Genomic DNA, 57,671 nt, shown 5'->3' with positions numbered 1-57,671 from the left:
CTGAACCTGCAAGAGTCCGCGCGCCTGGAGGTCTCTTCCGAAACCGTGGCCGACCTCAAGCGCGCACTCACCGATATCGGCCTGCTCGATAGCCGCTTCGGTTGGGGGGAACTGCCTGAGGATGGGGTCGTGCTGGTCTCTGGCCCCAAGCACTACATCGACCAGATCAAGCAATTCAGCAGCCAGCGCAAATCGCCCGATGAAAAACAAAGCGTGCTCAGCTACCCGCTGAAATTCGCCAACGCGGGAGATCGCCAGATCGATTATCGCGGCGAAAAACTCACCATCCCAGGCGTCGCTACCATGCTGCGCGGGTTATTGGAGCCGCGTACAGGCGCCACGATGATGACCCCGCCGCCCTCACAGGCCTCACAGCCCTCTCCCCTCACGCCGAACATTCCCCGGCTGGGCAACCCGATGCTCGGGCAAATGCTCAGCCAGGCGACAAACCCGGCGCAGTCGCCCGCTGGCATGACGCTCACTCCCCGAGCCGCGGTGCCCACAGGCAAAATCCGCGTCGAAGCCGATGTGCGCAACAACGCCGTACTGATCTATGACATCCCGGAGCGGCAGGCGATGTATCGCGAGCTGATTGCCCAGCTCGACGTGGCACGCAAACTGGTGGAAATCGACGCAATCATCCTCGATATCGAGCGCACGCAATTGCGTGAGTTCGGGGTCAACTGGGGCTTTCAAAACAGTCGCTTCCGTGGCGGAGTGAACATGGCACCGGGCACCTCGTCACAGCTCTCGATCGAGAACCGTGACCGCTTCTTTGCCGACATACGCGCACTGGAGCAGCGCGGCCTGGCAACGATGGTGTCCAACCCTTCGGTGCTCACCCTGGAAAACCAGCCGGCGGTGATTGATTTCAACCGCACGCAGTACCTGACGGCAGGCACAGAGGTGGCGACCATTCTGCCTATCACTGTCGGCACCAGTTTCCAGGTGGCGCCCAGGGTAATCACCACCCGCGGCACTCACCAGGTTCACCTTTCGATCGATATCGAAGACGGAAATTTCGATGAATCCAACCCGGATCGCATCGGTCCCGATGTGCGCAGGGGCAAAGTCAGTACCCAGGCGGTCATGGCGGAAAAACGCTCGCTGGTAGTCGGTGGGTTCCATGTCACCGAAAGCAGCGACAGGCACAGCAAAATTCCGTTTCTGGGCGACATACCACTGCTGGGCAAGGCGTTGTTCTCGTCCACAGAACGCCAGAACAATCGGCGTGAACGCCTGTTTATCCTGACGCCACGCGTCATCGGTGATCAAGCGGACCCTTCGCGTTATCTGCCGCAGGAGGATCAAGCGGAGCTACAGGCTGCCCTCAAGCCACTGGCCAGGCGTTATGCGCAACACCAACCGGTGATCAAACGCAGTGATATCACCAGCACCCTGGCTCATCTCGTTTCCGGGCAGGTCCCCGTGGCATTCAAGGCGGCACCGATGCCTGTGAGCCTGGACACCTTGTGCAGCACCCGAGAACTCCTGGCGATGAACACTGAACGCAGCCAATGGTTTGCCGGCCCAGAGTTCAATGTGGCGGTGGTGGTGGTGCGCAATCAGATCAAGCGCAATGTGCGCATCGACGAAAAAGAGTGCAGCAACTCGAACACCCTGGCGGTCACCGTGTGGCCGCGTGCCTGGCTTAAGCCAGGTGAAGAAGCCGAGGTTTTTATCGCCATGCGCCCGGTGGTGAAAGATGAACACCGTGACGTACCTCGTCCCTCTTTGATCACTCCAGCCCAGAAGGCCAGGCCATGAAGCAGCGCTTTTTGCATGTCATCCTCATCAGCACAGTGCTGCTCCTCGCCGGCTGCACCCCCACGTGCAAAGGCGACTCCTGCTCACGCCCGCAAGCGACCAAGGATCAAATGGTGATCTGGTGGCCTGCGCAGATGCGCGTCGAGCCTGGCCCTTCCGGGGAACGGGCGGACTACCAGACGATATCGCTGGAGCGCTGAGCCTTGGCAAAAAGCCTGGCGATCAACGTCAGGCTTTTTGCAGTACCAGGTTTCGATCAGCGCAATTCAAGCTCTGGCATCTGCAGGGTTTCGCACTTGGCTTCGTCATCAAGTTCACGCAACGTGCGATAAATCAGCGCCACGGCCTGCAAGGTTTCGCGCGGGATACTCGCCCCGAGTTCATGGGTGTAGAGCATGCGGGCCAGCCATACACACTGGATCACCGGTACCTCAGCGGCCTTCGCCTGCTGGATCAATGTTCGGGCGTCAGCGTCCGTGCCCTTGCTGATCAGTATCGGCAGTGGCGTCTTGCCGGGGCGGTAATACAACGCGACGGCAAAGTGCGTGGGGTTAACCACCAGCATGTCGGATTCTTCCAGCTTGGGCAGCTTGACCTTGGGCTCCTCGTTGGCCAGCTGATAGGCCAGCGAGCGACGCTGCCCCTTCACATGAGGGTCACCCTCCATGTCCTTGTACTCTTTGACGACCTCCACCTGAGTCATGCGCATGCGCTTGGCGAAGAAGTGTTTTTGCATCGCCAGGTCTACGAGGGCCAGCACCAGCAAAAGCCCCAGGCACGCATGCAGCACGTGACGGAACAGGGTGATCAGCGCAGCGATATAGGTTGGCAGGTCACTGTTGGCCAGGTTGATCAACGCCCCCAATGAGGGCCAGATCACCACGTACAACACCAGGCCCAGGAGCAGCGCCTTGGCAATGCTCATCAACAGGTTCATGACGGATTGAGCGGAGAACATCTGCTTGAGCTGGCTCAACGGGTTGATACGATTGAAATCGAGTTTCAAGGTCTCCGGGGCAAACAGGAACCCGATCTGAAACCAGCTTGCGATCAGCTTCATGATAATGGCCAACCCAGCCATCAACAGGGCGAACGAAAAAAACATCACCATGCCTTCAAACAGTACTTCCTCCAACGCCCGGGTAAAGGGCTGGGCCATGCTGGACATGGGCAACACCAGCAGTTGCTGGAAGCGTTGCATACTGGTGTCGGCAGTGAACAGGGCGACCTCACTGATGGCCGTCAGCACCAGCAGCTTGCCCACATCCTGGCTTTGGGAAACCTGGCCTTTCTTGCGTTGATCACGCAGCTTCTTGGCTGACGCCGGGTGCTTTTTTTCGCCTGAGTCACTCATGGCTGCGCAGCCTCGAACATCAGCCCGAGCGAGTGCTTGAGGTCACCCAGCAGGCTCATGCGCCCGACGATCAGGTCTTGGAGCAACGCAAAGTACAACAGCAAGATACCTATGCCCGCCAGGCACTTGACCGGTGGCGCCAGCGTACTCACCTGGAGTTGCTGGCTGTAGACCCCCAGTAGCGCGATGCCGAACTCCAGGAACAACAGCACCGCAATAAAGGGCGCAACGTAAAGCATCATATGGGTAAAGGTATCGCCGAGTATGCCAAGGAAAATACTGAACCCATTGACTGCCGGCATCGGCAGCCAGGCAGTGGCCGGCCAGATCAGATAACTGTCCCAGATCACTTGGGTCAGCACGCTCAGGCCCAGGACCACGATCAACAGGTAAATCACCAACTGCTTGAACAGGTGGCCGAGAGGGGTCGCATCGGGCCCCAGCGAAGGGTTGAGTTGACCGCCTGCCAAGGCGCCACGCTGGTTATCCAGCAGCGCTCCGACTGACTCGAACATCCAGAAGGGCATGGCCAACAAGACGCCCAGCAAAATGCCCAAGGCCGCCTCCTTGAGTATCAGCCCGGCGATCATCAACGTGGAGTAGTCCTGGCCCGCCAGTACCGCATGGATTCCTGGCGCTGGAATCAACGCCATGACCATGACGATGACGTGCCGATGCATGCCGCGTATGTGCTGAAAACAAAACGCCGGCACCAGGATGGCACAGGGATAAATGCGTGCCATGGACACCAGCAGGCTCGGGAGATATTCAAGATAAAGCAGCACGTGTATCCCCTTCAGCTCAGCGCCGATCGAGCGATCATGTCGAACATCAGGTTGATCAGTTGAATCAACTCAACGCCGATCCAGCGTCCCGTCAATATCAGGGTAATACCCACCGCAACCAGCTTGACGCCAAACGGCAATGTCTGGTCCTGTACCTGCATAAGGGCTTGAACCAGGGAAGTCAGCACGCCGACGACCACCGCCACGATCAGCGGCGGGGCCGACAACACCACCACCAGCAGCATGCCCTGTTTGAACAGTACGATCGGTTCCATTGGGCGCTCACAGGTATGAAAGGAAAAGGCTGTCGAGCAACCGCGACCATCCGGAGACCATGACAAACAGCAGCAGTTTGAGCGGCAGAGAAATACTCATGGGCGAAACCATTTGCATGCCAAGGGCCAAGAGCAGGTTGGATACAATCAAATCGATGACGATGAAGGGAATGTAGATCAGGAAACCTATCTCGAACCCCGCCTGCAACTGTGACAATACGAAGGCCGGGATCAACAGGATCAGGTCATCGCGCTGGGTGCTTTGCGCCATTTCGGGTGGCCACATGCGCGCGCTGTTTTCCAGCAGATGGGTCAGTACATCCGGGTCGGTATTGCGTTTCATAAACGCACGTAGCGGCTGGATGGCCACGAGCCCGGTCTCTTGAAACGCCTGTACATTACTCATGTCCAGAGGCGCGCTCTTGAGGGTCTGGGCGATCTCGTAACCCACTGGCGCCATGATGAAGAGCGTTGCAGCCAGTGCTATGCCATTGATCGCCATGCTCGGTGGCACCTGCTGAACGCCGATGGCGTTTCGGGTGATCATCAGCACAATGACGATCTTCAAGAAGGCCGTGCAGATGATCAACAGCATCGGCAGCAACGACAGTGCGCCGAAAAACAGCGCCACGATAACGGGGTCGATTCCCTGGAATATCATCGCGAGAAAACCACGCGGGACAATTGCAGGCCGAGTCGCCCATCCACTTCCACCAACTGCCCCTGGCCGATGGGGCGATCACCGTAGTACAGGCCGGCGGTGCCGGGCGCATACCCGGTGATGCCCAGCACCGCACCTGGAGCAAGATTGCGCAGTTCGCCCAGGGTCAGGCTCAGAGCACCACAGCGCACCGTCAGTGCCATGCTCAATTCATCAAAAGGCTCGCGGCCAAAGACATTCTCTACCGGGTGATCACGTTCAAAGCCTGGGTATTCTTCTATGACAAACTCTTCGTCCACGGACGTTTCCTCGATCGAAATAATGTTCAGGCACAACGGCCCGGACTCATCATCAATGCGTCCTTGCAGAAGGTGGTTTGCGATACGCAACTGACCATGGCCTTGCACATCGAAAAAGGCCTTTTCGAGCATCAGCACGTCACCCGCACGTAAGCTACGCAGCTGTGCTATGGGTAAGTCCAAGCGCCCCAGCGTCACGGCGATTGCCAACGGAAACGACAAGGGCAACGGGCTTGCCGTCGGCTGCCAAGGGCCGGCCACGCACAAGGCCAGGAAGGTCTCGGGAGCCAGCCACAGAAACCCCACGACCTTGGAGGCCCCCAGGGTCACGGTTAAGCGGCAACCAAAACTCAGCTTCCGGGGAGCAGGCAGCAAACGCAGGTGACCTAACAACGCCAATACCTGCGGGCTCAAGTGATGCAGGAACAGTTCCCAGAACCAGGACGTCGGGTCGTTGTCAGCCTCTGCCAGGGTTACCGGGCATTCCCCCATCAAGCTGAACATCGCCCCGGGTTCGGAGAACGCCAGCACACCCAGGGCACTCTCGAAATACAATGGGCTTGCACCTGCAGGAGCACGGCCTGGCTCAAGCAACAACGCACCGACCTGATCGGCCACTTGAAACGGCATGCGCAAACCGCGTCCCAGCCGATTCAACGCCATAACCCTTCCCTCTTCGATCAAAGGGAAGGTTAGAACCGACGTGATCATGTTGGGCCCACGTGCCTCAGGTGCACATCGACAGGCTGCCCCAAAGCCCCGGCCAGCACGTCCTCATAGCGTTTCTGTACACGGCCGAGCCACTGCGCGGTGCGCTCGTCCTCGGCCTCCAACTCGACAGTCCAGGCTCCCGGATCCTTCTGAACACGGGTGTTGATTCGCCCCAACCGCGGCAGGTAAAGCACCGCCAACAAGGGCCATTGCGTACCGCCCTGCATTCGCGGCACCAACTGCCTAGCCAACGCCTCGATCATCAACCGCTCAGACGACGCCATCAGTGCAGGCGAACGGGAAGCGTAACCGACCTCGCCATCGCCCCCGGTAAACAGCTGGGCGAACAAACGCCTATGGTCCCAGGGCACCATCGCCCCGACGCCCTGTTCATGGTCTTGCCAAGGCTCGCGTATTCGCGCTCGTTCCGGCTTGCTCACAGGCACTTGTTTCATGTCTCTTCCTGAACCAATAACCGGGATAATTCCAAAAGTTTCTCAACCTCGCGCAAACATTGGGTGACCTGCTTCTGCGCACTATCGATGTGTATCACTTGCTGCTCCTGCTGCCCGTGCAACGCCTGCAACTGCGCTGCTTCACGCTGCGTACTCGCGGACAACGAGCGCTCCTGCCGATTCCATGCATTGAGCTGCTGAAACGAGATCACTTGCCCTTGGTGCTCTCTCAATAACTCCCCACCTTTGCGGGCTTCCTGCAGGCGAGTTTGCTCAAGAACCCGCTGTGCCTGCTCAACTTGCAATTGCAGCGCGCGCTGGCGCCTTTTAGCCTCACCCAACGCGCGCTCGGCCCGGTCCGCCCGGTGCTTGCGCAGACGCCGCAAGGTTTCCAATTCAGAAAGGAACATGGGTGGTCAGCTCCGTCAGTTGATTCAAAGTCACCTCCATCGGTGAAGGCTCACGCAGGTCCTGGCGCAGAAAACCGTCCACCGCCTGCCGGCTGTCCACCGCCAGGTCAGTCAGGGGGTCACTGCCGGCCTGGTACTCGCCCAACTTGAGCATCAGCTCGATCTGTTGGTACGCCGACAATAGGCGCCGCAAGGCCGTACCCGCCTGGATATGCTCAGGTGCGGCGACGTTGCTTAAGATCCGTGAAAGGCTGGCCAGCACATCGACCGCCGGGTAATGACCGCGCTCGGCCAGCTTGCGCGACAGGACAATATGGCCATCGAGCAACGAGCGAACCTCGTCGGCCACCGGGTCACTCATGGAGTCCTGTTCGATAAGTACCGTGTAGATCGCCGTGATCACTCCGTCGCGGGTCAACCCGGCCCGCTCAACCAAGCGTGGCAGCAGGCTGTACACCGACGGCGGCAAGCCCCCGCGGCCGAGGGGTTCGCCGGCGGCCAGGCCGATTTCTCGCTGGGCACGGGCAAATCGGGTCAGCGAGTCGATCAGCAGCAACACCCGCTTGCCCTTGCGTCGATAGCCCTCAGCCAGTGCCGTCGCCGTAAATGCCGCGCGGGCCCGCTCCATGCTTGAGCGGTCGGAGGTGGCGCACACCAGCACGGCCTTGGCGCGCAATTGATCATCCAGTTCATGGTCGAGAAACTCGCGCAATTCCCGACCGCGCTCGCCGATCAGGCCGAACACAATCACATCGCATTCGACGTTACGGGCAATTTCCGCCAGCAAGGTGGTCTTGCCACAGCCGGCACCGGCAAACAGGCCCACGCGCTGGCCTTCGCCCAGGGTCAACAGCCCGTCAATGGAGCGCACCCCGGTACCCAGAGCCCGATGGATCCTTGGCCGTTCGGTCGGCAAGGGCGCCTCGCACAACACCGTGCTCGCGTCCGGGTCGTCGGTGTCGACGAATGCACTGGGGCCATCGCCCGCAATCGGGCGTCCGAAACCATCCAGTACCCGGCCCAGCAGTTCATCACTGACCCGCACTCGATGCGGCACACCCAAGCGCTGCACACTCGCCCCCACCCTCACACCTTCGAGGTTGCCCAGGGCGCTGAGTACGGCATCCTGCTGATCAAACCCGATGATCTCGGCCAGCATGTATTCGTCGATGTTTTTTTCAACCTGACACAAGTCACCGATGCGCGCGTTAGGCAACCGGCATTGCAACAGCATCCCGTTGACACGCTGGATTCGACCTCGCATCGTCACCGGCGCAAAGGTGGCCAGCGACTGGGCCTGGCGCTCCTGCCAGGCGTCGAGACGGGCTTGTAATTGTTCGTTCACCAACGCACCTCGTAGCGCTGCGCGCCGTCAAAGACCACCTTGCTGTTATCGATCAGTACCAGGCGCAGCCCATCGACTTCGTCACCCACAAACAGTCGGCTGCCATCGTCCAGAACGACATGGCCGTTCGGCCCGCCGACGATCTGCACAATCTTGAATGGCAACGCCCCATCGCGTATGCGCACACGGCTGATCACCGGCACCGCGCTGTCGAACTGCTCGCCAAAACGGCTGAGCATGCGCGCCACCAGTTCCACGTCATCCTGGGAAACGTCGCCGTTGAGCGCGACCTGGCCATTGATCACTTGCAAGCTGACCCGCTGGCTCAATTCACGCTCGCCGAGCATCTTCAATAACTGCTGGCGAACTTCGAACGGCGAGTCCAGGGCTTGCTTGCGGACCACGGGCGGCATCAATGACGCCTGCGCCTCGCGTTCCCCCGTGGAGAGCATGCCCACCACCGCAACGATCACCGCCACCAGCAATACCAGGCTGATCAGGCGCTTTTGCTGCGCGTGCGAGATGGAAGACAATTTCAGCACCGGCACGGGTTCAGTGATGAGCGGCGGTGGGGTTGGAACCGCGGCCTGGGGCCAGGGCTGATCGGCCAAGGCGACACACAGCCGCACAACCCCGATCAAAAACACTGCATTGAGTGGCAGGTTGGCGATTTGGGCCAGCACCTGACCCTCACCGCTGTGCAGCAGACCCGACTCGGCCTGCACCGACCAGTTGGCGTGGATAAGCCGCAGCCGCGCATGCTGCTCGGCAATTCCCGGATCGCTCAGGACGAGGTCGGCGTCAGGGTGGCAACCGATGCTCCACTGCTCCCCAAACAGCGGCAACGCTGCACCTTCATGCCTCCCATCAAGTACCCGCAGCTCAAACATCAACGGGCCCTCCGCGCGTAACGATTACTCATGCCAGTGCACCACGCATCAACTCGTCCTGGCCAAGATCGAAACGCCCCAGCACTTTCACCTTGGAGGTGCTCCCCAATTCGGCGAAGGACAGCACCGGCACACGGTTGAATTCTTCCAGCAACAAGGTCCGCAATGGGCTGCGCAGGTCCTGTGCGACCAACATCACGGATTTAGTCTTGGATCGCTGTGGAAACGCCTGTTTGAGCAGGCTGACCAACGCGGCGCTGCTGTCGTTGTCGAGCGCAAAAAACACACCTGTCTGGGTCTGGCGAAGTGCCTCACGCAAAATAGTTTCGGTCTGCGGGGCGAGAAGCCAGGCATGCAGGCCGTCGGACTCGCTGTACTGGTGGAAGATCTGCGACTTGAGGGCAATACGCGCATAGTCGGCCAACGCGTCCGGTTCACGCTCATGTTGGCCGTATTCGATCAGCGACTCGACAATCAACCGCACGGCCCGCAAAGGCACGCCCTCACTGGCCAGGCGCTGCAAAACCGCCGAAAACCGCGCGAGCGGCATGATGCGTTGCAGCTCCTGAACCAGGTCCGGCTGGTTGTGCTCAAGCCAGCCGAGGATTGCCTTGCTTTCCTGGATGCCGAGGAATTGCGGCCCGCTGAGCAACATGGCCTGCTTCATACGGTCGACGATCAGACTCGCTGCGCTGAAGCGCTCTATTGCCGGATCATCGAGCAGCGGATCATTGGCGGCCAGCCAGACCCAATTCTGTTCATCGCGCTCGGCCAGCCCCGGCAAGCCCTGCTCAGGTTCGACCTTCAGCGCTGCACGCTCCACGGCCAGCAGGTTGACAACCGACGCCTTGAGCATCGGCACTTCATGCACGCAAAAACGCATCTCATCATCGGCCAGCGAGTCATCGAGCTCGACTTCAAACGGCGGCAATGTCAGGCCAATGTTGGCGACCATTGTGTTTCGCGCCTGGCGAATCGCATGAATCAGGTCCGTCACCTCTGGCGTCCCTCGCAGCACCGGCGAAAACTGTAAAAGGTAGGGCCGCGAGGGGTCGAACCCCCGCAAGTCTTCGCTACCGTTTTCTTCCGGGCGAATGGCTTCGGTGACTTGGGCAGCGGGTTTATTTTGTTGCTCACGTTGACGCGCGAGGTAATAGCCCAGGCCGCCGGTCATCAGCGCGATAACGATAAACACCACGGTAGGCATACCGGGCACCAGCGCAAAGACCACCATCCCAACCGAGGCAATCATCCAGCTCTTGGGTTCACTGGTCATTTGCCGGGCGATCTCGCTGCCCATGTTACTGATGCCCTTGCGCCCATCAGGGGCTACACGGGTGATGATCATGCCCGCCGTGAGGGAGATCAGCAGCGCCGGAATCTGCGCAATCAGGCCATCACCAATGGTCAGAACCGAATACAGCGCTATCGATTCGGCGGCGCTCAAGCCGTGCTGGAACATACCCGTGGTGAAGCCGCCCAACAGGTTGACCACAACGATGATCAAACCCGCGATGGCGTCACCCTTGACGAACTTCATGGCCCCGTCCATGGCACCAAATAACTGACTCTCGCGGGACAACTGCTCGCGTTTGTCGCGCGCTTGCGTGCCGTCGATCAGACCGGCGCGCAGATCGCTGTCGATGGACATCTGCTTACCTGGCATTGCATCCAGGCTGAAGCGCGCTGCCACTTCTGCAACGCGCTCGGAGCCCTTGGTGATCACCAGGAAGTTGACCAGGGTCAGGATCAGGAAGATCACCATACCCACCGCCAGGTTGCCACCCACCACGAAATTGCCGAACGCCTCGACGATATCGCCGGCGTCCTGCTCCAGCAGGATCAAGCGTGTGGTGGCGATCGACAGCGCCAGGCGAAACATGGTGGTCAGCAGCAGAATCGACGGGAACGACGAAAATGCCAATGGCCCCGGCAAGTACAACGCCAGCACGATCAACAGACACGATATGCAAATGTTGATCGCAATCAGGATGTCCACCAGCCAGGTGGGCAGCGGCACGATAAAGATAAACACAATGCCCAGCACCACCACGGCACCCAGCACTTCGGCACGCTGCGCCACTTTGAGCAAGACATTGTTGATGGCCGACAGTGCGGTCACACCCGCGCCCCCAGGGCACCGGCAAAGTGTTTGGATCCGCGGTCGGCTCGGTCCAGTTCCCCCATCACCGCCAAAAAGGTGTCCAGGGTGGACTGACGCACTCGACTGTCCGGCCACAACGCAGGGGGCAAATCCCGAATGAGGGGGTAAAGCGCGTTGAGGATGATCACCTGCCGCGTAGTCAGGCCACTGGCCAGGTCATTCCCAAGCCGCAGGATTTCACTTGCATCGATACCACTGCCGGCGTACCCCAGCAGTCGCTGCAACAGACCCACCGCGTCATAGTCGTTACCCAGGCGCAGGTTCAGCGCATGGCAACCAGACAGCACGGCGTTCAACTGCCCGCAACTTTGCAGGGCCAGCAACAAGGTGCGCAAACGGGGCGTGGTCATTGACGAAACCAGGTGCGCAATATCGTCAGCCAAGGCTTTACGCATGCTGCTGAGCCTGGAGGAAAATGTGTCACCACCGTATACGCCGAGCAGTGCCTGCATCATCGTCGCCAGGGATTGGCGCGTTGCCACGCTGGCGTAGTAGAGAGCACGCAGCGCTTCGCGTTCCTGAGGATCGCCACCGGCCTCCAACAGCGCCGTAGCGACTTTAAGGCCCGCCTGGATTTCGCCTTTGTACGCAACCGACAGCATGGCAACGGCATCTCGCGCCTTGGTTGCTTCGGACGGGCGCATTTCATTGTTTGCCTGGGCCTCCAAGTGCTTAAGCACTACGTAAGCGCGCGCGGGGTCCCCCTCAGCAAGCTCCAGCAATTTTTCGACACTGGGATTGTGCTGCAACTGATACTTGAAACGCCGAGAAACAGTCGCCATGGACTCCTGGGCCGGATGGCCCAACAGCTCGTAAAGTTGCGCAAGCTGCTCGACAGGTGGGACGTGGATCGATGGCGCTTGCCGGGCCTGGTGGGTGGCAACAACTCCTGGATCAAAATAATGAGCATGCCCGTCGGCGCTCGCGGGCATGGAGGCAGGTGCAGTGGCGGATTGAACCTGACGCTGGGTAGGAGACACATCTTGATGAGATTCAACTTTCATGAGCAGGCCAATACAGGAAGTATGTGCCCCTGTGTGGCAAGACCTGCTCATACGGTTCCATAAAAACTCATCTACCGAAGCACGTGAAAAGACCGGCACAAGGCCTCAGCGTCTTTTGCAAAAACTTGCGCAAAAAACCTCCAATTCAAAATATTTATTCATATAAATCAGCCGCTTACATTTATTTTCCGCTTGGCACAGCTGGTGCTATGGGGTTCTCGCCGAAATTATTTCGGCAGCGTCTACCCCGAGGAAAAAAACGTGAATATCCCTATTGAAGCTTTAGCGCACCTTGTTGGCGGCTCGCCTCAATTCATGCTCCAACTGACGGACGACCAGCAGAAAAAACTCCGACGCTTTATTCATAAACGCGTACTCAACCACGAAGATGCCGACGACATCCTGCAACTGACGTACCTGGAGGCATGGCGCAATCGCGAGCGTTTCAGTGGCCAGGCCACCCTAAGCACTTGGATGTGCGGTATTGCGCAGAATCTGATCCGCAATCACTTCCGGCGTCTGTATGCCAAGCCTGTGCATTGCGAGTTTGATGAGTCGCTGTGGCATGGCCAGGAAGAAAGCAAAAACCTGGACTGGGAGTTCGAGATCAATCGCCGCCTGGAAAATACCCTGAGTGCCATTGACCACCTGCCAACGGAAATGCGCAGAACGCTTTATGCCTCACTGGAAACCGACGGTAGCTACCAGGAAACCGCCGACGTGCTGGACATACCCATCGGCACCGTTCGCTCACGCCTGTCGCGCGCACGCGAACACCTCAAGCGTGCCACCCACAACTCGATATACCCGTAAGCAAAACCCCGCGTTGGGCGGCAGGGATATCCGCCCAACTCGACATGGTTTTCCTATTGAACGGTCTGCTGACCCGCGTACCGCTGCGACCTGATCCACCGTGCCATCAACTTCTTCAGGCCAAGCACACCCCTGTGGCGAGGGAGCGTGCTCCCGTCGGGCTGCGTAGCAGCCCCAAACCCGGCAAACACGGTGCCTCAGGCAAACATGCCAGGCCAATTTGCGCGCACTGCGCACGTCAACAGAAGCAAGCGCCCCCGCCACAAACCGGCATTTTCGGTTAAACAGTTGAAAGCGTAGATAAAAATTAAAAATAAACGCTTGACGCATTCCCGTTCTACGCGAATAATGCGCGCCACTTGGCTACGTAGCTCAGTTGGTTAGAGCATAGCATTCATAATGCTGGGGTCCGGGGTTCAAGTCCCTGCGTAGCCACCAAGTACTAAAAACGGCTTACCGAAAGGTAGGCCGTTTTTTTATGCCCGCAGAAAAGTCCCGCCCACTGTTAACATCCCGCGCTCTGGCTCACGCCATTACCGTGATCTACTGACAGCCCCCCCAAAAAGGCGACCTACATGAGTTTCGATGTATTCGCGATCATCATGCTGGGCGCGGTACTCCATGCCAGCTGGAACGCCGTGGTCAAAGGCGGCAGCGACAAGCTGCTGACCACCTGCATGATCACCGCCTTTGCTTCGCTGCTCGCGTTAGCCGTGGTTCCGTTTCTGCACGGGCCGGCGCCAGCGAGTTGGCCCTACCTTGGCGCGTCGGTGGTTTTGCAGGTGCTGTATTTCGTATTGGTCGCTTCCACCTACCGCATCGCCGACATGAGCCAGACCTACCCGATCATGCGCGGCACTGCGCCGTTGCTGGTGGCATTGGTAAGCGTGCTGGTGTTGTTGGAGCCGTTGTCGACGCTCGCCTGGCTCGGGATTGCGGTGATTTCCCTCGGCATCCTGAGCATGGCCGCCGTACCGTCGGTGGGCCAGAACAGGGGCATGGTCCTGGCCCTGATCAACGCCTGCGTGATTGCCGCCTATACCCTTATCGACGGCCTGGGTGTACGTAAGTCCGGCGCGCCGGCGGTCTACACCCTGTGGATATTTTTGTTGACCGGCATTCCGCTCGCGGCCTGGGCATTAGCCACCCGGCGTGCCGTGTTCCGTGAATACGTAACCCGCAACTGGCGCTTGGGTGTGGTCGGAGGCGTGGGGACGGTCGCGTCGTATGGCCTGGCATTGTGGGCAATGACCCACGCCCCCATCGCCACCGTTTCGGCACTGCGGGAAACGTCGATCCTGTTCGGCGTATTGATCTCCGCCTGGGTGCTCAAAGAGCACCTCACCCGCGTTCGCATCGTTGCCGCCTGCCTCATTGCCGCCGGCGCGATACTGTTGCGGTTGGGCTAAACCCGCTTTAGCGGTTAGCATCGGGCGCTCGATCCACGGGAAAAAAGCACCACCCCAAGGACAACAGATCATTCTCAAAATGAACGGAGTTCAGCGCGTGTTTTCGATTTCCCGTCTTCAGCTGTCTGTGATTGCCACCGCCCTCACCCTGGTTGCGTGCCACACCCCCGTCACCGAACAACCGCCCGCCCCGGAGCTGGGTTCGGGCTATCGCACCGACCTCACCACCCGCCACGCCGAGCGCCATATGGCCGCCGCCGCCAACCCGCTGGCGGCCGAAGCCGGGCGCGAAATGCTGCGCCAGGGCGGCTCGGCAATTGATGCAGCGATTGCCATGCAGGCAGTGTTGACCCTGGTGGAGCCGCAGTCGTCCGGCATCGGTGGCGGTGCGTTCATCATGCTGTGGGATGGGAAAAACGTGCACGCCTACGATGGTCGCGAAACCGCACCGGCCGGCGCCACCGAGCGGTTGTTCCTGAAAGCGGATGGCACGCCGATGGCGTTTCCCGAGGCCCAGATTGGCGGGCGGTCGGTGGGCACTCCAGGGGTGTTGCGGGCGTTGCAGATGGCGCACAAACAAACCGGGCACCTGCAATGGGCCAAGCTGTTTGAGCCGGCGATTCGGTTGTCGGAACAGGGCTTCGCGATTTCACCGCGCTTGCACGCGCTGATTGCCGCCGACCGTCATATCCTTCAATCACCCGACATGGCCGCGTATTTTCTGAATGCCGATGGCACACCTAAAGCCGCTGGCACGCTGCTGAAAAACCCGGCACTGGCCAACGTGTTCAAGCGCATCGCCAAGGAGGGACCGGACGCGCTGTACCAAGGGCCGATTGCCGCTGAGATCACCCGCAAGGTCCAGGGCAATCGCAATGCGGGCAGCCTGTCGCTGGCGGACCTCAAGGGCTACACCGCCAAGGAGCGCGCGCCGCTGTGCACCGACTACCAGCAATGGAAAATCTGCGGCATGCCGCCGCCCTCCTCGGGCGGGATTGCCGTGGCGCAAATCCTCGGCACATTGCAGGCACTGCAGGCCCGTGACCCAGGCTTGGCCATTGCGCCGATGACGCCGGTGAAAAGCACCGCTCCGGCCGGCCTCGAGCCGACGCCCGAAGCCGTGCACCTGATCGCCGAAGCCGGCCGCCTGGCCTTTGCCGATCGCGCGCTGTACGTGGCCGATGCAGACTTCACACCCGTGCCGGTGGCTGGCCTGGTCGCACCGAACTACCTGGCACAGCGCGCCACCTTGATCGGCGAGCGCAGCATGGGCATCGCCAAGCCGGGCACGCCGGCCGGCATCCAGGTCGCGTACGCGCCGGACCGCTCGCCGCTGCGTATCTCCACCTCACAAGTGGTGGCGGTGGATGACCAGGGCGGCGCCGTGTCGATGACCACCACCGTGGAAGCCGCCTTCGGTTCGCATGTGATGGTCCAGGGCTTTTTGCTGAACAACCAGATGACCGACTTCTCGTTCATCCCCGAGGAAAACGGCCAACCGGTGGCCAACCGTGTCGAGCCGGGCAAACGCCCGCGTTCGGCCATGGCGCCGACCCTGGTGTTCGACCGCAAGAGCGGCGAGTTGCTGGCCACGGTAGGCTCGCCGGGTGGCTCGCAGATTATCGAGTACGTGAGTAAATCCCTGGTGGCGATGCTCGATTGGAACCTCGACCCGCAAGCGGCCATCAGCCTGCCCAATTTTGGCAGCCGCAATGGGGCCACCGAGCTGGAAGCCGGGCTGTTCAGCCCCGCGCTGAAACAGGCCTTGAAGGACAAGGGTCACGCACTCAGCGAGATCGATATGACCAGCGGCATTCAGGCCATCGTGCTCACGCGGGATGCCCAGGGTAAGGTGCGCCTCAGCGGCGGTGCCGACCCTCGGCGTGAAGGCGAAGCGCTCGGCGATTGAAGACGATAACGACTGGAGAGAATCCCCGTGCGGCAAGCCAACAATCTCGGTGCCATCCCCGGCATCGACCATGGTTTTTGTTCGATCGATGACCCGCTGCGTCCGGCTGAAGTGTTCATCTGCAAACAGGTGCACAGTGCCGCGGTGATTGAGTGGCAGGCGGACTTGATGTTCAACACCGTCGAGGCCGATGGCGTGTGCACAGGCGAGCAGCAGCCGATCGCGGTGATCACTGCCGATTGCCTGCCCATCCTTATTGCAGCCAGAAACGGCGAGAAGGTTGCCGCCGTGCATGGCGGCTGGAAGGGGCTGCAACGCGGGATCATCGCCAATGCGCTGGAGCAGTTTGCCGCCGAAGGGATTACCGCAGAGCAACTGCAGGTGGCCATCGGGCCGTCGATCAAGCCGTGCTGTTATGAGGTGAGCGAAGGTTTTATCGCCGAGTTCCAGGCCGATCAAGGCCACGTGTGGCGGCACGCTCAGGCCCCCTGGAGCCCTGTGCAACCGGCACCACTGCTGCCGCCGCAGATCGCACCGCCCGAGGCGCGGCAAACGGGCAGTGCGTGGTTTGACTTGAGCGGCTATGGGGTGATGCTGCTACTGGCAGCAGGCCTCAAGCGCGAGCAGATCGAAGTCAGCGAGGTGTGTACCTACTGCACCTCGCCCGCGTACGCCAGCTATCGCCGAAGGACACATCATCCGCAAGAGGCGAAGACGTTGATCTATTCGTGGGTTGCTCGCCGCCCCTGATAAACACACCGTCCATTGTGGCGAGGGAGCTTGCTCCCGTTGGGCTGCGTAGCAGCCCTGAAACCAGCAGCGGAGTCCTTCCTGAAAGCACGCATCAAGGCGACTGGGAGCGCTTCGCGCCCAAACGGGAGCAAGCTCCCTCGCCACAACAGAGCGTGCTTTCACCGGCTGCTTTTAAGCCCCTTGCGCCCTGCATGCCGCTCCAGCGCCAACTCAATCAAGCGGCTCACCAGCTCGCTGTAGCTCATCCCCGCCGCCTGCCACAGCTTGGGGTACATGCTGATGCGGGTGAAGCCGGGCAGTGAGTTGATTTCGTTGATCAGCACTTCACCGTCCTCGGTGAGGAACACGTCCACCCGCGCCAGGCCTGCGCAGCCCAGCACCTCAAAGGCTTCAATGGCCAAGCGGCGAATGCGTTCGCTGGCATCAACGCTGATGTCGGCCGGCACCACCACCTGGGCGGCCTGGGCGTCGATGTATTTACTGTCGTAGGAATAGAAGCCACTGCTCACCACGATCTCGCCGCAGCCGCTGGCGATGGGGTTGTCGTTGCCCAGCACGGCGCATTCGATTTCACGGCCCTGCACGGCGGATTCCACCAAGACTTTTTCATCAAAGCCCAAGGCCAGTTCGACGGCGGCGTGGTACTCGGCTTCATTGCTGACCTTGCTCACGCCCACCGAGGAGCCCTGGTTGGCCGGCTTGACGAACATCGGCACGCCGAGCTTGCCCACCGCCTCGGCAAAGGCGGTGCGCGCCGCATTACGGCGGGTCAAGGTGATAAACGGGGTGACGGCAATACCTGCATCGCGCAGCAGGCGCTTGCTGATGTCCTTGTCCATGCACACGGCCGAACCCAGCACGTCGGAGCCGACAAACGGCAAATCCGCCATGCGCAGCAGGCCTTGCAGACAACCGTCCTCGCCCAGGGTGCCGTGGACAATGGGGAAGATCACATCGATGTGTTCCAGCAGGCCGTTGCCGCTGGTTTCCACCACTTGCCGGCTGGCCTTGCCGGGGACCACCGCCAGTTCCCGGTTGGATTGGTTGAGGGCGATCAGGGCCGGGTTTTCCTGGTTGAGCAGGAAGTCCGAGGTGTCGTTGAGGTGCCAATGGCCGGCCTTGTCGATGCCGATCAGCACCGGTTCGAAACGCGAACGATCCAGCGCATCGACGATATTACGCGCCGACTGCAACGAGACTTCGTGCTCAGCCGAACGGCCACCAAAAATAATACCTACCCGCACCTTGCTCATGACCCGGCCTCACTGTTGAAAGTAAGGCTTCTTACCACGGGCGGTCAGCGATTCGCTACCAGATGCGCGCCGAACAGCAGGTAGCAACCGCCGGCAAACCGGTCGAGCCATTTGCGCGAGTGGCTGTAGAGGTTAGCCATGCGCTCGCTGGAAAACACCAGTGCCACGCAGGAATACCAACTGAAAGACAAGCTGGCCATGGTGATCACGGCCAGGGTCAACAACGTCGGCGAGGGTGAGGGCGGCATCGTCGAAGCGAAGGCCGTGGCGACGAACAGCGCAGCCTTGGGGTTGGACAAGTTACCCAGCAAACCGAAGCGCCACGCCGAGAACAATGAACGTCGCGGCTCATCGGGCAGCACGCTCTGGCCCACGGCCGGAACCGAACGCTTGAACAGCTTCAGCCCAAGGTAGATCAGGTAGCAGCCGCCGATGATCTTGAACGCCAGGTACAACATCGGCGCGGCGGTAAACAGCGACTTGATGCCCAGGCCACCGGCCAGCCCCCACATGATCGTACCGGTGGCCACGCCCGCCGATGCCACCACGCCATGGCGGCGCGAAACGCTGGCGGCCAACTGCGCAGTATTGAAGAAGTTGGGCCCAGGTGTGACCACGGCCACCGTCCACAGCAGGGCCAGCGACACCAGCGGCGTCACATAGGCGGGGTTGATAAAATCCATGGCGGCAACTCCTTCAGCGCAGGGCACAAACGGCGATCATAGGCCTCGGCTCCCGCCTGCACAATCGTACAAGACCCCGGCAGACAAGGACTGCAGACTCGGTTAACGTGTTTCCCACCTCTACTTGTGACAAGCCACCATGGGCCAACCCTCTTCCACACTCGACTGGCTGCACCGCGCCCCGCACGCCAGCGGCCTGGACCGTATCGAGGCGTACTTCGCCGGCTACGCGTTCGACCCCCACCGCCATGACACCTACGCCATCGGGCGTACGCTGTTTGGGGTGCAGAGTTATCACTACCGTGGCTGCATGACCCACAGCATGCCCGGCGCGACCATGGTGATTCACCCGGATGAAAGCCATGACGGCCGCGCCAGCAGTGTGGAAGGCTTCAAGTACCGGATGATTTATGTGGAACCGGCACTGATCCAGCAGATTCTCGGCGGCAAGCCGTTGCCGTTTATCCACAGCGGCCTGTCGTCCGACCCACGGCTGTTCCGCGCCAGCGAAGTGTTGCTGCAAAGCCTGGACTGCCCGATTGACCCGATGCAGGAGCAGGACGCGCTGTTCGACCTGGCCCAGGCGCTGAATGCCGCGTCGGGGGCGATCATCAGCCGTAAATCCTTTGACTACATCGCCGCCGAGCGGGCCCGGGAGTTTATCCACAGCGCCTTGGGCCGCAGCATCACCCTGGATGAAATGGCCGACCACTGCGGCCGTGACCGCTGGGCGTTGTCGCGGGATTTTCGCTTGCTGTTCGGCACCAGCCCTTATCGCTACCTGACCATGCGCCGGCTGGACCTGGTGCGCAGCCTGTTGGCACAAGGCATGTCGTTGGTGGACGCGGCGCTGACCGCCGGTTTCACCGACCAGAGCCACATGACCCGACAATTTCGCAGCACCTACGGCATGCCACCGTCGCGCTGGGTGAAGATGTCAGGCCGGGTCCAGCAACGCTGAGCCAGCAGATTGCTTGAGACGCAGGGCCAGCACGGCTCCGGCCAGGGCAATCGCCGCACTCCACCCCAATGCCAGCTCAATCCCCCCGCTATTGGCCACCGACACCAGCACCGCCAACCCCAGCGCACCGCCGATCTGCTGGCTGGTGGACGCCATCCCCGCCGCCACGCCCTGTTCGCCGGGCCGAATACCCAAGCCCGCCGCCACCCACATCGCCGTCCAGGTCATGCCCTGGCCGATGCTCAAGATGAAAATCCCCGGCAGCAGTGACCAGAACCCCACCCCCGTCGGCAACGCCCAACACACCAACGCAATACCCACCGCGCCGGCCAGTTGCCCGCAAACCAAGGTGTTGCGCAACCCCAGCCGGGCCAGGGAGCGCTCCGCCAGCCAAATGCCGAACGTGCACACCAGCGTCGCCGGTAAAAACGCCAGGCCGGCCTGCAACACGCTGTAGCCATAGACCTGCTGGTAATACAGCGCGAGAAAATAGTACTGCACGCCAAAGCTGCTCATGAACACCGCCGTCAGCACCATGGCCATGCGCAGCTCGCGATAGGCAAACAAGCGCAGCGGCATCAAGGGGTCGCGGCCGCGATGTTCGATCCAGGCAAACAGCCCCAGCAGCGCCAGGGCCAAGGCGATACACGCCAGGGTCGATGGCGCCGTCCAACCCCATTCAGGCCCCTGAACCAGCGCGAACACCAGCAACGTCCCACCGACCGTGACGGTCAACGCCCCGCTGATATCGAAGTTGCGCCCGCGCGTGCGTGGCTCGTCGGCGGGAATCCAGTAGCGCGCCGCCCATGCACAGCCGCCCGCAAGCGGTACATTCACCAGAAACACCGCTTCCCAGCCCCACGCCTGGGTCAACACACCGCCGAGCAACGCACCGAGTGCCAACCCCGCCGCCGAGGCCGCGCTCCACACCGCAAACGCGCGGTTACGCGCCGGGCCTTCGGCATAGTGGGTGTTGATCAGCGCCAGCGTGGCCGGAAACAGCAACGCGCCGCCCACGCCTTGCACCGCGCGCGCCAGCACCAGCAACACTGCGCTGCCACCGAGCACCGCCGCCAGGGACGCCAACGCGTACAGCGACTGGCCAAGCCGATAAAAACGGCGCTTGCCGAGCAAATCCGTGGCCCGCCCGCCCAACAACAGGAAGCCGCCAAAGGCCACGCTGTACGCACTGACCACCCACTGCAGTTGTTGCGCAGAAAAATCCAAGTGCGCGCCGATCTGCGGCAGGGCCACAAACACAATGGTCGCATCCAGCGCGATGATCAGTTGCGCCGTGGCCAGCAGCATCAACATCCAGCCTGAGGGTCGAGAGGGAGACATCACAGCGTCCTGTCCGAAAATGAATAGTCGCCAGTGTCTTTTATGCCGCACAGATGATAAATAGCCCAATCACTCTTTCAGTAATGACTTAAATCATGGATCTGAATGCTGTTCGCTTGTTAGTCCGCGTCGCCGAAGCCCGCAGTTTCACGCGCGCGGCCGGTGAACTGGGGCTGACCCAATCGGGTTTGTCCCGCGCCATTTCGCGCCTGGAACAGGCCCTGGGCGTACGCCTGCTGCAACGCAATACCCGCAGCGTCAGCCTCACCCCTGACGGGCAGATGCTCTATGAACGCTGCGCGCCATTGCTGGCCGAATTGGCCGAAACCGAGAAGCTGATGCTTGACCGCAGCAGCCACCCCAGCGGTTTGCTCAAGATCAGCACACCGTCGCTGTTCGGGCGCAAAGTGGTCATGCCGGTGATTGGCGAGCTGACCTTGCGCTACCCCGAGTTGCGTATCGAAGCGGTGATGACCGACCGCCTGGTGGATATTGTCGACGAAGGCTTCGATGCCCTGTTGCGCACCGGCGAGATCCACGACCAGCGCCTGATCGCCCGCGCCCTGCCGCCGCTGCGCTGGGTTACGGTCGCCGCGCCCGCCTACCTGGCACGCTTCGGCACGCCGCATAGCATCGACGACCTGCAGCACCACCACTGCATCACAGTGCGCAATCTGCGTAACGGGCGAATGGTGGATTGGCAATTCATGCAGGGTGGCAAAGTGCAGGACGTCAGCGTCGAAGGGCGGCTGATCTTTGATATCGGCGATGGCATGGTGGATGCCGCCGTGGGCGGTTTTGGTATCGCCCAGGTGATGGATTTTGCCGTGCGCGACGAGCTGGCCGCCGGGCGCCTGGTGCCACTACTTGAGGCGTTTGCCGGGCGCAGTCGGGGCATCTCGCTGGTCTACCCGCCGTCCCGACAGTACTCGCCGAAACTGATGGCGTTTGCCCAAGCCCTGGCAAACGCGCGCTGGTAAGGCTTAAAGCTGTCGCCCATCAATCGGCTCGCCGATGGTCAGGAAATGCCCACCCGCCACATGGTGCAACGTGCGCAACCCATCATGACCTTCGAAGTGCCAGCGGCCGTCGCTGAACACGCGCTCGTCAGCGTAGGCCGCGACCACTTCACCGAGGAACAGATCATAGGTTTGCTGGTTGTGCGGTTCGGGCAGCAAACGGCATTCCAGCCAGGCCACACAGCCTTCCAGCAATGGCGCCTCGGTGTGTTCTGCGGTGAAGGTCTGTAGGCCGTAGGCGGCGAACTTGTCCGTGTCGGCGCCGCTGGTGTTGCCGACCGTCTGCACCAGGTCGGCCTGGGCCGCGCAGGGCACCTGCAGCACGAAGGTGCCAGCGCTTTCCAGCAGTTGACGGGTCCAGGTGGCCTTGTCCAATACCACCGCGACTTTCGGCGGTTCGAAATCCAGCGGCATCGCCCAGGCGGCGGCCATGATATTGCGCTTACCGGCATGGGCCGCGCTCACCAGCACGGTCGGGCCATGGTTGAGCAAGCGGTAGGCCTTGGACAGCGGTACGGGACGACGGTGGATAGGGCTCATGGAGGTTCGGCTCTTCACGCGAAAAAACCTACGATACCTCAAGCACAAGCCCTGTGGGTCAGCTCGACAGTTGGTTGGCGAATTGCCCTACCGCGCTCACCACTTTCTGTGCGCCATCCTGGATTTCGACGATCACCGTACCGGCTTCCGCCGCCAGGGCCAGGCCTTGTTCGGCTTGCAGGCGGCCATCGGTCATCAGGGCCACGGCGTCGCGCGCCATGTCCTGGTTCTGACGTACCACGCCGACAATTTCCTCGGTGGCTTTGCTGGTACGTGACGCCAACTGGCGAACCTCATCGGCCACTACCGCAAAACCACGCCCCTGTTCACCGGCGCGCGCCGCTTCGATGGCCGCGTTAAGCGCCAGCAAGTTGGTCTGCTCGGCAATCCCACTGATGGTCTTGACGATGGTGCCGATCACTTGGGACTGGGCGTTCAGCGCCTCGATGCCGTCGCCGGCCTGTTGCATGTGCTTGGCCAGGTCGCGCATCACATCCACCGCCTGGGTGACGACAGTGGTGCCGCGCTGGGCGCTGTTGTCGGTTTGCAGCGAGGTGCTGTAGGCAATATTGGCAGCCTCGGCGACGTCCTGTTCCCTGTTGACCTGATCGGTGATCACCGTGGCGAACTTGACCACTTTGTACAGCCGGTCATTGGCATCCAGCACCGGGTTGTAGGTAGCTTCCAGCCACACCGTGCGGCCGTGGCTGTCGGTGCGTTTGAAGCGCCCCGCAACAAATTCACCGGCATTCAAACGTTTCCAGAAGTTCTGGTACTCGGCGCTGTTGTACTCCTCCGGCGCGCAGAACATACGGTGATGTTTGCCCTGGATCTGCGCCAGGCTGTAACCCATGCCATTCAGGAAGCGGTCGTTGGCGGTGAGCACGTGCCCGCCCAGGTCGAACTCGATCACGGCCGTGGAACGCACCAGCGCGGTGATCAGGTTTTCATGCTCGCGGGAGGCCTCGATGGTGCGCGTGAGGTCGCTGGAGTAAATCGAGAAATGCCGGATGCGCCCATCCGAGCTGCGCACCGGCTGCACGATCGAGCGCAGCCAGGCCTCCTCGCCATTGCCGCGCATCAGGCGCACGGTACCGGCGAAATGTTCACCCCGCACCAGCGCATTCTTGAAGCGTTGCTGGAACTCATCCTTGCGCACGTGAGCCGGCACCAGGTCGTCAACCGGGCGCCCCAGGAGCTGGCCGCTCTGATAGACGAGCTCCTGCAGGAAGTTGGCGTTGGCCCATTCAACACGGCCTTCGGCGTCCAGCGTCAGGCACAGCATTTCACTTTCCAGGCTCTCCTTGACCTGTTGCAAGCTGGACAATTCTTCGCGAAGAGCCGATAGCTCCTGCTTCAAACGGGTGTTGAACATTGGGCACCGATGGTCATTTGGGGAGATGGGTCGACCTGCATCGGCCCTGCCACGGATTTCTGAAGAGTACTTTAGTGCCGTGCCCAACTGTTTTTTTGGATCCATTATCCGCCGTTGTTTCGGCACACGCCCATCACCTGGTACTCCAGGGTATTGAGCTTGCCACTGGAGTCTTCGTAGGTCATGCGCGAGGGCACGGGGTTGCACGACCTGATCGGCGGCGTCACGTTGACCACCTTGGCAATGTCCAGCGTCATGCCGTAGCGATAGGCCTGCACGGCGGGTGCCGGCTGGCCTCTTTTCGTGGCGTAAGCGGCCATGGCTTTCTCGTTGCGCTCCATCATCAGGGCAAAGGTGCGATCCCCCCCGCCTTCGGCCAATGCACCGAATGACAAGGTTGCGGTTAATACACCCAAAGCAATTTTATAAAATTTCATTACAGGTTCCTCGACTGAAAAGTTCAGTGACGAGACTAACCAGGCGACCCTGACGCAATATTCACGAAAAGATTACTTATTTGTTAGATACGCATAAGTTTCCAGAATTGTAATGTTCGCGCCACATCGCCGTTATTCGAGGTTTGCAACTATCAGCCCGGGCCAAATCAATAAGAACGCCCGCCTCTATAAGAAGCTGATCACTGCCAACACCGAGGAGCGAACATGAACATTGCTTATTACACCCTTCCCTTTTCATTGCTTGCCGCGCTGCCCCTGGCAGCCGTGGCGGTGGAAGACAAACCCGAAGGTTTTATCGAAGGCAGCAGCGTGAACGTGCTGGCGCGCAACTTTTACTTCAACCGCGATGACCGCAAGGGCCAGTCCAGCCCTACCGGCAATGGTTATTCTGAAGCCTGGGCGCAAGGGTTGATCGGAAAGTTCGAATCCGGCTTTACCCAGGGCACCGTGGGGTTTGGCCTGGATGCGTTTGCCATGTACGGGCTGAAACTCGACTCGGGCACCGGTCGCAGCGGCGGCAAGGGCTCGTTCGGCGTGCTGCCGGTGGACAGCGATAATCACCCCGAAGATGGCTACAGCAAAGTCGGCGGCGCGGCGAAACTGCGCGTGCTCGACACCGTGATCAAGGCCGGTGATGTGTTCCCGCTTACGCCCGTAGTGGCGTACGGCGATTCGCGTGTACTGCCGGAAAGCTTTCGAGGCGTCACCTTACAGAACACCAGCCTTGAGGGCCTGAGCCTGCAGGGCGGACGCCTGAGCGGCATGAGCCAACCCACCGAAAGCGGCATGAACAAGGGCTTTGCAACGTTCTATGCGGGCAAGGTCGACTCGCCCTGGGTCGGCTATTTCGGCGGTGAATATGCCGTCAACAAACACCTGAGCGTGAGCCTGTACAGCAGCCGCCTGAAGGACGCGTGGGACCAATACTATTTCGGCAGCGCCGCCAGTTACCCATTGAATGATGACGTCTCGTTGTTCGGCGACTTCAACTATTACAAGGCCGTGGATGAGGGCAAAAAGCTGCTAGGCGAGTTCGACAACAACATCTGGAGCGCCAGGCTCGGGGTAAAGGTCGGCGCCCACAGCCTGGCCGTATCGCACCAGCGCAACAACGGCGATGACGATTTCGATTACCTGCGCCAATCGGACTCGATCTTCCTCAACAACTCGATCCAGTACAGCGACTTCAACTCGCCCAAGGAGCGCTCGTGGATGCTGCGCTATGACCTCGACATGCAGCCATTCGGCGTCCCCGGCCTGTCATTCATGGCCCGCTACGGCCAAGGCACCGGCGCCGACTACAGCAACGCCAACGCGGTGTACATGCGCCGCGATGCGGCCGGCGACCCGCTCACCGACCAACGCCGCTGGGAACGGGATATAGAAGCCAAATATGTAGTGCAGGGCGGAAATCTCAAGGATTTATCATTCCGGCTTCGCCAGGCAACGGTACGCTCAAGTGCATTTGAATCCGACCTGGAAGAAGTTCGAGTGATTGTCGAATACCCACTGGCGATTCTTTAAGTTGCGCTTACATTCACGCTACAACTGTTAACAAGTTGAAGTCTGTCAGAACTGTAATATTGGGCTCACGCTGCCGTTAAGTTGCACTTTTATACTGCGCGTAGAACACACCTCATCTCTGCGGCTTTTGTGAAGCTCCTTTGGAACAGAGATGATTTTTACGCCCCGCATGGGGCGTTTTTTTTGCGCGTCGGCTCAGCGACCAATCGCCGCACCCGGCTTGACCCTGAAGCGACTTCAACGTTCAGAGTCCAACGCCCCGAACGTTCATAAAGCCCACTTAATGCCTCTATGAGGTCATGCCCGTTTCGTTTCCCTTGAAGGTAATTCCCTATGCGTATCCTTGTGGTTGAGGACGAGCAGAAAACCGCCGACTACTTGCAGCAAGGCCTGACCGAAAGTGGTTACGTCGTCGACTGCGCCGCCAGCGGCATCGATGGCCTGCACCTGGCCAGGCAGCACACCTATGAACTGGTGATCCTCGACGTGAACCTGCCCAACACCGATGGTTGGGAGGTGCTGGAACAACTGCGCCGCGACGGCAACCAGCGCGTGATGATGCTGACCGCACGCGGGCGCCTGGCCGACAAGATCAAGGGCCTGGACATGGGCGCCGATGATTACCTGGTCAAGCCCTTCGAGTTCCCTGAACTACTGGCCCGCGTGCGCACCTTGTTGCGGCGCAGCGAACATATCCCCCTGCCGGACGTGCTGCGCGTCTCGGACCTGGAGCTGGACCCGCGCCGGCATCGCGCCTACCGCGGCAGCCGGCGCATCGACCTGACCACCAAGGAGTTCGCACTGCTGCATGTACTGATGCGCCAGACCGGCGAGGTGATGACCCGTACACAAATCATTTCGCTGGTGTGGGACATGAACTTCGATTGCGACACCAACGTGGTGGAAGTGTCCATCAGCCGCCTGCGCGGCAAAGTCGATGACCAGAGCGAGGTCAAGCTGATCCACACCATTCGCGGCGTGGGTTATGTGCTGGAGGCGCGCCAATGAGGACCAGCAGCCTGTCGATGCGCCTGGGGCTGACGGTCAGTCTGATGGGCGCAGGCCTGGTCGTGCTGCTCGCCACACTTGCCTACCTGGCCTTGACCCACGAGCTGGAAAACCTCGCGCGCAAAGGCCTGGAAAACAAGATGGAGCAGATCCAGCACAGCCTTACGCAGGACCTGAGCCTGCAACGCATCGCCGCGCGCCCCCATTCGCTGCTGGACCTGGTGATGGGCCATGACAATTTCTACCTGACCATCATCGGCCCACCGCCAGCCGCCGACGTACTGCTCAGCATCGGCGCCAAGCCGCAGATCCCCTTGATGCTCGACTTCACCGCTAACGAGTCCCTCAGTTACCTGAACTGGGCAGACGGCGAAGGCAACCAGATCCTCAGCGCCGCGCGCCTGATTCCCCTGCGCAACGGAGACAAGGTGCGGGTGCTGCTGTCGCTCAACCGCGCCGACGATCAAGCATTGCTCAGTGCCTACTTGCGCTCCACGGTGATCGCCCTGCCGATGTTGCTGATCCTGATCGGCATGGGGGCCTGGTGGCTGGTGCAACGCGGGCTTGCGCCGCTGCAGCAATTCAGCCGGGTGGCGGCCAAGGTCAGCACCCAGGACCTGACCCATCGCCTGTCGCTGGACAACCTGCCCAAGGAGTTGGGCGAGTTGGCCCAAGGCATCAATTTCATGCTGCATCGCCTGGACGCGGGGGTGCAGCAGCTGTCGCAGTTCTCCGACGACCTGGCCCACGAACTGCGCGCGCCCTTGACCAACCTGATGGGCAAGGCCCAGGTGACGCTCTCTCGCGAACGCCCCTCGGAGGCATACAAGGCCGGGCTGGAATCCTGTACCGAGGAAATGGAGCGCCTGTCGCGCATCGTCTCCGACATGCTGTTTCTGGCGCAGGTCAGCCACCCGGCGGCGCGGGCTGGGTTTGGCCACGTGTCGTTGGGCGAGGAAGCGCAGCGGGTGATGGAATTGTTTGCCCTGAGCGCCGAGGATAAACACGTCACGCTCAGCCTGAGCGGCGACGCCTCAGTGACGGGCGACCGCCTGATGATCCAGCGCGCGATTTCCAACCTGCTGTCCAACGCCATTCGCCATACCCCTGAAGGCTCCACGGTTTTGCTGCGGGTGGAAACCTATGAACAACGCGTGTCGCTGTCGGTCGGTAACCCGGGCCGAGGTATCGAAGCCCACCACCTGCCGCACCTGTTCGAACGCTTTTACCGCGCCGACAGCAGCCGCACCCGCGCCGAAGGGGGCACCGGCCTGGGGCTGGCGATTGTGCAGTCGATCATGCACCTGCATCAGGGGCATGCCGACGTGAGCAGCCAGCCCGGGCGCTTTACGCGCTTCAGCCTGGCATTTCCCCTTCCCTGACCGTATAGCTTTCTGTGGCGAGCGGGCTTGTCGAATCGTCGCACCAGCAGCCCCTCCAAAAGCCAATGCGCTGTGTCAGGCACTCATCAGGGGGAAGTCTTGGGGCTGCTTCGCAGCCCAACGCGGCGGTGCGACGATTCGACAAGCCCGCTCGCCACAAAAAGGCAGCCCACTTTGCCTTCCGTCGCCGGCTGTTTCTCTGCTGATATACGCAATTCCAACGCAATAAACACACCTCAACGTGGCGAGCGGGCTTGCCCGCGTTGGGCTGCGCAGCAGCCCCTCTAAAGGCCAATAAGTTGTGTCAGGTGCTCCTTAGCGGTAGGTCTTGGGGCTGCTTCGCAGCCCAACGCGGGCAAGCCCGCTCGCCACAAAAAGGCAGCCCACTTTGCCTTCCGTCGCTGGATGTTTCTCTGCTGATATGCGCAATTCCGACGCAATAAACACACCTCAACGTGGCGAGCGGGCTTGCCCGCGTTGGGCTGCGCAGCAGCCCCTCTAAAGGCCAACAAGTTGTGTCAGGTGCTTTCCTCTTCCTTGCGATGCGCCCACTGGTACAACGCCGGCAACACCAGCAACGTCAGTAACGTCGAGGAAATAATCCCGCCGATCACCACCGTCGCCAACGGGCGCTGCACTTCGGCGCCGGTGCCGGCGGCCAGGGCCATGGGGATAAACCCGAGGGAGGCCACCAGCGCCGTCATCAATACCGGGCGTAGCCGGGTCAGTGCGCCTTCGTTGATCGCCACCGATAACGACCGCCCTTCCTCGCGCAGGTTACGGATGAACGCGATCATCACCAACCCGTTCAGCACCGCCACGCCAGACAGTGCAATAAAGCCCACCCCCGCCGAGATCGACAGCGGAATATCCCGCAGCCACAAGGCCATGATCCCACCGGTGAGCGCGAACGGAATCCCGGTAAACACCAGCAGTCCGTCCTTGAGGTTGTTGAACATCATGAACAGCAAGCCGAACACCAGCAGCAAGGCCACCGGCACCACGATGCGCAAACGCTCGGACGCCTCCTTCAACTGCTCGAACTGGCCGCCCCAGGTGGTCCAATAACCCGCCGGCACTTTCACCTGCGCGGTAATCGCCGCTTCAGCCTCCGCCACAAACGAGCCGATATCGCGCCCGCGCACGTTGGCGCTGACGATCACCAGGCGCTTGCCATTCTCGCGGCTGATCTGGTTGGGACCGAGTACCAGGTCCAGGCTTGCGACCTGGGACAAGGCGATAAACCCCAACTGCCCGGATGCATTACCCGCCAGCGCCGGCACCGGAATCAGCAACCGCGACAGGCCGTCGATATCGGTGCGCAGCGCGTCAGACAAACGCACAACCATATCGAAACGGCGGTCACCTTCATACAAGGTCCCGGCCTGACGCCCACCGACCGCGACGGCAATGGTGTCCTGCACATCGCCAACATTCAGGCCAAACCGCGCGGCCTTGTCGCGATCGATATTGATGGTCAGCACCGGCAGGCCGGAGGTCTGCTCCACCTTGACTTCCGAGGCGCCTTCGAGCTTTTCCAGGGTCTCGGCGATTTCCCCGGCGGTGCTGTTGAGCACGCTCATATCATCGCCGAACACCTTCACCGCCACGTCGCTGCGCACACCGGAAATCAGCTCATTGAAGCGCAGCTGGATCGGCTGCGACAGTTCATACGCACTGCCCGGCACAATCGCACTGGCGCGCTGAATATCGGCGATCAGCGTTTCGCGGGATTTCTTCGGATCCGGCCACTGTTCCTTGGGCTTGAGCATCACATAGCTGTCGGAAATATTCGGCGGCATCGGGTCGGAGGCGATTTCCGCCGTGCCGGTCCGCGCAAACACCCGCTCGATTTCCGGCACCTGGGCCATCAGGGTTTTTTCCAACTGCTGCTGCATTTGCACCGATTGCGTGAGGCTGGTGCCAGGCACGCGCAAGGCCTGTTGGGCGAAGTCGCCTTCACTAAGGCTGGGGATAAATTCGCTGCCCATGCGGCTGGCCACTACCCCCGACGCCACGATGCTCAACACGGCGAGGCCAAACACCAGCGGGCGGCGTGCCATCACCCAATCCAGCACCGGCGCGTAGGCCCGGCGCGCGGTGCGCATCACCAGGTTTTCTTCTTCCTTGACCTTGCCGGTGACAAACAGCGCAATCGCCGCCGGCACGAAAGTCACCGACAGAATCATCGCACCGAGCAAGGCGATGACCACCGTGAAAGCCATGGGATGGAACATCTTCCCGGCCACGCCGGTGAGAGCGAAGATCGGCAGGTACACCACCATGATGATCAGTTGCCCAAAGATCAGCGCGCGGCGCGCTTCCTTGGCGGCGGCGAACACTTCGTGCAGGCGCTCGCTGCGGGTCAGCAGGCGACCGTGACGCTGCTGCGCATGGGCCAGGCGGCGGATGGCGTTCTCAACGATCACCACCGCACCGTCGACGATAATCCCGAAATCCAGCGCACCGAGACTCATCAGGTTGGCGCTGACTTTATTGGTGAACATCCCGGTAAACGTGAACAGCATTGCCAGCGGAATCACCATCGCAGTAATCAGCGCTGCACGGATATTGCCGAGGAACAGGAACAGCACCGCGACCACCAGCAGCGCGCCTTCGAAGAGGTTCGTCTTGACGGTTGCGATGGCTTTTTCGACGAGGTTGGTGCGGTCATAAACGGTAACGGCCACCACGCCTTCGGGCAGCGAGCGGTTGATGACGTCGAGTTTTTTTGCCACTGCCTGGGACACGCTGCGGCTGTTTTCGCCGATCAACATAAACACCGTGCCCAGCACCACTTCACGGCCGTTTTCGGTGGCGGCACCGGTACGCAGCTCACGGCCGATTTCAACCTGCGCCACATTGCGCACACGGATCGGCGTGCCATCCGCGCTGGTGATGACAATATTGGCAATATCATCCATCGAGGCCACTTGCCCCGGCGCACGAATCAGCAGCTGTTCGCCGCTGCGTTCGATATAGCCCGCACCGACGTTGGCGTTGTTGCGCTCAAGCGCGGTCACCAAGTCTGTCAGGGTCAGGTTGTAGGCCGCCAGGCGCTTGGGGTCGGGGGCGATCTGGTATTCCTTGGCGAACCCACCGATGGTGTTGATCTCGGCCACGCCCGGCACGTTGCGCAGTTGCGGCTTGATGATCCAGTCCTGGATCACCCGCAGGTCCGTCGGGGTGTAGGGCGTGCCATCCTCCTTGAGTGCGCCCTCTTTGGCCTCCACGGTCCACAGGAAAATCTCCCCCAGGCCGGTGGAAATCGGCCCCATCTGCGTGTCGATGCCGACCGGCAATTGGTCACGGGCCACTTGCAGGCGCTCGTTGACCAGTTGGCGCGCGAAGAACAGGTCGGTGCCATCCTTGAAAATCACCGTAACCTGGGACAAGCCCGAGCGCGACAGCGAGCGGGTCTGCTGCATGCCCGGCAGACCGGCCATGGCGGTCTCGATGGGAAAGGTGATGCGCTGCTCGGTTTCCAGCGGCGAAAAACCGGCCGCCGACGAGTTGATCTGCACCTGCACATTGGTGATGTCGGGCACCGCGTCGATGGGCAATTTCTGATAGCTGGCGATGCCGACACCGGCCATCAGCAGCACCGCCAGCAACACAATGATGCGTTGCTCAATGGCGAATTGGATTAGGCGCTCAAACATGGGGAATCACTCGCAGGATCAATGGGCGTGCTCGGCCGAGCCCTTGCCCAGTTCGGACTTGAGGATGAAGCTGCCGACGGTCGCCACCTGCGCCCCGGCCTCAAGGCCCTGGCGCACTTCGACGTAGCCGTCTTCACTCACGCCCAGTTCGAGATGGCGGGTCACGAAACCGTGCTCGGTGCGTACGAACACTGAGGGTTTGTCCTCGACCGTCTGGATCGCGTCCAGCGGCACGGTGACCTTGGCCTGGTAGGTGTCGGTGGCCAGTTGCACACTCACAAACAGTCCCGGGCGCCAGGCGTCGTTTGGGTTGGGCACGGTTACGCGCACGGTGGCGGTACGGGTCTGCTCGCCGAGCAGGCTGCCGACATAGGCCACGGTGCCGAGCACTTCGGTGCCCATTTCGGCGGAGCTGACTTTCACCGGTTTACCCACTCGAACCTTGTTCAAGTCCTTGGGAAAAACCCCGAAGGTGACCCACACCTGGGACAAATCCGAGAGCGTGAAGGCATTGCTGGTTTCGCTGACAACCTCGCCGACACCCAGGTGCTTTTCCACCACCACGCCGGCAAATGGCGCACGCAATTCATAACGATTGCCACCGACCAATACCGCGCTGCCACTGAGCGCAGTCATCTTTTGGCGGGCGTTGTTCAGGGCGATTTCAGCTTCCTGCAAGGTCTGGCGCGCCAGCAGGTAATCCTGCTCGGCAGAGATCTGGTCCTTCCACAGCTGGCGTTCGCGCTGGAAGGTGGTGCGCGCCAATTCGACCCGGCGCTCGCTGGCCGCCAGCTCGCTGCGCTGGTCGGAAATCTGCTGGCTGGCGATCACCGCCAACACCTCGCCTTTCTTCACCGACTGGCCGAGGTTGACCTTCACCGCCTCCACCACACCGGCCGCACGCGGCACGATATGTGAGGTTCGGTCCTCATCGAAACGCACCTCGCCCGGCAGCGTCAGCAGTGTGCTGATCGCGCGGGGTTGGGCCTGGGCGAGCTGAATACCGGCGGCCTGAATCTGCTGCTCGGTCAGTTCAAGTTCGCCCTCTTCTTCCTCGGCAAGTGCGGCACCAGACAGCATCAGGCCCAGGGCGAGGGCAAGCGCCACGCCGTGTCGTTTGTTCATAAGGCACTCCAGAAAAAATCAAAACCGGGCGAGGTCGCCGTAAATCCGTTCGATACGCACCCAGGCGTCGGTGGCCTGGGCGGTCGCCGTGAGGTATTGGTTGCGTGCGGCAATCAAGGTGCGCTGAGCGTCGAGCACATCGAGGAAGTTGAACTTGCCCATCTCGAAACCACGGGTGGCGCTGTCCACCGCGCTTTGGGCGGCGGGCAGGATCTGTAGGTTGAACGCGAGCACTTCGGTGTTGGCGGTTTGCCACAGGTCCAGGGCCTGGCGGGTTTCGGTGCGCAGGCGCAGCTCGGTGGCGTTGCGCAGGTCGCGTGCCTGGTCGGCGCGGCGGCTGGCCGCGAGCACATTGCCCTGGTTGCGGTTGAACAGCGGGATCGGCATCGACACGCCCACCAGGTTCACGCGCTCGCGCACGCTGGCGTCGTACTGGCTGCCAATGGACACATCGAGGTCGGGAATGCGCTGGGCTTTTTCCAGGCCCACGCTGGCTTCGCTTTGCAGGATTTGCAGTTCGGCCAGCCGCACTTCCACGGTCTGCTCAAGGCGCGCCAGCAGTTGCGCAGCAGCCGGCAGGGGCGGCGCGGATTGGCGTTGTGTCGCCACCGCCTGGAAGTCCGGCGCGGCGCTGCCGGTGCTGGCGGCGAGGCGGCGGTAGGCGTCGGTAAGGCCGATCTGGGCGCGGTTCAGCTCCAGACGAATTTCCGAGAGCTGGACCTGGGCGCGCGTGGCTTCCACCGGCGAAGCTTTACCAGCAGTGACGCGCCCCTTGGCGACCACCAGGCCGCGCTCGGCCAAGGCCAGCGAGCGTTGCGCCAGGTCGAGGCGCTCCTGGGCACGCAGGGCGCTGTAGTAGCTGTCGATCACCTCGGCGCGCAACAGGTTGCGGCGCTGCTCCAGGGTCAGCGCGGCGGCGTCCTGGCCACGGGTGGCCACGTCAATGCGCGCGCCGCGTTTACCGCCCAGTTCCAGGCTCTGGCTGAGTTTGATGCTGGTGGTGCGGCTGTTGCGCCGGGTGTCTTCGACGTCCCAGGAGGCCACCGGGTTGGGGATCAAACCCGCCTGCTGGCGAGCGCCTTGGGCGATGTCGATTTCCCATTGCGCCGCCGCCAGGTCGGGGTTGTTGGCAAACGCGCTTTGCAGGGCTGAATCGAGGGTCAAGGTTTGCGCCTGGGCAGCACTGACTGCGCCCCATAACAGGCCGGCCAGCAGAAGATTTTTAACCGAAGTTGGCATAACAAGAGTTCCACGCCGAGAAAGTCCAAGCGAGGGCAATGTAGCGTTCACGACCTATCAGGGCGGTGGAGCAAAGATTACAAATCCGACAGCAACGGCTCTGCGGCCGGCGTGCCGGCGCTGCAACGTTGATCGCACCAAAACGGTACATAAGCACTTGGCCATTGCGGGATCAGGTATGCTTTTTCGACAGGAAACAAAAAGAAACAATTTTCCCAACCTGTTCGATAAGGAGTCCCGTTTTGGAGTTATCGACTGCCGCGTGGATGGTTCACGACACCCGCCTCATGCTCTGCGTTCTGCTGGCCATCGCCAGCATCATTGTGCTGATCAGCGCGACCAAGCTGCCGCCGTTCCTGTCCATCCTGATCGGCACTTTTATCGCTGGCGTCGGCGCCGGCTTGCCGCCGGAAGAAGTCGCCAAGGCGTTCAGCAAAGGCGCTGGGGCGATCCTCGGTGAGGCCGGGATCATCATCGCCCTGGGCTCGATGCTCGGCGCGTTGATGGCCGAATCCGGCGCGGCCGATCGCATCGCCACCACCTTGCTCGGGTTGGGCAAGGGCAAGTCATTGCCGTGGGTAATGGCACTGGTGGCCATGGTGATCGGCTTGCCGCTGTTCTTCGAAGTGGGCCTGGTGATGATGGTGCCGATCATCTTTGTGATGGCTAAACGTTCGAACCAGCCGCTGCTGAAAATCGCCATCCCGGCGCTGGCCGGCATGACCACCCTGCACGCCCTGATGCCACCGCATCCTGGGCCGCTGATTGCGGTGGGCGCGCTGCACGCCGACCTGGGCCTGACCATGTTGCTGGGCTTTTGCCTGGCGGTACCGGCGGTGATCCTGGCCGGGCCGATCTACGGTAACTGGCTGTCCAAGCGCCTGCACGTGGACGAGCCGGCCGACATCGGCGCGCTGTTCAGCGCACCGCCCAAAGCGCCGCGCCAGCCGAGTTTTGGCGTGTCGTTGCTGATCATTCTGTTGCCGGTGATTCTGATGTTGGGCAGCACCTTGGCCAAAGTCGCCCTGCCAGCCGAAAGCAGCGTGGGCCTGGTGCTGAAATTCCTTGGCGAGCCGCTGATAGCCCTCGGCCTGGCCGTGATCGCCGCCGTGATCTGCCTGGGCTGGGCCGCCGGCATGCCACGCGCCGAAGTCGGCAACACCCTGCGCAAGGCCCTCGCGCCCATCGCCGTGCTGCTGCTGACCATCGGTGCCGGCGGCGGCCTCAAGCAAACCCTGCTGGACGCCGGCGTAAGCCAGACCATCAGTAAGGTTGCCGAAGGCGCACACATGCCGTACCTGCTGCTGGCCTGGTTGATTGCCGTAGCCCTGCGCCAGGCCACCGGCTCGGCCACCGTCGCCACTACCACGACGGCAGGCATTCTCGCGCCGATGATGGCCGGGCTGGCCGCCACCCAGAGTTCACTGGTGGCGCTGGCCATCGGCGCCGGCTCGGTGTTCTTCTGCCACGTCAACGACGCCGGGTTCTGGATGGTGCGTGAGTACTTCGGCTTGCAGTTGAAGCAGACAATCTGGGTGTGGTCGGTGTTACAGACGATTGTTTCAGTGGTCGGGCTGGTCGGTACGCTGGTGCTGTGGCATTTCCTGACCTGAGCCCTAGGCAGCCAGGGTGTGGCGCTTACCAAACAGCGCCACACTCACCACCCCCACCGCGCCCATCACCACGCAATAACCCACGCAAATCCACGGGCTGGTCGGCATCAACGCGATCAGCATCAACGGTGTAGTACTCGCCCATAACGCATAGGCGATGTTGTAGGTGAAGGAAATCCCCGACACCCGCACCTGCGCCGGAAACAGCCCGACCATCACCGACGGCACCGCGCCCACCACCCCGCAGCTCAAGCCGGCCACGGCATACGCCGCGCCCAGCCACACGCCACCGCTGATCAGGCTGGCATACAGCAGCGCAATGCCCACCGGCAGCAACAGGCTGTAGACCATTACCGCGCGCCAGGCACCGATGCGGTCCACCAACAGGCCGGCGAGCACGCAACCGATATTCAGGAAGACGATGCCCAGTGCGCTCAAGGCGAAGGTGTGGCTGGGGCTCATGCCGAAGGTTTTCTGCATCATGGTCGGGGTGATGACCACGAGAACCACCACCGCCGAGGTGAGCACGCAGGTGAGGATCATTGCCGGCAGCAGCACCGCGCGATGGTCGCGCAGCACGGTGCGCAACGGCAGTTCGGCGGAGGCCTGGCGGCGGGCCTGCATTTCGAGGAACACTGGGGTTTCGCTGAGCCAGCGGCGCAGCCACACGCCGATCACGCCGAACACTCCGCCGAGCAGGAAGGGAAAACGCCAGGCGTAATCGAGGATTTCCGCCGGGGTGAAGACCTGCGCCAGCAGCGTCGCGGTGAGTGCGCCAAGCAGGTAGCCGAAGGTCAGGCCGGCCTGCAGGAAGCCCAGGGCATAGCCACGGTGGTTACGCGGTGCGTGCTCGGCCACGAAGGTCCAGGCGCTGGGCACTTCGCCGCCCACCGCGGCGCCTTGCAGCACACGCAGTGCGAGTAGGATCAGCGGTGCGAAATAACCGATTTGCGCGTAGGTGGGCATGATCCCGATCAGCAGGCAAGGCAAGGCCATCATCAGGATGCTCAAGCTGAATACACGCTTGCGCCCCAGGTGATCGGCAAAGTGCGCCATCAGGATGCCGCCCAGGGGGCGCGCGAGGTAGCCAGTCACGAAGATCCCGAAGCTTTGCAGCAGGCGCAGCCACTCAGGCATTTCCGGCGGGAAAAACAGTTGGCTGAGGGTCAGCGCAAAGAATACGAAAATAATGAAGTCGTAGATTTCCAGGGCACCGCCCAGGGCAGCCAGGCCCAGGGTTTTGTAGTCGGAGCGGGAAAAACGCTGCGCCTGAGGAACAGAGGTGGCAGTCATGAAGAGGCTCGGCAGACAAACAAAATGGCGTGCAGGTTATGAGCTGCGCCGGATGATGGCAATCACAGCAGATATATTTGTTTTCCTCATGGATCGATGAAGATAACTGCATTCCCATATCAATGGCCGAGGAGGAACATGCGCGCAAACTGCCCCTCACATAATAAATACAAGAGGTACGACTCGTGGCCGATGCTATCGAAGAAAGCCGCTATGCCCGATTTGCCCTGCGTTGCTCCAACTTCGCTGAGCGCTGGTTCCCTGACTCCTGGGTGTTCGCCGCCCTCGCCGTGATCATCGTGGCCGTGGCGACCCTGGGCATGGGCGCCGCACCGACCGAGGCCGCCAAGGCCTTTGGCGATGGGTTCTGGAGCCTGATCCCGTTCACCATGCAAATGGCCTTCGTGGTGATCGGCGGGTATGTGGTCGCCAGTTCGCCACCGGCGGTAAAGCTGATTGACCGCCTGGCGCGCATCCCCAAGAACGGCCGCTCCGCCGTGGCCTGGGTGGCGTTGATTTCCATGCTGGCGTCCCTGCTCAACTGGGGCCTGTCCCTGGTGTTCGGCGGTTTGCTGGTGCGTGCACTGGCCCGTCGTACGGATTTGCGCATGGATTACCGCGCGGCGGGGGCTGCGGCGTATTTAGGCCTGGGGGCCGTATGGGCATTGGGGTTGTCGTCGTCGGCCGCCCAGTTGCAGGCCAACCCGGCCAGCTTGCCGCCGTCGATCCTGTCGATCACCGGGATGATCCCGTTCACCGAGACTATCTTCCTGTGGCAATCCGGCGTGCTGTTGCTGGCGCTGATCGTGGTATCGCTGATCATCGCCTACGCCACCGCTCCCGGCCCGAACAGCGCCCGTGACGCCAAGGCCTGCGGCGTCGACCCGGCCTTCAACCTGCCCAAACCGCAAGCACCGACCCGCCCGGGCGAATGGCTCGAACACAGCCCATTGCTGACCATCCTGCTCGCGCTGTTGGCGGCCGGCTGGTTGTTCCATGAGTTCTCGACCAAGCCGGCGATCAGCGCCATCTCGGGGCTCAACACCTACAACTTCCTGTTCATCATGGTCGGCGCCCTGCTGCACTGGCGCCCGCGCAGCTTCCTTGACGCCGTGGCCCGCGCCGTGCCCACCACCACCGGCGTGCTGATCCAGTTCCCGTTGTATGGCTCGATCGCCGCGTTGATGACCGTGGTCAAGGGCGGTGACGGCCAGACCCTGGCGCACCACATCTCGACCTTCTTCACCTCCATCGCCTCCCACGACACCTACGCGCTGCTGATGGGCGTGTACTCGGCGGTGCTGGGGTTCTTTATCCCGTCGGGCGGCGGCAAGTGGATCATCGAAGCGCCTTACGTGATGCAAGTGGCCAACGACCTGCAATACCACCTGGGCTGGGCCGTGCAGATCTATAACGCCGCCGAGGCGCTGCCGAACCTGATCAACCCGTTCTATATGTTGCCGCTGCTGGGGGTGCTGGGGCTCAAGGCGCGGGACTTGATCGGGTTTTCGTTTGTGCAGTTACTGGTGCACACGCCGCTGGTGTTGTTTTTGCTGTGGGCGCTGGGGACGACGTTGAAGTATTTGCCGCCCGTCATGCCATAACGCAGTCAGTGTGGGAGCGGGCTTGCTCGCGAAAGCGGTATGTCAGCAAGACATGTGCTGAATGATCCACCGCCTTCGCGAGCAAGCCCGCTCCCACATTTATATCTGCGCCGCTTTTCTGACGAGACGCGTGGGACTTTCCCGCTCCCAACAACCGCCAGCGCCGACTTCGCCCACCCACACCTTTGATTAACCTGTCTCGGATAACTCCTCACCCCACCCAAGGAACATCCGATGACGCCCCTATCCAAATCACTGGAAGAGTTGATCAATGCCATTTACCAGGACGGCAGCGTGTCGTTCGTTGAGTACCAGGGCCTGCGCGATAACGCCGATTGCCGCATGGCCACGGTGATCAAGGAATTTGGCCTGCACAACAACATAACCGCTTTCCAGAAGGCCATGGACGTGGCCATGCAGTTGTTGCAGAGCTGCGTCATTGACGCCAAAAAAGCCAAGCTGACCGACACCGGCGAGGCCATCGTCAAGGACGCCGTGGCGGCCCAGGTGCAATATTTACTCGCCGGTAGCCAATTGGCGCTGCGCTTGTTGTAACCGCCCGATAGCGTTGAGGCGACTGTCTTCTTTGCGTCACATTCCGTTGCTACCGTCCTGCGAAATATCTTGAAACAAACAGCCTGCAGGGACTCCCAGCAATGAGTGATGAGCACGAAGACCACCCTTCCCCCGATTCCGTTGCCCAACCGCCGGTAGACACCAGCCGTCGGCGCTTCCTCGGAGGTGCGGCGGTGCTGGGGGTGGGCGCCACCTTGAGTGCCTGCGGCAATACCGGCGAAGCACCGGGAACGCCGGTGGCGAAGCCGCTCACGCCCCAGGAACTGGACAAGGCGCTGCACGACCAGGTGAAAACCGTGGTGGTGATCTATGCCGAGAACCGTAGCTTCAACAACCTGTTTGCGGATTTCCCAGGGGTGGAGAAGCCGCTGTCGGCGCTTTCCGCCGCCGAGTATCAACAGCGCGACCGCGACGCCAGCCTGCTGACCACCCTGCCCCCGGCCTGGGGTGGCGTGCTGCAGGTCGGCCCGCAGAGTGTGGACGGGGTGACCTACCCCAGCGAAGTACAATTCCAGGAAAACCTGCCCAACGCGCCGTACGCCCTCAAGGGCCCGAATGCCGAAGACCTGCCCTTGAGCCTGGTGACCCGCGACTTGTGGCACGTGTTCTACCAGAACCAGATGCAGATCAATGGCGGCAAAAACGACGGTTTCGTCGCCTGGGCGGATTCCGGTGGCCTGGTGATGGGCCATTACGCCCAGAGCCGTTATGCCCTGCGCCTGTGGGACGTGGCCAAGGAGTTCGTGCTCTGCGATAACTTCTTCCAGGGCGCGTTTGGCGGCTCGTTCCTTAACCATCAATACCTGATCAGTGCGACCGCGCCGTTTTACCCGAATGCCGCGCAATCGGTGGCCAAGGCGCAGATCGCCACGCTGCAAAGCGATGACCCCACCGACACGCGCCTCAAGCCGCTGGACAAATCCCCCGCCAGCGCCATGACCGGCCCACCGCAGTTCGGCCCAAGCGCGTTGACCCCGGACGGCTACGGCGTGAACACCCTGGCCCCGCCCTACTGGCCGACCTGGACCCGTGACCCGGAAAACCCCGACTATTCCAAACCCGACCTGCCCAACGTGCTGGTGCCGCAGACCCACGAACATATCGGCGACAAGCTGTCGAAAAACAATGTCGACTGGGCCTGGTACGCCGGGGCATGGCAGGCGACGCTGGATCAGTTCAAGGATTCGGGCGGTATTCCGAAAATCCCGAATTTCCAGTACCACCACCAGCCGTTCAACTACTTCAAGCAACAAGGGCCGCAGAACCGCGCCGAGCGTGACAAACGCCTGCGTGACGGCGGGCTGGGCGACGAATCGAGCACCAACAAGTTCTTCGCCGACGCCCAGGCCGGCAAGCTGCCCGCCGTGAGTTTCTACAAGCCCCAGGGCAACCTGAACATGCACGCCGGTTACGCCGACGTGGCCTCGGGCGACCGGCACATCGCCCGCGCCCTGAAGGTGCTGCAGGAGAGCCCCCAGTGGAAAAACATGGTGGTGGTGGTGACGGTCGACGAAAACGGCGGCTGGTGGGACCATGTGGCGCCGCCCAAAGGCGACCGCTGGGGCCCGGGCACGCGGATTCCAGCGTTGGTTGTTTCGCCGTTTGCGCGCAAAGGCACGGTTGACCACACGGTGTACGACACGGCGTCGATCCTGCGCCTGATCACCCGGGTGTTCCAGTTGGAGAAACTCGATGGGCTCAAGCAGCGTGACGATGCAATGATCGCCCGTGGCCAGCAGCCCATGGGGGATTTGAGCAACGCCTTGCAGTTCAACCGGTAGGTTTTCTTATCCAATAGCGACACGCCCGCCGATTTAGCACGCGGTTTTCCTGGTCAACCGCTACTGTGTGGAAGTGGGCTTTCATCCCGCGCAGACGGGCCTTCGCTGACAAGGAATCAAGCATGTTCAAACCGACCAGGTTGTCCTTCACCCTGGCCGCACTGCTGGCCAGTGCGGTCGTACAGGCCGACATCGAGGTGCCACTGGGCAGCACGCAACGCGTCACCCAGTTGTTCGCTTACCCCAATAACTGCAACGTGATCTGCTTTCGGCCATGGACGCTGGAGCAGACCGCCGAGCACTACCTGAACCAGAGCCTGCAGCGCGACGGCTACAGCCGGGCCAAGGTCAGTGTCAAAACCCATGACGGGCAAGTGTCAGCGACCTTCAGCGGTGTGCCGGATACCTACGGCCAGCCTTTGACGGCCTTGCTCAATACCGCCGACCTCGCCTATCAGGGCGCCAGCAAACTCAACAGTGACGGCAAGTGGGCCTACAGTTGGTACCTGTTCCTGCCGCTGGGCATGGCCCTGGAAAACCGCAAAAGCATCGAGCTGCTGCACTTCCCACCGGACTACTCGCTGACCCAGGCCCAGGATTACCTGGAATCGGCCACCACCGACCGCTGGGCCGCGCTGCTCACCGATAATGGCGTGCCTGCCACCGAAACCCCGGCCTACCAGACCATCATCGATATCGCCCCCATCGCCGCGCCCTCCAATGCGGGCAAGGATCTGGAAGGGGTCTACAGCTACTTCAGCGACTACCAGACGCGTATGGTCCGGGAGCTGAGCTTGCACGCCAATGGCTCGTTACCGATGGTCGCGTTTGGCGCACCGGTGCGTAACTGGATCAAGCAGCAATACGGCCAGACCGTGAGCGTATTGGGCCTGGCGCAGATCAGCCCTGCTGCGGGCAAAACCGTATCGGTGCTGGGCTCCAACCACCCCAGTTACATCTGGTACGCGGCTGACCCGGCGAGCTATGACGGCAACGAACAAAAAGCCGACGAGGCCGGCTTGACGGTGATGGGCCAGGACTTGAGCGCCGCCTGCTGGCAGGCCGGCATGGGCCAGAAGCCCGCCAGCGACCCGAATGTGCTGCTTAAGGCGTGTATGAACACCTGGCAGGTCACCCGCAAAGAGCAGACGTGTGAACTGTTCTACACCTCGGTGCGCAGCCTGACCCCGGAACAGGCGAATGCCAAGTGCGCCACGCCGGCGATCAAGGCTCAGCTCAAACAACTCAAGAACGCCGCCCCAACCCCCGCCATCAGCGCCCCCGCCCTGTAAGAGTGCACAAAAACAAGCCGATTTCTACTGTCAGATTTGACAGTAGAAATCGGCGCTATCTTCAGTAAGTCTTGAGCGGCGCCCATCCGCTGCAAGACTGGTAGTCAGCCACCACCCGCAGGTCGATGCAGCCTCACCAAGGAGAGTTATGAAAACTCAGGCCATGGATAAGGCTAAAACCACCGTGAGCGACTGCTTGTACCCATTCAAGACGCTACTTGTTGAACACGGCTACCCTTCATCCGAACACTTTCAGGTGATGCAAGCCACGACGGGCACGCCAGCAGGGGTCAAGACACGCAAAAACCTTGACGGCCGCATGCGCATTGCCAAGGTTTCCGGCTATGCCGTGAGCGAGCGACGCCCCCACACATTGCAATTATCGGCGCGCATCCACCTGTACGACAGCTGGTTCTGCGGCCTGCTGCGCCATTCCTGCAACCCGAACGTGTTTTTCGATACCACGTACCTGGAGCTATGGACCGTGCAACCCATCGCCGCCGGCTCCCGGCTGACCCTGGATTACGCCAGCACCGAGGATGCGCTGTTCCGGCAGTTCGCGTGCCAGTGCGGCGAGCTGAACTGCCGGGGCTGGATCACCGGCGGCCAGGAGCCATTGAACGCCGAGGGGCAGGCGTTCATGGCCCAATGGCGCGAGCACAAACGCCCTTAGGCTTCGCCCAGTGGGCGCAGGCGATATTGCGGCGGCAACTGCTCAAAACCACTGATGGTGGTGTTCAAGCTCTTCCAGCGGCCGTCCTTGATGCCGTAGATGCAGCCGTGGATCGACAGGCTCTGCCCACGATGCCAGGCGTTTTGCACAATGCTGGTGTGGCCGACGTTGGCCACCTGCTGAATCACGTTCAGCTCGCACAGGCGGTCCACGCGCTCTTCTTCGGTCGGCAACTGGGCCAGCACGTCGCGGTTTTCGTAGTACAGGTCACGGATGGTGCGCAGCCAGCCATCGATCAGGCCGAACTGGCGATCCTGCATCGAGGCACGCACGCCGCCGCAGCCATAGTGGCCGGTGACGAGGATGTGTTTGACCTTGAGCACATCGACCGCGTACTGGATCACCGACAGGCAATTGAGGTCGGTGTGCAGCACCACGTTGGCCACGTTGCGGTGCACAAACAGATCACCGGGCAGCATGCCGACGATCTCGTTGGCCGGTACGCGGGCGTCGGAACAGCCGATCCACAGGTATTCCGGGGTTTGCTGGCGGGCGAGCTTGGCGAAGAATTCGGGATCTTCCTGTTTGATCGCATCCGCCCAGCGTTCGTTGTTATCAAGCAGGTCTTGTAGTTCGTTCATCAGGGAAAGCCTCAGGAATGATGCGCAGCTTTGACAGACGACCGCTCGTCCGGGTCACGCCCAGCCATAAGTTAGCTTGAATCTTTAGGGCGTCGTGCCTGTCCACACACTATAAGCCCCACAGTATGAGGATTGGCCATGACTGAATCACGACGTCCCTACGGCGCTACGCAACCCGAACCGATTGACGACAACGAAGACCGTATGGGTGAGATGCGCGAGCTGGATTTTGACGAGCAAGAGCCCACGGCGGAAATCGGCGACGAGATCCCGCGTCGCGAACGCGAACACCTGATGCCCGACGAGCGGGTGCGCGAAGCCGGGCTGACCGGGGCTTCGACCGACGACCATGAGTCGACTGACGATGACATGAGCCCGGAAACCTTGATACATGAGGATGGCGCGCGGGATGCCCGCGAAGCAGGGGAAGACAGTCCTGCCGATTACGACCTGAGCATCGTGGATGAAGATGAGATTGGCGGCGGAAATGGGCTGGATGAGGCCGAATTGGCAGATATCGACCCGGTCGACGGCAACCGCTGACACAACACAGAGCTAAATGTGGAAGGGGGCTTGCCCCCGATTGCAGTGTGTCAGGCACTTAGTAAGGCACTGATACACCGCTATCGGGGGCAAGCCCCCTCCCACATTGGTTCGTGTGTTTAGTCGACCAAGGTGCAGGCCATGACGACTGCGTCTTCGCGGCCGCCCACGGCCGGGTAGTAGTCACGCCGACGGCCGATTTCGTTGAAGCCATAGCGCTCATACAGGCGGAACGCCCCGGTATTGCTGTCGCGCACTTCGAGGAAACACTCCCGCGCACTGGCGGCATAGGCACGGGACATCAAATGCTCCAGCAACGCCAAGCCCAACCCACGGCCCTGGTTTTCCGGCTTGACGGTAATGTTCAGCAAATGCGCCTCATCGAGGATGATTTGCACCACGCCGTGACCCACCTGCTGCTCGCCTTCGAACATCAGCCAGATCTGGTATTTGCCCAGCCCGTCGAGAAAAATCCCCCGGGTCCAGGGGTGGCTGAACGCCGCGTATTCGATTTTCAGCACGGCGTCGAGGTCGGCCTCGGTCATCGGGCGGAAGGATAAAGCCTCACTCATCGGTTGTTTTCCAGCGCGCCATCAGCCGGCGCATGGCTTGCCAGACATCAGCCTTACGCTGTGGCTCTTCCATTAATAATTCCAGGCCCGGCAGGGCCCATACCGAACCCAGGCTTTCGACCTGCAGTTCGCGGTACCAGGCCTCGGCATTGGCCTCACCGGCAAAGCGCACGGCGGGCAGGCCGATCAGCCACAGGCACACGCAGGGTTCGTCTTCCAGGCGCGCCGACACAAAACCTTGCACAAAATCCCGCGCAGCGTCAGGGCCCTGGTCCATGGTGCCACGCACCAGCAGTGGCCAGCGCACCGGGTCGCCGACGATTTGCGGGCTGTCGGGCAGGCCGGCGGCGCGCAGCATGTCTTTGAGCAGCATGTAGGCGGGGTCGCGGGTCTGGAAGCGTTCGCCGGTGGGCAGTTCCACCAACAGCAGGCAACGCCCGGCCCGCAGCAATTGCAGGGCGAAACGCGGCGGTGGCACCACCGGTGCCTTGACTACCGGCGCAACCTCTTCGGCCACCACCGGCTTGGCCAGCGGCGACGGGCGTGGCACTTCGATCTTGGCGCGCTCGACCGCCGGGCGCGCCTGGGGCTCGGGCTTGACCACCGCCACCGGTGCAGCCGCCTCCTCGCCCGAGACCTCAAACGCCTCATACGGCTCGAGCGCCTGCAGCAGCTCGGGCCGCGACGGCGCGGCAAACGGCAGTTCGGTGCGGGGCAGCCAATTGACCACCTGCATGGCGGTCAAGTAAGCGCGACGTCGGGACTCGATAAGCACAGCTCGGCCACTTGTGGATAAGTAAAGAGCGGGGATTCTACCGCTGTTCGGTAACAATCGCCCACTGTGCACTGACCGGCTGTGGATAAATCCCGCGCCTGATGCAGTACAATCGCGACTTTTAATCGCCAACCAGCCGGCCATTCCCATGATCGAACCCAAGCGCGTCCTGCGCGCCCTCGCCGAACACTGGGCCTTACTTGAGCCACTATGCGAACACTTCGACCAAGGCACCCTGAGCCTCGGCGAGCTGCGCGCACAACTGGCCGCCCAACAACTGGACAGCACGCCCCAGGACATCACCAGCCTGCTGGACGTGTGGATTCGCCTGGATATCCTGGTGCCTGTCGCCAAAAGCCCGAACCGTTTCGAGCTGAACGCGCAGATCCACGACTTCCTGGCCTATCTTCGCAAGGAGCACCGGCTTGGCCTGTGCCTGGAAATCGAAGCCTACCTGCGCCACCTCGAGCGCCTGGCAGGCTACATCCAGGACGCCTTCGACATCCGTGATGGCCACGACCTGGCCCGTCAACTGCGCCTGCTCGACATGCGCGTACGCGACGTGCTGAAAAAACTCGCCAACGACGAACAGGCCCTCGCCGCCGTGGCCGACCGCGCCAAGACCAGCGACCGGCAGATCCCGTTGCGCCAGCGTTACGCCGAGGTATTGGCGACCTGGGATGAATACGTCGAACCCATGATCCAACTGGTGAACGCCGACGGCGCGTTCGAGCAGGGCGTGCGCAAGGTCGAGAATGTGCTGCTGCGCATGCTCACCGAACAGCAGCGCCTCGGCCACCTGGTGGACGACGACATGCTGCTGCGCACCCACGCGCGCATCCTCGAAATGCAGACCAGCGCCCAACTGACCTTGCGTCACGCCCGTGAGCTGCTGTTGCCGCTGCGTGAGGAAGCGCGGCGGCACAACGCCGTGACCCGTGGCGCGGCGCTGGCCCTGTCGGCAATTCGCCGCAAGGGGCTGGACGCCGTGCCGCAAGCGGCGATGCCGATGTTTACCCGGCCGCAAAGCACGTTCCTGGGCAGTGCCAGCCAGGTCGAGGCTTACGTGTATGCCCTGGCGAATTTCGAGCCGAAACCGGCGCGGTTCCCCAAGGCGCACAAATCCCACAAGGGCGACGCCCAGCGTGCACCGCGCACGGTCAAGGAAATGCTCGAGCGCTGCGAAGACGCACTGCCGATGCCAGACCTGATGACCTGGCTGCTGGAGCAGGAACCGGACGGCGCCACCGACGAATTGCTGTACTGGTTCTCGCGCCTCTCGCGGGAAAAACGCTTCAAGCGCGAACGCCTGGAACGCCGCGATTACCACACACACGAGCACCAGGTCAGCCTGCGCTCATTCGCCCTGCTCCCGGCTGGCACTGATGCCGCCGAGAATTCCGCGAGCACCCCCTATGCATCTTGATCTATCCGAACTGTCCCAGCTGGCACCGATCTTTCGCGAGCTGTTCAAGGGTTACCACGTCAGCCGCCGCGACCCGGAGCTGTACGCACAACTGTCGAACTTCCAGGACCAGTACCGCACGCTGTTCAAGGCCCTGGGCTTTGAACTGGTGTGCGACACCCGGGGTTTCTATTACTTCGTACCGGACTCTGCCATCGCCAGCGCGCAGGTGAACAAAACCGCCCAGCGTCTGGCGTTGTTCACCTTCATCCTCGTCGAGCACTTGGCCGACCAAGGCCGCGACCCGATCGCCGTGCTCGACGGCGGCAGCCTGGGCCGCGATGAGCTGCCGTCGCTGCTGGAAAAATACCGTGACCTGTTTATCCAGGCCGAAGTACAGACCCAGGAAGAACTCGAAGAGAAAATCATGCGCCGCATGACCCAACTGGGCTTTGCCAGCGAAGACAACGGTATCTATCGCTTCCTGCCGCCCATGCACCGCTTCCTCGACGTGTGCCTCTCGGTGCAGCAAGACCGTGACCTGGCCGCCAGCGTGCACAGCGTGTTGCCACTGCCGGTGCCGGTGATCATCGACGAAGACAGCGATGAAAAACTGCTGAAAACCGATGACCCGCTGGACCTGAGCGACTTTGAAGAAGAAAGCGAAGAAGACGCCATGGCCCGTGCCATTGCCGAAGAACAGGAGACCGACGCATGAGCAAGGAACGCTACGGCATCCGCCGCTTCGCACTGTTGAACACTGCGGGTTACAGCTTGGGCTTGTTCCCGCTGGAAGAACCGCTGTCGGTGTATGGCGCGAACAACCTGGGTAAATCCGCGTCGATCAACGCCCTGCAGTTCCCGATCCTGGCGCGCATGTCGGACATGAGTTTCGGCAAATACACCCTGGAGCAATCGCGGCGCTTCTACTTTGCCACCGACACCAGCTACATCCTCGTGGAAGTCTCCCTGCCCCACGGCCCGCATGTGATCGGCGTGGTCGGGCGCGGCCCTGGCGGCGGTTTCGGCCACCAGTTCTTTGCCTATGCGGGCAAGCTGGACCTGGCTCACTACCAGAAAAACGACACCTGCCTGCGTCAGAAAGAACTGTTCACCAACCTTGAGCGCGAAGGCCTCAAAGCCTACGAGCTAAAGCCGGATGAACTGCGCCGCTTGCTGGTGGGCGGGCACACGTCGATCCCGCTGGACCTGACCCTGATTCCGCTGCGCTCCACCAGCGAGCAGAGCCTGAAGACGTTCCGCGCGCTGTTTATCAACTTGCTGCACATGCGCGAAATCACCGCGGCCAAGCTCAAGCAATTGTTCCTCGATGCCTTCGAACACAGCCTGCGTTCCGGTAGCGTGGATTACATCGCCGCGTGCGAAGAAGCCTTCCGCGATGTGCGACGCATGGAGCAGGACTACAACTCGCTGGTAGCTGCCGGCCCGTTGGTCGAGGCACTGGCCAATGGCGTGCGCCTGCGCGATGTATTGCGCGGCAAACTGCATCGCCTGTCGCCGCTGCTGGATTCGTTGCTCGGCACCTGGTCGGACTACGCCAGTGCGCGTAAGGAAGAGCTGACCATCCAGGCCGAGCACTACCGTAACGAGCAGGACGCGCTGCAGAACGACCAACGTGGCGGCACCCAGGAGCTGATGCGCCTGGAGCGTGAAATCAGCGGTATCCAGCGTTGGCTGGGCGAGCTGTCGGTGCTCAAGCATCGCTTTGCCCTGGTGGACGACGTCAAGGTGCTGGAGCAACAACTGCTGGCCGCCAAGGATGCTCACGATGAACTGGCCGGCGCCTTGGCGCAGTCGCGGCAATTCAGCGCCGAGGACCTGGATGAGCGTTTGCGCGACCTGGAAAAACGCCTGAAGTCGGTCAAGCAGCAACTCGACCACGCGGACAACAACAGCTACGCCAAGCTGCGCGAAGAATTCTCACAGCAAGATGTCGAGCGTCTGATGCGCCTGTTCAACAGTTCGTTGTTCAGCCTGCCATTGGGCGAGCATGGCATCACGCTGGATGAGGACGGCCAGTGGGTCAAATCCCTGGAACAGATCCTCGATGGCTTCAAGGGCGAACGCTTTGAAGTGCCGGGGCTGTCTGTCGACATCTCGCACATTGAGCCACCGGCGTTGCAGGCACTGGCGGATCGCGCGGCGTTGCGCGACCAGAAAGAGCGCCTGGAAAAAGAACTCAAGCAGCTCAAGACTCAGCAGGCGGTAGCCTCTGACCGTGCAGCGAGCAAGACCCAGACCGAAGCGTTGTACCAGCAGGTGCTGGACGCGCAAAAGGCCCTGGAAGACTTCCGCCGCGCGCAGACCCTGAGTGCCGAAGAGGGCGAGAAACTGGAAAACCTGGCGCAGATGGAAGCCGCCCAGGACGAGTTGAAACGCTCCAGCGATGCGTTTACCGAACGCGTCCAGCAACTCTCGGCCAAGCTGCAACTGGTGGGCCGGCAGATCGGCGACATGGAAGCCAAGCAGCGCACCCTGGATGACGCCCTGCGCCGTCGTCAGTTGCTGCCGGCGGACTTGCCGTTCGGCACCCCCTTCATGGACCCGGTCGACGACTCCATGGACAACCTGCTGCCGCTGCTCAATGACTATCAGGACAGCTGGCAAGGCTTGCTCCGTGCCGATGGCCAGATCGAGGCGCTGTATGCCCAGGTGCGCCTCAAGGGTGTGGCCAAGTTCGACAGCGAGGATGATGTCGAGCGTCGCCTGCAGCTGTTGATCAACGCGTATGCGCACCGCACTGACGAGGCGCTGACCCTCGGCAAGGCGCGCCGTGCGGCGGTCACCGATATTGCGCGCACCTTGCGCAATATTCGCAGCGACTACGACAGCCTTGAGCATCAACTGGCGCTGTTCAACCGCGAGATCAACAAACGCCAGGTCTCCAACCTGCAAAGCTTCCGCATCGTGCTGGCGCCGAACAAGGAAGCCCTCAAGCATATCGACCAGATCATCCACAGTGCCGGTCAGTATGAAGAAGGCGAAACCCTGTCGGTGTTCGACCTCAGCCAGAGCGCCGAGCAGGACAACAAGAACGAAGAGGCCAAGGAATACCTGGCCCGCCTGGTGGCCGCCAACCATAACCAGTTGGGCCTCAAGGACCTGTTCGAGCTGGCCTTCGAGATCACCAAGGTGCACGGCCAGCCGGTGATCCACACCGATATCGATGGCGCCGCGTCCAACGGCACCACCATGACCATCAAGGCGCTGACCAACATGTACTTGTTGCTGCACTTGATGGACCGCGACCAGGCGGGGCGCGTGCGCTTGCCGTACTACCTCGACGAGGCGGCGGATATCGATGAGAAGAACCAGGCGGCATTGCTGGAAACCAGTTTGCAACTGGGCTTTGTGCCGATCCTGGCCAGTGTGAAGCCACAGGTGTCGGCCCAGGTGGCAATCGACCTGGAAGGCGGCAGCGGGCCGAACGGGATCTACATCGATGAGGCGGATTGGAAGTACATTCGTCGCCATGATGTGGTGAAGGCCACGGTGAATGTGCAGGCGGATGAACCGGAGTTGGATGAGGTCTGATCCACTGCGCTGAAATGCGAAAAGGCCGCGATCTTTTGGATCGCGGCCTTTTTTTGTGGGGGGCTGTGGTGTTGTTGAGGGCCTCATCGGGGGCAAGCCCCCTCCCACATTTGAATCTGTTCACAAATCAAAGTGTGGGAGCGGGCTTGCTCGCGAAGGCCGCACCTCGGTCTATTTACCGAGCGAGATTTTCCCACATTTGAATGTGCTCACAAATCAAAGTGTGGGAGCGGGCTTGCTCGCGAAGGCCGCGCCTCGGTCTATTTACCGAGTGGGATTTTGGGCGCCCACGTCAGCCATTCATCTTCAAACTTGTCGAACAACGGGAAGGTCTGCTGCGGCCGAGCTGCATTGCCCATGCGCTCGCCATCTGGCGTGGCGAAGGCGATGCCACCGGCAACCAACGTCTCCAGCGATTCGGTACGCACCGTCGCGCCCTTGAACAGGCCGAAGTCCAAACCGAAACCGCTGGTGTTCCAGAAGCGGCTGCCACTGCGTACCAACGGTGCGTACTTGGGCTCGATCAGGATGTGGATCAGCACGCGGTCGGCGGTCTGGCCCAGCTCATAGCCGGTGACTTTGCCCACGGTGACTTCACGGTAGGTCACCGGTACACCTTCCTTCAGCGAACCACGGCGTGCGGCGCTGAGCGTCAGGCTCAGGCCCTGCTCCTGGTGGACGGCTTCCGGCGGCTGGTCCAGGGCGACAAAACTCTTTTGTGGCCCGGCATTTTTTACCGCCGGTTGCACTTCAATGTACTGCCCGGTGACCAGGGTTTCCAGGTTGGCGGTTTTCATCAGGCCCAGCTCAGGCTTGACCACCCAGAACTGGCTGCCGGCGCGCGCAATGCGGTCCGCCACCTGGGTGATGCGGGCGCTGAGCAGCACCGACTGCATGTCGGCACTGAGGTCGACGCTCTCGATCTTGCCCACGTCCAGGCCTTTGAAGCGCACCGGGGTACCCGGGCGCATGCCGTCGGCGCGGTCGACCTTGATGGTCACCAGGGTGCCGTGTTGGTTGGCGGCTTCGCGGTCGGTAAACAGGCGGAAACGTGGGATGCGCTTTTTCAGCGGCACATTCGGTTCAGGCGTTTCGAACGCGATACCACCGGCCATCAGGCTGGCCAGGGATTCACTCTTCACTTGAATGCCGCCGGTGAGCCCGCCAGTGAGGGTGACACCGCTGGCATTCCAGAAACGCGTCGAGCCGTTAACCAGGTTGGCGTACTCCTTCTCGATATGAACGCCAATCACCAGCTGTTTGTTTTTCCGCGAGAACTGGTAGCTCTGCACCGAACCGACCTTGACCTGCTTGTAGAGGATCGGGCTGCCGACATCCAGGGAGCCGAGGTTATCGGTGAACAGCACCATATGCAGGCCGGGGGAACGCAGGTCCAGCGGTGGCGCCTTGGCACGCGCAACGAACTCGCGTTGCGGGGCAGTGCCTTTGTCGCCAGGGCGGATGGCGATGTAGTTACCCTTGACCAAGGCCTCCAGGCCAGTAATACCGGCCAGGGAGATCGAGGGCTTGACCACCCAGAACTGGGTGTCTTGTACCAAGTAATCTTCCGCCAATGGGTCGAGGGTCAGTTCGGCGTTGGCGCTGGACAGGTCCGGATCGATCTTCAGGGTTTTCAGGCTGCCCACCTGGATACCTTTGTACATGACCGGGGTGCGCCCGGCCTGCAGGCCTTCGAAGTCAGTGAGCTTGACCTTGACCTTGATACCCGCAGCAGCGGCGTCGAAATCTTCATACAAGCGGAACGGCAGGCTTGGGTCGGTCGGCGGGCTGTCCTTGCGATTCTCTGGTGTGGCGAAGGCGATACCGCCGGCAACGATGCTGGAAAGGGACTCGCTGCGCACCTTCACGCCGGAGAGGTTGGCGTCGATGCTGATGCCGCTGGCGTTCCAGAAACGTGTGTGTTTGCGCACCAGGCTGGCGTAGGTCGGCTCGATATAGACCTTGATCTCGACGGTGCTCTGGTCTTCGGAGAGCAGGTAGCTTTTGACCTGGCCCACCTGGATCTGTTTGTAGAACACCGGGCTGCCACGGTTGAGCGAGCCGAGACGATCGGCCTTGATGGTCAGGTGCAGGCCAGGTTTGGCGTCGGACAAGGGGGGCTCTTCGGAGAGTGCCTTGAATTTGCGCGTAGGCTCACCGTCACCCGGGCTGGCGGCGATGTAGTTACCCGACACCAGGGTTTCCAGGCCGGTGATACCGGCCAGGCTAACGCTGGGTTTGACCAGCCAGAAGCGGGTGTTGGTCTTGAGGTATTGGTCGACGTCCTTGTTCATCTCGATGGTGGCGATCACCCCGCGATTGCTGCCCTCATCATCCAGGGCCAAGGCTTTGACCTTACCCACCGTCATGCCTTTGTAGACCACTTCAGTCTTGTTGACCTGGATGCCCTCACCGCTTTCAAAGCGCACCTGGATCTCGATGCCCTGCTGGGAATAGGCACGCCATCCCAGCCAGCCGCCGATAATCAGGGCAATCAGGGGCAGCACCCAAATGGCCGACCAGTTGGAGGCGGGGCGGGTTTTAGCTTTAGGCAAATCACTCATGGTCGTCGTCCGACTCCGTGTTATCCCAAATCAGTCGGGGATCGAAAGTTACTGCGGCAAGCATCGTCAAGATGACCACACTGGCGAACGCCGCAGCGCCGAGGTTGGCCTCGACACTGGCAAGTCGCCCAAAGTTTACAACCGCCACCAGGATGGCGATCACAAAGATATCCAACATGGACCAGCGGCCAATGAATTCAATAAAACGGTACATCACAATGCGCTGTTGCGCGGACAACGGCTGATGACGTTGCACCGAGAATAGCAGCAAGCCAATCCCTACAAGCTTGAAGGTCGGCACCAGGATGCTGGCGATGAACACAACTGCTGCAATCGGGAACATACCGTGCTGCACCAGTTGGATCACACCGGCCATGATGGTACTGGGATCACCCTGGCCAAGGGAGTTGATCGTCATGATCGGGAGCAGGTTGGCGGGGATATACAGAATGGCCGCGGTGATCAGCAACGCCCAGGTGCGGGTCAGGCTATTAGGCCGACGGGCGTGGATCAGCGCGCCGCAACGGGTGCATATTTGCTCCTCGGTGTCGGGCTCTTGCTTATTCAGCTCGTGGCATTCGGTACAAATCAGAATACCTGCATCAATCGCCCGCATGTTCATCCTCTCCTGACAGCGCCTGCCAGATCTGGTGGGGCGACATCACCACCTCAAGCAATACCTGAACCATTAATAGACTGACGAAGCAGACCAACCCCAGGCCGATCGTAATGGAGGCCATGTCAGCGAGCTTTACGATCGCCACCAGTACGCCCATTAAATAGACCTCCAACATGCCCCAGTCTTTCATGTGGTGGTAGATGCGATACAGCAGCAGCCCATAGCTGCGACCAATCTTCCAGCGGATGCTGAGCAATACGGCAAGCTGGCAGAGCAGTTTGAGCAAGGGAATACCCATGCTGCACAGAAAGACGACGGCGGCGACGCCTTGCATGCCGGTATCGAACAGGCCGACGACGCCACTCCACACGGTGTCCTCGGAGGACTGCCCGAGTAAATTGAGCTGCATAATGGGCAGAAAGTTCGCGGGGATGTACAGCAACAGCGCGGCGAGTACCAGCGCGAGGCTTCGCTCAACGACATTGTGGCGGTGAGCGTACAGCTCGTAACCGCAGCGTGGGCATTGAGCTTTTTCGCCGAGCGCAAGCGTTGGCTTGCGCATCAGCAAGTCGCACTCATGACATGCCACCAGGTCGTCCAGTGGTAAATCCGACACCTGGAGGGCATCAACCGGATCGGGCATAGATAGGGCTCGGACTCTAAAAAAGGTTAGGTGCCTATTCTAGTGGTCTGGTTCAGAAATAACTGTGCAAATTTTTCAGGAGATTTGGGGGCCATTTGGCTTTCCAATCGCCCAAAAACAAAACCCCTGTTTGCGTTAGCAAACAGGGGTTTCGGAATTTAATCTTGACGATGACCTACTCTCACATGGGGAAACCCCACACTACCATCGGCGATGCATCGTTTCACTACTGAGTTCGGGATGGGATCAGGTGGTTCCAATGCTCTATGGTCGTCAAGAAATTCGGGTACTGAGTCGTAGCCAGATGGCTTCGCTTCAGCAAATTGGGTATGTGACAGCTTTCGGTGTTTTGCGAGGTCGAACTTTCGGTTCATTTCGTCTTCACACACCGCAATCTGATGCTCCTCTTTGTTTCCAAATCAGGAGAAGCAAATTGCTTGGGTGTTATATGGTCAAGCCTCACGGGCAATTAGTATTGGTTAGCTCAACGCCTCACAGCGCTTACACACCCAACCTATCAACGTCGTAGTCTTCGACGGCCCTTCAGGGAACTCAAGGTTCCAGTGAGATCTCATCTTGAGGCTAGTTTCCCGCTTAGATGCTTTCAGCGGTTATCTATTCCGAACATAGCTACCCGGCAATGCCACTGGCGTGACAACCGGAACACCAGAGGTTCGTCCACTCCGGTCCTCTCGTACTAGGAGCAGCCCCTCTCAAATCTCAAACGTCCACGGCAGATAGGGACCGAACTGTCTCACGACGTTCTAAACCCAGCTCGCGTACCACTTTAAATGGCGAACAGCCATACCCTTGGGACCGGCTTCAGCCCCAGGATGTGATGAGCCGACATCGAGGTGCCAAACACCGCCGTCGATATGAACTCTTGGGCGGTATCAGCCTGTTATCCCCGGAGTACCTTTTATCCGTTGAGCGATGGCCCTTCCATACAGAACCACCGGATCACTAAGACCTACTTTCGTACCTGCTCGACGTGTCTGTCTCGCAGTCAAGCGCGCTTTTGCCTTTATACTCTACGACCGATTTCCGACCGGTCTGAGCGCACCTTCGTACTCCTCCGTTACTCTTTAGGAGGAGACCGCCCCAGTCAAACTACCCACCATACACTGTCCTCGATCCGGATAACGGACCTGAGTTAGAACCTCAAAGTTGCCAGGGTGGTATTTCAAGGTTGGCTCCACGCAGACTGGCGTCCACGCTTCAAAGCCTCCCACCTATCCTACACAAGCAAATTCAAAGTCCAGTGCAAAGCTATAGTAAAGGTTCACGGGGTCTTTCCGTCTAGCCGCGGATACACTGCATCTTCACAGCGATTTCAATTTCACTGAGTCTCGGGTGGAGACAGCGCCGCCATCGTTACGCCATTCGTGCAGGTCGGAACTTACCCGACAAGGAATTTCGCTACCTTAGGACCGTTATAGTTACGGCCGCCGTTTACCGGGGCTTCGATCAAGAGCTTCGCGTTAGCTAACCCCATCAATTAACCTTCCGGCACCGGGCAGGCGTCACACCCTATACGTCCACTTTCGTGTTTGCAGAGTGCTGTGTTTTTAATAAACAGTCGCAGCGGCCTGGTATCTTCGACCGGCATGAGCTTACGGAGCAAGTCCTTCACCCTCACCGGCGCACCTTCTCCCGAAGTTACGGTGCCATTTTGCCTAGTTCCTTCACCCGAGTTCTCTCAAGCGCCTTGGTATTCTCTACCCAACCACCTGTGTCGGTTTGGGGTACGGTTCCTGGTTACCTGAAGCTTAGAAGCTTTTCTTGGAAGCATGGCATCAACCACTTCGTTAACTAAAAGTTAACTCGTCATCAGCTCTCGGCCTTAGAATCCCGGATTTACCTAAGATTCCAGCCTACCACCTTAAACTTGGACAACCAACGCCAAGCTGGCCTAGCCTTCTCCGTCCCTCCATCGCAATAACCAGAAGTACAGGAATATTAACCTGTTTTCCATCGACTACGCTTTTCAGCCTCGCCTTAGGGACCGACTAACCCTGCGTCGATTAACGTTGCGCAGGAAACCTTGGTCTTTCGGCGTGGGTGTTTTTCACACCCATTGTCGTTACTCATGTCAGCATTCGCACTTCTGATACCTCCAGCAAGCTTCTCAACTCACCTTCACAGGCTTACAGAACGCTCCTCTACCGCATCACTTACGTGATACCCGTAGCTTCGGTGTATGGTTTGAGCCCCGTTACATCTTCCGCGCAGGCCGACTCGACTAGTGAGCTATTACGCTTTCTTTAAAGGGTGGCTGCTTCTAAGCCAACCTCCTAGCTGTCTAAGCCTTCCCACATCGTTTCCCACTTAACCATAACTTTGGGACCTTAGCTGACGGTCTGGGTTGTTTCCCTTTTCACGACGGACGTTAGCACCCGCCGTGTGTCTCCCATGCTCGGCACTTGTAGGTATTCGGAGTTTGCATCGGTTTGGTAAGTCGGGATGACCCCCTAGCCGAAACAGTGCTCTACCCCCTACAGTGATACATGAGGCGCTACCTAAATAGCTTTCGAGGAGAACCAGCTATCTCCGAGCTTGATTAGCCTTTCACTCCGATCCACAGGTCATCCGCTAACTTTTCAACGGTAGTCGGTTCGGTCCTCCAGTTAGTGTTACCCAACCTTCAACCTGCCCATGGATAGATCGCCCGGTTTCGGGTCTATTCCCAGCGACTAGACGCCCTATTAAGACTCGCTTTCGCTACGCCTCCCCTATTCGGTTAAGCTCGCCACTGAAAATAAGTCGCTGACCCATTATACAAAAGGTACGCAGTCACCCAACAAAGTGGGCTCCCACTGCTTGTACGCATACGGTTTCAGGATCTATTTCACTCCCCTCTCCGGGGTTCTTTTCGCCTTTCCCTCACGGTACTAGTTCACTATCGGTCAGTCAGTAGTATTTAGCCTTGGAGGATGGTCCCCCCATAT

47 protein-coding genes, 1 tRNA gene, 2 rRNA genes and 2 pseudogenes (2 of these 52 running past the window's edge) are annotated in these 57,671 nt (G+C 60.8%); 22 read left to right on the top strand and 30 right to left on the bottom strand.

Going from position 1 to position 57,671, the window contains the following annotated elements:
* Both sctC and hrpT read left to right on the top strand, forming a co-directional pair.
* Positions 1-1,767 carry the 3' portion of a type III secretion system outer membrane ring subunit SctC gene (gene sctC, locus CXQ82_RS03775; RefSeq protein WP_101266291.1) on the top strand. 369 nt of this gene lie to the left of the window's left edge, so the window shows 1,767 of its 2,136 coding nt (coding positions 370-2,136); its start codon lies off the left edge, out of view; its stop codon occupies positions 1,765-1,767.
* A complete protein-coding gene (gene hrpT / locus CXQ82_RS03770; RefSeq protein WP_101266289.1) occupies positions 1,764-1,967 on the top strand; it encodes an HrpT family type III secretion system protein in 204 nt (67 codons plus the stop codon). The genes sctC and hrpT overlap by 4 nt, the downstream gene beginning before the upstream one ends.
* A gap of 56 nt (positions 1,968-2,023) precedes the next feature.
* On the opposite strand, the gene sctU is transcribed toward hrpT, so the two are convergent.
* From sctU to CXQ82_RS03715, 11 genes are read right to left on the bottom strand one after another with little or no spacing between them, the layout of a single operon-like run.
* A complete protein-coding gene (gene sctU, locus CXQ82_RS03765; RefSeq protein ID WP_101266286.1) occupies positions 2,024-3,121 on the bottom strand; it encodes a type III secretion system export apparatus subunit SctU in 1,098 nt (365 codons plus the stop codon).
* A complete protein-coding gene (sctT, locus tag CXQ82_RS03760; RefSeq protein ID WP_101266284.1) occupies positions 3,118-3,906 on the bottom strand; it encodes a type III secretion system export apparatus subunit SctT in 789 nt (262 codons plus the stop codon). Before sctT ends, sctU begins: the two co-directional genes overlap by 4 nt.
* 11 nt (positions 3,907-3,917) lie before the next feature.
* Positions 3,918-4,181 carry a type III secretion system export apparatus subunit SctS gene (gene sctS, locus CXQ82_RS03755; RefSeq protein WP_101266282.1) on the bottom strand — a complete coding sequence of 88 codons (264 nt, stop codon included), beginning with the start codon at positions 4,179-4,181 and terminating at the stop codon, positions 3,918-3,920.
* Between the two features lie 7 nt (positions 4,182-4,188).
* Complete coding sequence (sctR, locus tag CXQ82_RS03750) at positions 4,189-4,842, bottom strand: type III secretion system export apparatus subunit SctR (protein WP_101266279.1); 654 nt, start codon at positions 4,840-4,842, stop codon at positions 4,189-4,191.
* A complete protein-coding gene (locus CXQ82_RS03745; RefSeq protein ID WP_101266277.1) occupies positions 4,839-5,852 on the bottom strand; it encodes a FliM/FliN family flagellar motor switch protein in 1,014 nt (337 codons plus the stop codon). The genes sctR and CXQ82_RS03745 overlap by 4 nt, the downstream gene beginning before the upstream one ends.
* On the bottom strand, positions 5,849-6,307 hold the full coding sequence (locus CXQ82_RS03740; RefSeq protein ID WP_101266275.1) for a type III secretion system HrpP C-terminal domain-containing protein: 459 nt from the start codon (positions 6,305-6,307) through the stop codon (positions 5,849-5,851). Before CXQ82_RS03740 ends, CXQ82_RS03745 begins: the two co-directional genes overlap by 4 nt.
* Entirely contained in the window at positions 6,304-6,717 is a 414-nt protein-coding gene (locus CXQ82_RS03735) for a YscO family type III secretion system apparatus protein (RefSeq protein ID WP_101266272.1), read from the bottom strand. The genes CXQ82_RS03740 and CXQ82_RS03735 overlap by 4 nt, the downstream gene beginning before the upstream one ends.
* Positions 6,704-8,062: a FliI/YscN family ATPase gene (locus CXQ82_RS03730; protein ID WP_101266270.1), complete on the bottom strand. Its 1,359-nt coding sequence runs from the start codon at positions 8,060-8,062 to the stop codon at positions 6,704-6,706. The genes CXQ82_RS03735 and CXQ82_RS03730 overlap by 14 nt, the downstream gene beginning before the upstream one ends.
* Positions 8,059-8,952 (bottom strand): FHA domain-containing protein, encoded by an 894-nt coding sequence (locus CXQ82_RS03725; protein WP_101266268.1) that lies wholly within the window; start codon positions 8,950-8,952, stop codon positions 8,059-8,061. Before CXQ82_RS03725 ends, CXQ82_RS03730 begins: the two co-directional genes overlap by 4 nt.
* Before the next feature lie 28 nt (positions 8,953-8,980).
* Entirely contained in the window at positions 8,981-11,074 is a 2,094-nt protein-coding gene (gene sctV, locus CXQ82_RS03720) for a type III secretion system export apparatus subunit SctV (protein WP_101266266.1), read from the bottom strand.
* Positions 11,071-12,048 (bottom strand): HrpJ domain-containing protein, encoded by a 978-nt coding sequence (locus CXQ82_RS03715; protein ID WP_256581930.1) that lies wholly within the window; start codon positions 12,046-12,048, stop codon positions 11,071-11,073. Before CXQ82_RS03715 ends, sctV begins: the two co-directional genes overlap by 4 nt.
* A 333-nt stretch (positions 12,049-12,381) precedes the next feature.
* Here CXQ82_RS03715 and CXQ82_RS03710 point away from each other — a divergent pair, with 333 nt between their 5' ends.
* From CXQ82_RS03710 to CXQ82_RS03690, 5 genes are all read left to right on the top strand, one after another.
* On the top strand, positions 12,382-12,933 hold the full coding sequence (locus CXQ82_RS03710) for an RNA polymerase sigma factor (RefSeq protein ID WP_101266264.1): 552 nt from the start codon (positions 12,382-12,384) through the stop codon (positions 12,931-12,933).
* 361 nt (positions 12,934-13,294) lie between these two features.
* Positions 13,295-13,371, top strand: a tRNA-Met gene (locus CXQ82_RS03705).
* Between the two features lie 137 nt (positions 13,372-13,508).
* Positions 13,509-14,342, top strand: coding sequence for a DMT family transporter (locus CXQ82_RS03700; protein ID WP_101266261.1), 834 nt, complete (start codon positions 13,509-13,511; stop codon positions 14,340-14,342).
* A gap of 79 nt (positions 14,343-14,421) precedes the next feature.
* Positions 14,422-16,251 (top strand): gamma-glutamyltransferase, encoded by a 1,830-nt coding sequence (gene ggt, locus CXQ82_RS03695; RefSeq protein WP_101266259.1) that lies wholly within the window; start codon positions 14,422-14,424, stop codon positions 16,249-16,251.
* Between the two features lie 27 nt (positions 16,252-16,278).
* Positions 16,279-17,001 carry a polyphenol oxidase family protein gene (locus tag CXQ82_RS03690; protein ID WP_101266257.1) on the top strand — a complete coding sequence of 241 codons (723 nt, stop codon included), beginning with the start codon at positions 16,279-16,281 and terminating at the stop codon, positions 16,999-17,001.
* Positions 17,002-17,162: 161 nt separating this feature from the next.
* On the opposite strand, the gene ddlA is transcribed toward CXQ82_RS03690, so the two are convergent.
* Positions 17,163-18,257 (bottom strand): D-alanine--D-alanine ligase, encoded by a 1,095-nt coding sequence (ddlA, locus tag CXQ82_RS03680; protein ID WP_101266255.1) that lies wholly within the window; start codon positions 18,255-18,257, stop codon positions 17,163-17,165.
* Between the two features lie 44 nt (positions 18,258-18,301).
* The gene (locus CXQ82_RS03675) at positions 18,302-18,940 is read right to left on the bottom strand and encodes a LysE family translocator (RefSeq protein WP_101266253.1); all 639 of its coding nucleotides are present in this window, start codon (positions 18,938-18,940) and stop codon (positions 18,302-18,304) included.
* A gap of 139 nt (positions 18,941-19,079) precedes the next feature.
* Between CXQ82_RS03675 and CXQ82_RS03670 the strand changes: the two genes are divergently transcribed.
* Positions 19,080-19,901, top strand: a complete 822-nt coding sequence (locus CXQ82_RS03670; RefSeq protein WP_101266251.1) for an AraC family transcriptional regulator — start codon at positions 19,080-19,082, stop codon at positions 19,899-19,901.
* On the opposite strand, the gene CXQ82_RS03665 is transcribed toward CXQ82_RS03670, so the two are convergent.
* On the bottom strand, positions 19,878-21,215 hold the full coding sequence (locus CXQ82_RS03665; RefSeq protein ID WP_101266249.1) for an MFS transporter: 1,338 nt from the start codon (positions 21,213-21,215) through the stop codon (positions 19,878-19,880). The two genes, CXQ82_RS03670 and CXQ82_RS03665, sit on opposite strands and share 24 nt — an antisense overlap.
* A gap of 122 nt (positions 21,216-21,337) precedes the next feature.
* Here CXQ82_RS03665 and CXQ82_RS03660 point away from each other — a divergent pair, with 122 nt between their 5' ends.
* Positions 21,338-22,222: a LysR family transcriptional regulator gene (locus CXQ82_RS03660; RefSeq protein ID WP_101266248.1), complete on the top strand. Its 885-nt coding sequence runs from the start codon at positions 21,338-21,340 to the stop codon at positions 22,220-22,222.
* 3 nt (positions 22,223-22,225) lie between these two features.
* On the opposite strand, the gene CXQ82_RS03655 is transcribed toward CXQ82_RS03660, so the two are convergent.
* From CXQ82_RS03655 to CXQ82_RS03645, 4 genes and pseudogenes are all read right to left on the bottom strand, one after another.
* Positions 22,226-22,801 (bottom strand): flavin reductase family protein, encoded by a 576-nt coding sequence (locus tag CXQ82_RS03655; protein ID WP_101266246.1) that lies wholly within the window; start codon positions 22,799-22,801, stop codon positions 22,226-22,228.
* A 58-nt stretch (positions 22,802-22,859) separates the two neighbouring features.
* Positions 22,860-23,291: pseudogene (locus tag CXQ82_RS31815) on the bottom strand (methyl-accepting chemotaxis protein); the annotation flags it as partial.
* 111 nt (positions 23,292-23,402) lie between these two features.
* Positions 23,403-24,086, bottom strand: a pseudogene (locus CXQ82_RS31810) (PAS domain-containing protein); the annotation flags it as partial.
* Positions 24,087-24,280: 194 nt separating this feature from the next.
* Complete coding sequence (locus CXQ82_RS03645; RefSeq protein ID WP_101266242.1) at positions 24,281-24,613, bottom strand: DUF2790 domain-containing protein; 333 nt, start codon at positions 24,611-24,613, stop codon at positions 24,281-24,283.
* Between the two features lie 225 nt (positions 24,614-24,838).
* On the opposite strand from CXQ82_RS03645, the gene CXQ82_RS03640 reads away from it, so the two are divergent.
* The 3 genes from CXQ82_RS03640 to CXQ82_RS03630 all read left to right on the top strand — a co-directional run bounded on the left by CXQ82_RS03640 (position 24,839) and on the right by CXQ82_RS03630 (position 28,548).
* The gene (locus CXQ82_RS03640) at positions 24,839-26,158 is read left to right on the top strand and encodes an OprD family porin (RefSeq protein ID WP_101266239.1); all 1,320 of its coding nucleotides are present in this window, start codon (positions 24,839-24,841) and stop codon (positions 26,156-26,158) included.
* A 333-nt stretch (positions 26,159-26,491) separates the two neighbouring features.
* Complete coding sequence (locus tag CXQ82_RS03635; RefSeq protein ID WP_101266237.1) at positions 26,492-27,166, top strand: heavy metal response regulator transcription factor; 675 nt, start codon at positions 26,492-26,494, stop codon at positions 27,164-27,166.
* The gene (locus CXQ82_RS03630; protein ID WP_101266235.1) at positions 27,163-28,548 is read left to right on the top strand and encodes a heavy metal sensor histidine kinase; all 1,386 of its coding nucleotides are present in this window, start codon (positions 27,163-27,165) and stop codon (positions 28,546-28,548) included. Before CXQ82_RS03635 ends, CXQ82_RS03630 begins: the two co-directional genes overlap by 4 nt.
* A 518-nt stretch (positions 28,549-29,066) precedes the next feature.
* Here the strand turns inward: CXQ82_RS03630 and CXQ82_RS03625 are convergent.
* The 3 genes from CXQ82_RS03625 to CXQ82_RS03615 are packed head-to-tail and all read right to left on the bottom strand — an operon-like array spanning position 29,067 to position 34,574.
* A complete protein-coding gene (locus tag CXQ82_RS03625) occupies positions 29,067-32,210 on the bottom strand; it encodes a CusA/CzcA family heavy metal efflux RND transporter (RefSeq protein ID WP_101266233.1) in 3,144 nt (1,047 codons plus the stop codon).
* A gap of 18 nt (positions 32,211-32,228) precedes the next feature.
* Positions 32,229-33,335, bottom strand: a complete 1,107-nt coding sequence (locus CXQ82_RS03620; RefSeq protein ID WP_101266231.1) for an efflux RND transporter periplasmic adaptor subunit — start codon at positions 33,333-33,335, stop codon at positions 32,229-32,231.
* Positions 33,336-33,353: 18 nt separating this feature from the next.
* Positions 33,354-34,574, bottom strand: coding sequence for a TolC family protein (locus CXQ82_RS03615; RefSeq protein ID WP_101266229.1), 1,221 nt, complete (start codon positions 34,572-34,574; stop codon positions 33,354-33,356).
* Between the two features lie 242 nt (positions 34,575-34,816).
* Here CXQ82_RS03615 and CXQ82_RS03610 point away from each other — a divergent pair, with 242 nt between their 5' ends.
* Positions 34,817-36,187, top strand: a complete 1,371-nt coding sequence (locus CXQ82_RS03610) for a gluconate:H+ symporter (protein ID WP_101266227.1) — start codon at positions 34,817-34,819, stop codon at positions 36,185-36,187.
* A 3-nt stretch (positions 36,188-36,190) separates the two neighbouring features.
* On the opposite strand, the gene CXQ82_RS03605 is transcribed toward CXQ82_RS03610, so the two are convergent.
* Positions 36,191-37,480: an MFS transporter gene (locus tag CXQ82_RS03605; protein ID WP_101266225.1), complete on the bottom strand. Its 1,290-nt coding sequence runs from the start codon at positions 37,478-37,480 to the stop codon at positions 36,191-36,193.
* Positions 37,481-37,665: 185 nt separating this feature from the next.
* Between CXQ82_RS03605 and CXQ82_RS03600 the strand changes: the two genes are divergently transcribed.
* The 5 genes from CXQ82_RS03600 (at position 37,666) to CXQ82_RS03575 (ending at position 43,406) form a co-directional block, all read left to right on the top strand.
* Positions 37,666-39,084 (top strand): short-chain fatty acid transporter, encoded by a 1,419-nt coding sequence (locus CXQ82_RS03600; protein WP_101266223.1) that lies wholly within the window; start codon positions 37,666-37,668, stop codon positions 39,082-39,084.
* A 234-nt stretch (positions 39,085-39,318) separates the two neighbouring features.
* Positions 39,319-39,639: a hypothetical protein gene (locus CXQ82_RS03590; RefSeq protein ID WP_101266219.1), complete on the top strand. Its 321-nt coding sequence runs from the start codon at positions 39,319-39,321 to the stop codon at positions 39,637-39,639.
* 101 nt (positions 39,640-39,740) lie between these two features.
* Complete coding sequence (acpA, locus tag CXQ82_RS03585) at positions 39,741-41,441, top strand: acid phosphatase (RefSeq protein ID WP_101266216.1); 1,701 nt, start codon at positions 39,741-39,743, stop codon at positions 41,439-41,441.
* Between the two features lie 122 nt (positions 41,442-41,563).
* The gene (locus CXQ82_RS03580) at positions 41,564-42,733 is read left to right on the top strand and encodes a hypothetical protein (protein WP_101266214.1); all 1,170 of its coding nucleotides are present in this window, start codon (positions 41,564-41,566) and stop codon (positions 42,731-42,733) included.
* 148 nt (positions 42,734-42,881) lie between these two features.
* Positions 42,882-43,406, top strand: a complete 525-nt coding sequence (locus CXQ82_RS03575) for an SET domain-containing protein-lysine N-methyltransferase (protein ID WP_101266212.1) — start codon at positions 42,882-42,884, stop codon at positions 43,404-43,406.
* Here CXQ82_RS03575 and can read toward each other — a convergent pair.
* Entirely contained in the window at positions 43,403-44,047 is a 645-nt protein-coding gene (gene can / locus CXQ82_RS03570) for a carbonate dehydratase (protein ID WP_025856499.1), read from the bottom strand. The genes CXQ82_RS03575 and can overlap by 4 nt on opposite strands.
* Before the next feature lie 138 nt (positions 44,048-44,185).
* On the opposite strand from can, the gene CXQ82_RS03565 reads away from it, so the two are divergent.
* The gene (locus CXQ82_RS03565) at positions 44,186-44,590 is read left to right on the top strand and encodes a serine kinase/phosphatase (RefSeq protein ID WP_101266210.1); all 405 of its coding nucleotides are present in this window, start codon (positions 44,186-44,188) and stop codon (positions 44,588-44,590) included.
* A 119-nt stretch (positions 44,591-44,709) separates the two neighbouring features.
* On the opposite strand, the gene rimI is transcribed toward CXQ82_RS03565, so the two are convergent.
* On the bottom strand, positions 44,710-45,162 hold the full coding sequence (rimI, locus tag CXQ82_RS03560) for a ribosomal protein S18-alanine N-acetyltransferase (RefSeq protein WP_005784514.1): 453 nt from the start codon (positions 45,160-45,162) through the stop codon (positions 44,710-44,712).
* A complete protein-coding gene (locus CXQ82_RS03555) occupies positions 45,155-45,898 on the bottom strand; it encodes an energy transducer TonB (RefSeq protein ID WP_101266208.1) in 744 nt (247 codons plus the stop codon). The genes rimI and CXQ82_RS03555 overlap by 8 nt, the downstream gene beginning before the upstream one ends.
* Positions 45,899-46,085: 187 nt before the next feature.
* Here CXQ82_RS03555 and mksB point away from each other — a divergent pair, with 187 nt between their 5' ends.
* From mksB to mksF, 3 genes are read left to right on the top strand one after another with little or no spacing between them, the layout of a single operon-like run.
* Complete coding sequence (gene mksB / locus CXQ82_RS03550) at positions 46,086-47,363, top strand: Mks condensin complex protein MksB (protein WP_101266206.1); 1,278 nt, start codon at positions 46,086-46,088, stop codon at positions 47,361-47,363.
* Positions 47,353-48,060: an Mks condensin complex protein MksE gene (gene mksE / locus CXQ82_RS03545; protein WP_101266204.1), complete on the top strand. Its 708-nt coding sequence runs from the start codon at positions 47,353-47,355 to the stop codon at positions 48,058-48,060. The genes mksB and mksE overlap by 11 nt, the downstream gene beginning before the upstream one ends.
* Positions 48,057-50,897, top strand: a complete 2,841-nt coding sequence (gene mksF / locus CXQ82_RS03540) for an Mks condensin complex protein MksF (protein WP_101266202.1) — start codon at positions 48,057-48,059, stop codon at positions 50,895-50,897. The genes mksE and mksF overlap by 4 nt, the downstream gene beginning before the upstream one ends.
* Positions 50,898-51,157: 260 nt before the next feature.
* Here the strand turns inward: mksF and CXQ82_RS03535 are convergent, their stop codons facing one another.
* The 5 genes from CXQ82_RS03535 to CXQ82_RS03515 form a co-directional block, all read right to left on the bottom strand.
* Positions 51,158-53,461 (bottom strand): PqiB family protein, encoded by a 2,304-nt coding sequence (locus CXQ82_RS03535; RefSeq protein WP_101266200.1) that lies wholly within the window; start codon positions 53,459-53,461, stop codon positions 51,158-51,160.
* Entirely contained in the window at positions 53,454-54,077 is a 624-nt protein-coding gene (locus CXQ82_RS03530) for a paraquat-inducible protein A (protein ID WP_101266197.1), read from the bottom strand. Before CXQ82_RS03530 ends, CXQ82_RS03535 begins: the two co-directional genes overlap by 8 nt.
* Entirely contained in the window at positions 54,064-54,723 is a 660-nt protein-coding gene (locus CXQ82_RS03525) for a paraquat-inducible protein A (RefSeq protein ID WP_101266195.1), read from the bottom strand. Before CXQ82_RS03525 ends, CXQ82_RS03530 begins: the two co-directional genes overlap by 14 nt.
* 162 nt (positions 54,724-54,885) lie before the next feature.
* Positions 54,886-55,001: ribosomal RNA gene (rrf, locus tag CXQ82_RS03520) — 5S ribosomal RNA — on the bottom strand.
* A 170-nt stretch (positions 55,002-55,171) separates the two neighbouring features.
* Positions 55,172-57,671 (bottom strand): 23S ribosomal RNA (locus CXQ82_RS03515) (it continues 392 nt past the right edge of the window).

Source organism: Pseudomonas sp. S09G 359 (genome assembly GCF_002843605.1).
GTDB lineage: Bacteria > Pseudomonadota > Gammaproteobacteria > Pseudomonadales > Pseudomonadaceae > Aquipseudomonas.
This window is presented reverse-complemented; position numbering and strand designations above follow the sequence as displayed.

Bases quoted from the DNA above. Each gene is read 5' to 3' on its own strand.
- hrpT (WP_101266289.1), top strand. From the start codon at position 1,764: ATGAAGCAGCGCTTTTTGCATGTCATCCTCATCAGCACAGTGCTGCTC.
- sctU (WP_101266286.1), bottom strand. From the start codon at position 3,121: ATGAGTGACTCAGGCGAAAAAAAGCACCCGGCGTCAGCCAAGAAGCTG.
- sctS (WP_101266282.1), bottom strand. From the start codon at position 4,181: ATGGAACCGATCGTACTGTTCAAACAGGGCATGCTGCTGGTGGTGGTG.
- sctR (WP_101266279.1), bottom strand. From the start codon at position 4,842: ATGATATTCCAGGGAATCGACCCCGTTATCGTGGCGCTGTTTTTCGGC.
- CXQ82_RS03745 (WP_101266277.1), bottom strand. From the start codon at position 5,852: ATGATCACGTCGGTTCTAACCTTCCCTTTGATCGAAGAGGGAAGGGTT.
- CXQ82_RS03740 (WP_101266275.1), bottom strand. From the start codon at position 6,307: ATGAAACAAGTGCCTGTGAGCAAGCCGGAACGAGCGCGAATACGCGAG.
- CXQ82_RS03735 (WP_101266272.1), bottom strand. From the start codon at position 6,717: ATGTTCCTTTCTGAATTGGAAACCTTGCGGCGTCTGCGCAAGCACCGG.
- CXQ82_RS03725 (WP_101266268.1), bottom strand. From the start codon at position 8,952: ATGTTTGAGCTGCGGGTACTTGATGGGAGGCATGAAGGTGCAGCGTTG.
- CXQ82_RS03715 (WP_256581930.1), bottom strand. From the start codon at position 12,048: ATGCCCGCGAGCGCCGACGGGCATGCTCATTATTTTGATCCAGGAGTT.
- CXQ82_RS03700 (WP_101266261.1), top strand. From the start codon at position 13,509: ATGAGTTTCGATGTATTCGCGATCATCATGCTGGGCGCGGTACTCCAT.
- ggt (WP_101266259.1), top strand. From the start codon at position 14,422: ATGAACGGAGTTCAGCGCGTGTTTTCGATTTCCCGTCTTCAGCTGTCT.
- ddlA (WP_101266255.1), bottom strand. From the start codon at position 18,257: ATGAGCAAGGTGCGGGTAGGTATTATTTTTGGTGGCCGTTCGGCTGAG.
- CXQ82_RS03675 (WP_101266253.1), bottom strand. From the start codon at position 18,940: ATGGATTTTATCAACCCCGCCTATGTGACGCCGCTGGTGTCGCTGGCC.
- CXQ82_RS03670 (WP_101266251.1), top strand. From the start codon at position 19,080: ATGGGCCAACCCTCTTCCACACTCGACTGGCTGCACCGCGCCCCGCAC.
- CXQ82_RS03665 (WP_101266249.1), bottom strand. From the start codon at position 21,215: ATGTTGATGCTGCTGGCCACGGCGCAACTGATCATCGCGCTGGATGCG.
- CXQ82_RS03660 (WP_101266248.1), top strand. From the start codon at position 21,338: ATGGATCTGAATGCTGTTCGCTTGTTAGTCCGCGTCGCCGAAGCCCGC.
- CXQ82_RS03655 (WP_101266246.1), bottom strand. From the start codon at position 22,801: ATGAGCCCTATCCACCGTCGTCCCGTACCGCTGTCCAAGGCCTACCGC.
- CXQ82_RS03645 (WP_101266242.1), bottom strand. From the start codon at position 24,613: ATGAAATTTTATAAAATTGCTTTGGGTGTATTAACCGCAACCTTGTCA.
- CXQ82_RS03640 (WP_101266239.1), top strand. From the start codon at position 24,839: ATGAACATTGCTTATTACACCCTTCCCTTTTCATTGCTTGCCGCGCTG.
- CXQ82_RS03635 (WP_101266237.1), top strand. From the start codon at position 26,492: ATGCGTATCCTTGTGGTTGAGGACGAGCAGAAAACCGCCGACTACTTG.
- CXQ82_RS03630 (WP_101266235.1), top strand. From the start codon at position 27,163: ATGAGGACCAGCAGCCTGTCGATGCGCCTGGGGCTGACGGTCAGTCTG.
- CXQ82_RS03625 (WP_101266233.1), bottom strand. From the start codon at position 32,210: ATGTTTGAGCGCCTAATCCAATTCGCCATTGAGCAACGCATCATTGTG.
- CXQ82_RS03620 (WP_101266231.1), bottom strand. From the start codon at position 33,335: ATGAACAAACGACACGGCGTGGCGCTTGCCCTCGCCCTGGGCCTGATG.
- CXQ82_RS03615 (WP_101266229.1), bottom strand. From the start codon at position 34,574: ATGCCAACTTCGGTTAAAAATCTTCTGCTGGCCGGCCTGTTATGGGGC.
- CXQ82_RS03605 (WP_101266225.1), bottom strand. From the start codon at position 37,480: ATGACTGCCACCTCTGTTCCTCAGGCGCAGCGTTTTTCCCGCTCCGAC.
- CXQ82_RS03590 (WP_101266219.1), top strand. From the start codon at position 39,319: ATGACGCCCCTATCCAAATCACTGGAAGAGTTGATCAATGCCATTTAC.
- acpA (WP_101266216.1), top strand. From the start codon at position 39,741: ATGAGTGATGAGCACGAAGACCACCCTTCCCCCGATTCCGTTGCCCAA.
- CXQ82_RS03580 (WP_101266214.1), top strand. From the start codon at position 41,564: ATGTTCAAACCGACCAGGTTGTCCTTCACCCTGGCCGCACTGCTGGCC.
- CXQ82_RS03575 (WP_101266212.1), top strand. From the start codon at position 42,882: ATGAAAACTCAGGCCATGGATAAGGCTAAAACCACCGTGAGCGACTGC.
- can (WP_025856499.1), bottom strand. From the start codon at position 44,047: ATGAACGAACTACAAGACCTGCTTGATAACAACGAACGCTGGGCGGAT.
- CXQ82_RS03565 (WP_101266210.1), top strand. From the start codon at position 44,186: ATGACTGAATCACGACGTCCCTACGGCGCTACGCAACCCGAACCGATT.
- rimI (WP_005784514.1), bottom strand. From the start codon at position 45,162: ATGAGTGAGGCTTTATCCTTCCGCCCGATGACCGAGGCCGACCTCGAC.
- CXQ82_RS03555 (WP_101266208.1), bottom strand. From the start codon at position 45,898: ATGCAGGTGGTCAATTGGCTGCCCCGCACCGAACTGCCGTTTGCCGCG.
- mksB (WP_101266206.1), top strand. From the start codon at position 46,086: ATGATCGAACCCAAGCGCGTCCTGCGCGCCCTCGCCGAACACTGGGCC.
- mksE (WP_101266204.1), top strand. From the start codon at position 47,353: ATGCATCTTGATCTATCCGAACTGTCCCAGCTGGCACCGATCTTTCGC.
- mksF (WP_101266202.1), top strand. From the start codon at position 48,057: ATGAGCAAGGAACGCTACGGCATCCGCCGCTTCGCACTGTTGAACACT.
- CXQ82_RS03535 (WP_101266200.1), bottom strand. From the start codon at position 53,461: ATGAGTGATTTGCCTAAAGCTAAAACCCGCCCCGCCTCCAACTGGTCG.
- CXQ82_RS03530 (WP_101266197.1), bottom strand. From the start codon at position 54,077: ATGCGGGCGATTGATGCAGGTATTCTGATTTGTACCGAATGCCACGAG.
- CXQ82_RS03525 (WP_101266195.1), bottom strand. From the start codon at position 54,723: ATGCCCGATCCGGTTGATGCCCTCCAGGTGTCGGATTTACCACTGGAC.